This window comes from Xylanibacter brevis ATCC 19188, from assembly GCF_000621725.1.
Lineage (GTDB): Bacteria > Bacteroidota > Bacteroidia > Bacteroidales > Bacteroidaceae > Prevotella > Prevotella brevis.
This window is the reverse complement of record NZ_JHXM01000002.1, coordinates 230,687-274,455: the sequence shown is the minus strand read 5'-3', so window position 1 is coordinate 274,455 and position 43,769 is coordinate 230,687. Positions and strand designations below refer to the sequence as shown.

The window sequence follows — 43,769 nt, the reverse complement described above, 5'->3', positions numbered from 1 at the left end:
TTTCAATTAAGATTAGCACTCGCTTCTTGTACTACTTCTCTGTCTATGTAAATCTTTCAAAGAACTCTTCTTGTTTTGCTTGTGAGGATGTGTTCCTCGTAAGCGGATGCAAAGATACGGCTTTTTTCGAAACCACCAAAACTTTTCTACCTTTTTCCCCTATTTTTTTTAAAAAAACTCGACACTTTTCGTTTTTCTTTACAGCCCACCTTATTATATAAATAAAAGGGGCTTCAGAAGAATCCTATATTGTCTTTCCAACACTTGTCACTTTTTCTGCCGAAATTGGGGTTTTATCATCAAAAAGGGCCACCATTAAGGTGAAAAAGCGTCTCCATTGGGGATAAAAGTATCGGTTTTACTGGGCAATAGCAGCTGTTTTATCAACTTATAGTGGCGCTATTGAGATGTAATTCGGTAAGTATTGGGTAGCATCTAGACTTTGGAAATGCGTTTTCTAGAGTCTAGAAGTCTTCAATCTAGAGTTTAGAATGAGGCAATCTAGACTCTATAAACAACTAATCTAGAGTCTAGAACGACACCAAAAGTGGCACTATTGGACGATAAGAGTGGCACTATTGGACACCAAGAGCGGCACTATTGGACGATAATAGTTCTACTCTTACCTTGCCAAACAGAAAGAATGGGCCGACGATTCAGTTAGAATAGAAGGAAGAAACAAGAAGGATCCCATTTTGACCAGCGGAAAACAGCGAAACCAGGATATAAGAAACAGAAAATGCCACTTTCACATCCAAAACATAGTGTTTAAGCGATGTAAAAGTGGCATTATATGATATAGAAGCTTCAGCTATATCTTAGAGCAGTTAATCTCTTTTGCCAAAAATGCGAAGCAAGTAGAGGAAGAGATTGACAAAATCGAGATAGAGCGTCAAAGCACCGAGGAGAGCATACTTCTGCATGTGCTCTCCGGCATCGGGGGCGGTGAGAAACATCTGTTTGATGCGCTGCGTGTCATAAGCAGTCAGTCCGACAAATATCAAAACACCGGCATAACTTGCTATCAGTGTAAGTCCAGGACTTGCAACAAATATGTTCACGATGGTTGCAATGATGAGACCAATCAGCGCCATCATCAGTACCTTTCCCCATGAAGATAAGTCTTTCTGTGTGACATAACCATAGAGAGACATCGCCCCAAAGGTTGCAGCAGTAATCATAAACACGGTGCTGATGCTACCTAAACTATATATAAAGAATATAGAAGACAGCATCACGCCATTCAGAATAGAATATACCACGAAAAGCGTTGTCGCAGTCATCAGAGACATCTTATTGATTCCAGCTCCGAGTCCTATGACCAGTAGCAGTTCAGCCCCGACGAGTAGCCACATCACTATGGGATTGGAATAAATCAAAGCCGACATGACGGGATTAGTAGCCACCCCATAGGCAGACAATGCTGTGATCACCAATGCCAGAGTCATCCATACATATACCTTTCTCATCAAGGCAGGAAAAGCCAATGACGAGTCCCATTCACGCTGACGTGAAGAGAGTGATTGATAGTTCATTTCTTCGTAATCCATAATTTATAATGTTTTAAAGTGTCCATTCATACGTATCGTACATCACAGTACGTCCGCCATATCCTTCCTTATGAGCTATGAGCCCCTCGTTCAAGACCAGTCCACCCTGTTCGTTCGAAGTGCCAAAATCGAGGTATCTCATGTGCTGATAGTCATGATACATCACCTGATCATAGATCGCTTCCATGGCACCGAGTCGTTTACCCTCATCAGTGGTCCCACTATATTGGCCATGCAGAACATGTCCCATCACGTAGAAAGTGATGCCCCCTATGATTCGACCATCCAGATATGCACTATATTGAATGATCTTATCAGGGAAGCGAGACTTCAATAGCTCTATCTCCTGAAGTGTATGCACAGACTGTGCCTGAAATTTTTTCTGGAGATTATCGTTGAGAACAGGCCAAAACTCTGCCAAACTGGCATCCCGTTTCACCTGAATGCCTGCCATTTGTGCCTGTTTCAAGCGGCGACGATGATCTTTTCGCCAGCGAAGATGAGCATCGAGAAAGATGACCGTACCCGACATACGTTGCTGCAGGTGTGCACCACATTTCCAAAACATGGCATACAAATCCTCTTCTGAAGGCAAGCGATGATAAATCCAAGGAATAGCGCGATAGAGAACCTTTAGGAATCCCATCTTTCGCAGATAGTCGTTCAACTCCTCAAATAAGTGAACCACATCTGCAGTAGTCACATCCTCGTCCATCAGCAATCCGCCATAAGTCAGTCCTCTATGCGAGCAGAAGATCTCCCCCACCTCATGCGCAGGAAGAACAGAATGCAGATGATTTCCTACATAGAACAGCAACGAGTGATCCTTGAAACGATCACTATGATAATCCATGTATTCACGATAGAACAGGAAAGTCGCGTTACGTGCCTTATCTACGTAGCGATTCCATTCATCATGATGAGTAGCATCATATCGTACTATCCGGAACATCATTTCACAATCTGCAGAAACTCGTTGTAGTCGTAGATATATTCATCCTCATCAAACAATTCAGACGCCAGAACCAGACAAACAGCGCCACTTGAGAAGTCCTCAAGTGTGCGCCATACGTTAGTACCGACATACAGTCCCTGATAGGGATGATTCAAATGAAAAGTCTGGCGCACATGACCATCAAACACCTCCACATCGAACGAACCGCTCACGGCAATGATCACCTCCTGACAAGTACGATGAGCATGTCCGCCACGCCGTTCGCCAGAAGGAATATCATAAGTCCAGTAAACCCTGGCGATGTCAAACGGCACATTCTTCATTTGCTCAGCCACCGTCAGGTTACCCCTTGGGTCAACGATTTTTGGCAGGTCAATGATACTTACGCGCTCCATCTTTTTAATGTTCAAATTTAGTATAAGGATCAGTGCCGAGAACAGTCTTAGCCAAGCGCTTAGCCTTGTCGCGAAGTGCATCCACATCGTCACCTACCTCACCATAACAGAGCACGACACCCATGCGACGTCCCTTGTGAGCCTCGGGCTTTCCGAAGATACGAACACGTGTGCGGTCTTCCTTCAGAGCCTCTGTCAGATTGTAGTCCAGCAAAGACTTATCAACAGGAGCAGATACCTCTTTTGGTGAAAGAATTACCGCAGAAGCGCCCGCATGTTCTAGATGAATGCCAGCAATAGGCAGACCCATGACCGCACGGAAGTGAAGTTCAAACTCAGACAGATTGGTAGTATGTCCAAGTGTCACCATACCCGTGTCGTGTGGACGTGGCGACAGTTCGCTAAAGATTACCTCACCCTGTTTTGTGAGGAAGAACTCCACGCCCCAGATGCCAGCACCCGTGAGGGCCTTCGTCACCTTGTCGGCCATCATCTGCGCCTGTTTCAGCGCCTCATCCGACAACTTATATGGCTGCCATGATTCGCGATAGTCGCCTGCCTTCTGCACATGACCTATTGGCGGACAGAAGAGCGTAGGCCAACCATGCTGCTGAGTAACGGTGAGCAAGGTAAACTCAGAGTCGAAGTCAATGAATTCCTCAATGATAACCTCTTTCACATCACCACGCGAACCCTCCATAGCCTCTTTGAAAGCCTGTTCCAGTTCATCGTCGTTGTGCACATAGCTCTGACCATGACCAGATGAAGACATCAGCGGTTTCACCACACAAGGGAAGCCGATCTCGTCGGCAGCTTTCTTAAATTCATCGAAAGTCTTAGCATAAAAATACTTTGCCGTACGCAGGCCCAGTTCCTTAGAAGCCAGATCACGAATAGCGCGACGGTTCATGGTGAAGTTGACGGCACGAGCAGAAGGCACCACCTGGATGCCCTGTTCCTCGAATTGGAACAGACGTTCCGTACGGATGGCCTCAATCTCAGGTACGATAATGTCGGGCTGGTGTTTCTTCACCACAGCCTCAAGGGCCTCGCCGTCGAGCATATTAAACACTTCGCGCTCGTCGGCCACCTGCATAGCCGGTGCATTGTTGTAGCGGTCGCAGGCAATCACATACTGTCCTGCGCGCATGGCAGCAATCACGAACTCCTTGCCCAGTTCGCCTGAGCCTAACAATAGTATTTTCTTCATAGCTTTAACGTTTTACCAAATTCATACTTCATGGCCTGAAAAGCGGTCATTTCCAACTTTCCCAGGTAATTTGTTTGCGTGGCATATTTCAATGCCTCATAGTTCTTATATTTTCTTTCCTCGATATTGAGTCTCACTTTTCCATTTTTCACCAACAAGCGTGCCTCTTCAGTCTGCGCGCCCAGCTGTCCGTCGTTTGTGATAGTGATATAATAGCATCCATCGAAATCAGACATTTGGTAGTATCTTGTTCTGAATGGCCACAACAAGCTGCTCACCTCCATCTGTCCTCTCCACACGGTGATACGCTTGAAAGAGTAGAGATATGTCAGCGATATGCCGCCAAGGAACAAAATTCCAAAAAGCGAGAATAGCACTTTTCCCAAAGTCATCTCTCCGTCACCCATGATGAAGCCAAGAGGAAAGAGTAATGCCATCAGCATAAATCCCCAAGCTCCATATATGTAAGGCATTCTGAATTCTGAGACGACCTCCTCATTATCGCGCGCTCTGAACTTCTCTTTCTGTTTCACCTTGATAGCCTCACACAGCTCCTCATAGTTACTGTAAAGAGAAGAAGCAATGCTGACAACGCGGCGCCCGCCACGTATGAGCCTCAGCACTTCGCCCTCTCGCATCCGCGAGGTCTCCAAATAGTCAAACTCCGTAAAGAAATAGAATCTGCGCCAGAACGGCAACAGCACACTCCTGGTCTCGATTCCATCTGGGTACACCGTAATACGTCGCAACCAACAAAGATAGCCCAGGCAGAACAAGGTTCCCAAAGCTATCATAGTCAGGCTCAATGGCACCAAGGTAGAAGACTGTAATGCAGAGACACCGCCACTGGCGATTACTCCCAGCATTATACCTAGCAAAGCACCAATAACAGCGCGACGATTAAATTTCGAAGTTATCATATTTAGTAAGACTACAGTCGAATCAGAATCAATGTTTACCTATTGGCATACATATTGTCGTAATACTTCTGGTAGTCGCCGGAGGTGACATTGTCGAGCCACGCCTGATTGTCGAGATACCAGCGCACCGTCTTTTCGATACCCTCCTCAAACTGCAGGCTTGGTTCCCAGCCCAGTTCACGCTGCAGCTTCGACGAGTCGATGGCATAGCGCAGGTCATGGCCGGCACGGTCGGTGACAAATGTGATCAGATTCATATCCTCGCCTTCCTTGCGGCCCAGCAAGCGATCCACCGTCTTGATGACCACCTTTATAATATCTATATTCTTCCACTCGTTGAAACCACCAATATTATAGGTTTCGGCAATCTTTCCCTTATGGAAAATCAAGTCGATAGCTCGCGCATGATCCTCCACAAACAACCAGTCGCGCACGTTTTCGCCCTTACCATAGACAGGGAGCGGTTTGCGATGACGGATATTATTAATAAAAAGAGGTATCAACTTTTCAGGGAACTGATAAGGGCCGTAGTTGTTCGAGCAGTTGGTCACCACTACAGGCATACCGTAGGTGTCATGGAAGGCACGTACGAAATGGTCGCTAGAAGCTTTCGATGCACTGTATGGAGAATGTGGATTGTACTTTGTTGTCTCCAGGAAGAACTTGTCACCATACGCCAGATGATGTTCTGCCGAGGATGCTGTAGTAGTGTAAGGAGGTTCTATTCCCTCGGGATGCGTCAGTTCCAGCGCACCATAAACCTCGTCTGTAGAAATATGATAGAAGCGCTTTCCCTCATACTTCTCGGGCAGCGATTCCCAATAGAGCTTCGCAGCCTGCAGCAGCGATAGCGTGCCCATCACGTTTGTCTTTGCAAAGGTAAAGGGATCCTTGATACTGCGATCCACATGACTCTCTGCAGCCAGATGGATGATGCCATCCACCTTTTTATCCTGCATCAACTGATAGAACGCGTCGAAGTCGCATATATCCATTTTCACAAACTCGTAATTAGGCTTATCCTCAATGTCCTTCAGGTTAGCCAGATTACCAGCATAAGTTAACTTGTCGAGATTGATAATGTGGTACTCAGGATACTTGTTCACAAACAAGCGAACAACATGGCTTCCAATAAAGCCAGCACCACCGGTTATTACTATTGTTTTCATATTCATGTGATTAATTACTCCTTTCCTTGTTTATATTTTCTGTAGGCCCCCATGAGAAACATCACAAGGAATGCCACGAAGAACGTTCTTGAAGCATCCTGCCACGTTTCATCCAGTCCGATGATATAACATAATAACGTAAGCGCTGCCGCAACTATTGTGTCAACGATTACTTCCACGATCCACTCCATCATAAGCCACGCTCCTTTCCGGGATCAGCCAGTGTGATCACCTCTAAGTCCTTGAAGGCGCTGCCATCGATGGTCAGTCGCATCAGCGTGCGCTCCTTGTGCCAGCCCTGAAGGCCGGCAGCGCCAGGGTTCAGGTGCAACAGGTTCAGCGTCTTGTCGTATTTCACTTTCAGGATATGCGAATGCCCTGCGATGAACAACTGTGGCGGATTGGCAAACAGCGTGCTGCGCACCGAGGCATCATAGTTGCCGGGATAGCCACCGATATGCTTGATCAGCACATCCACATCCTCACATTTAAAACGGTTCAGTTCGCGATACATCAGTCTGAGGTCACCCCCATCACAGTTGCCGCATACAGCTCTGAAAGGTCTGAAAGCAGCCAGTCGCTCAGCCACCTCCACACTGCCGATGTCGCCAGCATGCCAAATCTCGTCACACTGTTCGAAGTAGTGCAAGTACTTATCGTCCCAATAGCTGTGCGTATCGCTGATTAAACCTATCCTTTTCATGCAGTAAACCTATGCTTTTCTGGTCGAAAACTGATGCTTTTCTCTGCGTAGAGCTATGCTTTACCTTCGAGCGTTAATAAACTTGGCAATGTAGTCTGCCGTTTCTTCGATGCCCATCACTGATGCGTCAATGCAGAGATGATAACTTTCCGATGCGCCCCAGTGCTTACCCGTGTAATAATTGTAGTAGGTGGCACGCTCGTGTTCGCCCTTCTCTATCATGTGTCGGGCCTCATCTCGCGAACAGTGGTGACGCTCGGCCACACGATCTATACGAATGTCGATTGGTGCCGTCACGAAGATGTTCACACATTCAGGCATGTCGCGCAACACATAGTCTGCGCAGCGACCCACAAACACGCAATTGCCCTCTGCAGCGGCCTTACGGATGGCGTCACTTTGAATCTTAAACAGAGCCTCTTGCGAAAAGTCGTTCTGATAGAACCCGCTATCGGCGAGATGCACCGCACGGATGTTAAGCAGCGAGCGGAAAAAGCCCTTACACTCATCGTTCTGCTCGAAATACTCTTCCGAGAAGCCACTTTCCTTGGCTGCCAGCTCCAGGATTTCCTTATCATAGAAGCGTGCATCAAAAGTCTTCGCCAACAACTGGGCCACCATGCGTCCTCCGCTGCCCAACTGTCGTCCTACGTTGATTATCAATTTATCACCGCCATTCATACCTTTCCCACTTTAAAATCGCGCATATACTTCCACAACACAAAGGCTGCCATCATAGCTGCCAGACCATCACTTGTTGGCAATGCTGCCCAAAGGCCGTTCAATCCCCAGATCATAGGGAACAAGATGATGAGCGGCAACAGGATGGTGAGTTGTCTTGACAGCGAGAGGAAGATAGATATTTTCACTCTGCCTATACATTGGAAGAAGTTTGTAGTCACTGCTTGGAAACCTATCAGCGGGAACAACAGCATATTAATCAATATGCCATCGGCCGCCAAGCTAATCTGCACGGCATCCTTCGTGAAGATGCGTGCCATCTCTGAAGGGAAAAGAATAGCCATCAACCAGCCCAGCACCATGATGGCGGTGGCCGAAAGGATGGCTAGGTTAAGACAGCGAAGCATGCGGTCGAAATGCTTTGCACCGTAGTTATATCCCACGATGGGCTGCATGCCCTGGTTTATTCCCATGATAATCATGAAGAAAAACATGCCAAACGTGTTTGCAATACCATAGGCGCCTACCGCCATATCGCCACCATAAGAGAGGAACTGGCGATTCATGAAGATCACGATGATGCACGAGGTGGCATTCATCAAGAAAGGCGAGATGCCGATGGCGATGATGTTTTTCACCAGATCGGTCTTCAGGCCATAGATGCCACGCTTCAGATGAATCAGTTCTTTGGGGTCGGAAAAGATCCACAGCTGCCAGCATAGCGCCAGCGTCTGCGAAGTGATAGTGGCCAAAGCGGCTCCTCTGATACCCCAGCGAAGCACCCATACGAAGGCGACGACCAGCAGGATGTTCATCATCACCGTGAACAGGGTGGCATACATCGCATGTCTGGGTTTTCCGCAGGCACGCAACAAGGCATTCATGCCGAAATACATATGGGTCACGATGTTACCAGCCAGGATAATCTCCATGAACTCCCGGGCATAAGGCAACGTCACATCGCTGGCACCAAAGAAACGAAGTATCGGGTCGAGAAACAACAGGCAAACCGTCATAAAAAGGAATCCCACGATGAGATTCAGCGTGATCGTGTTGCCCAACAAGTGCTCAGCCGTGTCGTAGTCACGCTGTCCCAGTTTCACGCTGATGCAAGTAGAGGCACCAACGCCCACAGCAGCACCAAAAGCTGCGCTAAGGTTCATGAAGGGAAACGTAACCGAAAGGCCGTTGATGGCATCGGCTCCCACCAGTTGTCCAATGGAGGCACGGTCGATAATATTATAGAGTGACGAGGCCGTCATAGCCACGATGGCTGGCAACGCATACTGCCATAGCAGCGCTCCCACCGGCTTCTGTCCCAGTTCTAATGCTTTCGCTTTACTGTCCATATCTTATATTAACGTCTGCAAAGATACGAAACTTTTTCGATTTACCAACGTCTTTCATGCCAAAAGTTTGGCTATTTCATTTTTTATTCATACTTTTGTAATCATTTAAATAATAATCATTCATGAAACGTCTCATTCTCTTCATGACTTTACTGCTTGCCGGCCTGACTGTCCATGCCGGAAAAATAAAATATCCTGGCAGTAAAGTCTATATCTACAGATACACACTTACCGACAAGAAGACGACGCATCATTCGCTGAAGGAAGCTGGCAAATTTCTTTCTAGAAAGAGTCTGAACCGCCGTCGCAAGCAGGGCATCGCCATCGACTCCACCGACCTGCCCATCCCCCAGAGCTACATCCGCATGTTTTCATCAAAGGGAACCACCGTGCTGGGCACCAGCAAGTGGCAGAACACCGTGCTGGTCAGCTCGAAAGACACCACCGAGCTCTGTCGTCTCGGCACGCTCCCCATCGTCAAGGCAAGTCGCTGTGTGTATATCTCGCCCGACTCTATCGAGCGCCCAGCCGACATCCGCTGGAATGTTCATGAGACGTTCAACCGCTGGGACTCTATCCATAACGACCCCTACGGCATGTCCAGACCACAGATTGAGACACTGGCCGGCCACTGGCTCCACGAGCAAGGTTTCACCGGAAAGGGGGTCACCATTGCCATTCTCGATGGTGGTTTTCAGAACTACGACCGCATCCCTGCCCTCAGTGAGAGCCGCATCGTGGGCACACACGACTTTGTAGTCACGGCCCTCGACCATCGTTTCTACAACGACAAAGAGACGTGTTTCAACAGCATTGACCACGGCACCAAGGTATTCTCGGCACTTGCCGCCAAAGCACCCGAGGTATGCATGGGCACTGCGCCCGATGCCAACTATTGGTTGTTGCGCTGCGAAGACTATAACACCGAACAGCCCGTAGAGGAAGACCTTTGGACGATGGCAGCCGAATTTGCCGATTCCGTTGGCGTGGATATCATCAACTCCAGCTTGGGCTATTATAAGTTTGACAACGACCGTGGCAACTACCGCCTGCAAGACCTCGACGGCAAGACGGCTTTCATATCTCGAACGGCCTCCATGCTGGCCCAGAAGGGCATCGTGCTCTGCAATTCTGCCGGCAACTCGGGCATGGGACCATGGAAGAAGATCAGCGTTCCCGCCGATGCCACCGACATACTGACCGTTGGCGCCATCGACCAGAAGCTGATCATTGCCGCTTTCTCCAGCCTGGGTCCCACGCAAGACGGGCGCATCAAACCAGATGTAGTCGCCATCGGAGCCCCCACGGCCCTGATCTCTGGCCGCGGCACACTGATCAACGACATGGGCACATCGTTCTCAACGCCCATCGTCGCCGGCCTCGTTGCCTGTCTCTGGCAGGCTCTTCCCCACAAGAATGCCTACGAGATCATCGACCTGGTGCGCCGCAGTGGTGACCATCACAAAGAGCCAACCAACGTCTATGGCTATGGCATTCCCAACTTCTGGACCGCTTATCAATTAGGACTATGACCACTTTCACGCTCTACGAGCTCAACAGTTTGGTACGACAGACCATCGAAGGCTCGATGGATCAGGACTACTGGGTGGATGCAGAACTGTCGGAATGCCGCGAGAGCAGAGGACACTGCTACATGGAGCTCATCCAAAAAGACGAGTTCTCCAACACGCCTGTGGCACGCGCCTCGGCCAAGTGCTGGAAGAACACATGGGCCATGCTGCAACCACACTTCGAGCGCATCACCGGACAACCCCTGCATGCAGGCCTGAAAGTGCGCCTCAAGGTCTATCCGCAGTTTCACGAAGCCTTCGGATTCTCGTGGATTGTCACCGACATCGACCCCACCTACACCATGGGCGACATGGCGCGCCGCCGCCAGGAGATCATCAAACAACTGAAGGAAGAAGGTGTCTTCGACCTGCAAAAGGAGCTGGCGCTCTCTGCTTTTGCCCTCAACATTGCCGTCATCTCCAGCGAGACGGCAGCAGGCTATGGTGATTTTGTCAACCAACTGGCCGACACGCCTTTCGACTTCCACACCCAACTCTTCCCCGCTATCATGCAGGGTGAACAGGTAGAGCAAAGCATCATTACGGCTTTGAACAGAATCTACCAGCAGCAAACCGAACTATTCTCTTCACCATTCGACTGCGTGGTTATCATTCGCGGTGGCGGAGCCACTGCCGACCTGTCGGGATTCGACACCTTGGCCCTGGCAGAGAACGTGGCCAACTTCCCGCTGCCCATCATTACCGGCATCGGACACGACCGCGACGAGTCTGTGCTAGACATGGTCAGCCACACCAGAGTGAAGACACCCACGGCTGCCGCACAGCTTCTCATCTCCAACATCGAGAAGACCCAGCACCAGATAGAGACGTGCGAAGAGCGCATCGCACACTACGCACAGAGCAGAATTGAGATCGAACAGCTACGTCTGGCCCGTCTCTCAGAGCACATTCCCCCACTCTTCTCGCTGGTGAAAGCCCGCCAAGAGGCCCTCTTAGACCGCCATCTGCAGACCATTGCCTCTCACCTACAGAGGACGCTTGAAAAAGAAGGACACCGACTAAACCTTCTGGAACAGAGAGCACAGGCGCTCGACCCGACCCTCTTACTGAAACGAGGCTATAGCATCACGCTCCATAACGGCAAGCTTCTGCGCGACCCGTTACAGGTGAAACCCAACGAAGAAATAGAAACCCGCCTTGAAAAGGGCACCATCATATCTATCGTCAAATGAACTACGAAGAATCATTACAGCAACTGGAAACCATCGTTCGCAAGATGGAGAACAACGAATTTGGCATCGACGAGCTGTCCGAACAGTTGAAATCCGCACTGGAGATTATCAAGCAGTGCAAAGAGAAACTTAACAAGACTGATAGCGAAATTAAAAAAATACTGGAAAAAAGTTAGAAATACTTGCTGAAAACAGAATTTTTGTATAACTTTGCATCACTTTTTAAACATTTCTAAACGGATTTAATGATCACAAAAAGATTATGAAAGAACTGGATTGGAAGAATCTATCGTTCGGCTATATGCCAACGGACTACAACGTACGCTGCTACTATCGCAACGGAAAATGGGGAGAAATAGAAGTATCGTCAGACGAGTATCTGAAACTTCATATGGCAGCCACCTGTCTGCACTACGGTCAGGAAGCATTCGAAGGCCTGAAAGCCTACCGCTGTCCTGACGGAAAGGTACGCCTGTTCCGCGTGAAGGACAACGCAGAACGCCTGCAGTCAACCTGCCGCGGCATCATGATGCCCGAGGTTCCCACCGAATTGTTTATCGAGATGGCAGAGAAAGTGGTTCGCCTGAATCAGGAATGGATTCCCACCTACGAGAGCGGTGCTACCCTCTACCTGCGCCCACTGCTGATTGGTACCAGCGCACAGGTTGGTGTTCACCCCGCCAAAGAATACCTTTTCTTAATCTTCGTAACGCCCGTAGGTCCCTACTTCAAGGGCGGTTTCTCTAGCAACCCCTACGTCATCGTGCGCGACTACGACCGCAGTGCACCTCTCGGCACAGGTAAGTATAAGGTGGGTGGTAACTATGCCGCATCGCTGTTTGCCAACAACCTGGCTCACGAGAAGGGCTACGCCTGTGAGTTCTACCTGGATGCTAAGGAGAAGAAATACATCGACGAGTGTGGTGCTGCCAACTTCTTCGGCATCAAGGACAACACCTATATCACACCAAAGTCAACCTCTATCCTGCCCTCTATCACCAACCGCTCGCTGATGCAGGTGGCAGAAGACCTGGGCATGAAGGTAGAGCGTCGTCCTATTCCCGAGGAAGAACTGTCAACCTTCGAGGAAGCCGGTGCTTGCGGCACTGCTGCTGTGATCAGCCCCATCTCGTATATCGACGACCTGGAGACAGGCAAGCGCTATGACTTCGGACCCAACCCCGGTCCTCAGTCTAAGAAGCTCTATGACACACTGCGTGGCATCCAGTATGGTACCATCGAGGACAAGCACGGATGGACCACAGTTGTCATTGACTAAACAGCATTTTTATCAACCTAAAATACCTATAACTTATGGACAACTTTAATGGAAATGCCTTTCCACAGCAGCCCAAGGACTACAAGACGTGGTCTATCGTGAACCTCATCTTATCCATCATCTGTTGTGGATGTCCGGGAATCGTCCCACTAATACTGTCAATTATCGCCGTCGTGAAATCTAACGAAGTAGCGAGGAATAACAGCATCGGCGAATCGGCCTTACCTGCGGCAATGAATGCCTCTCAGACAGCCAAGACACTGAACATCATCAGCACCGTCTGGATTATTGCATCTCTTATCATTGAGATTATTTACTTCAGCATCTTTGGAGTAGCTCAGATTATGGCCTTGATGAACATGCAATGAAGTCCATAGGCAAAAAAGTATTTATCACATCAGGAATAGCAGCCTCAGCATTCGTGCTGTTGCTGCTATTCCTTTTTAACCCCACGGAGGTCATTCTCGTTCCCAAATGTTCTTTTCATGAGCTAACGGGGCTGAACTGTCCTGGATGCGGCATGCAGCGTTTCCTTCATGCGCTGATGCATGGTCATTTCTCAGAAGCCATCCACTACAACTATCTACTCATCATCATCCTGCCCTACATTGTTCTCTTCGCTATTGAAGAGCTGCTGCTGACTGGCAAAAGCCAACAGAGATGGCGCAACATACTGACCAGCAAATGGATTCTCTACGCCTTATGTATTCTGGCACCCGCATGGTTTATAGCCAGAAATCTACTACACATCTAACGTAATTATTCATATCAGCAACCCTCTTTCCTTCTGTAGCAGCGCTGAATATGAACTATCATTTCCACCTTATTTATTTGTAATATCGGAAAATTATTCGTACCTTTGCTCCAAAATAAGAAAGATGAGCAAAGGAAAACTGGCAAAGTTTGCCGATATGGAGACCTACGAGAATGTGTTTCAATACCCCTATTCGGTAGTGGACGAAGTCCCGTTTGAGATGCGAGGTCGCTGGCGTGAAGACTATTTCCACAACGACAACCCCATTGTTCTGGAACTGGGTTGTGGAAAGGGCGAGTACGCCGTAGAGTTAGCAAAGCTATATCCCAACAAGAACTTTATTGGTGTTGACATCAAAGGTGCACGCATGTGGACCGGTGCCACCCGCGCTCTGAAGGAAGGTCAGAAGAACGTGGCTTTCCTGCGCACCAACATTGAGATCATCGACCGTTTCTTTGCCCCCGACGAGGTACAGGAGATCTGGCTCACCTTCAGCGATCCACAGATGAAGAATCCGCGCAAGCGACTCACCTCCACCTACTTCATGGAGCGCTATCGCCGTTTCCTGATAGACAAGGGCATCATTCACCTGAAGACCGACTCCAACTTCCTCTTCACCTATACGGGCTATATGATCGACAAGAACCAGTTGCCCGTGATTGTGAAGACAGAAGACCTCTACCACGACGACCAGATTGACGACAAGGAGCTGCTCTCCATCCAGACCTACTACGAGAGCATGTGGCTGGCTCGCGGCCTCAACATCCGTTACGTCAAGTTCCAGTTGCCGCACGACGGACTCCTCGCAGAGCCCGATGTTGAGATACCACTTGACGACTACCGCAGCTATCACCGCTCGAAGAGGAGCTCGCTTGATACTGCCAAATGAACACTTTGCCTTATGAAGAAAATCCTTACTACCATCCTACTACTACTGACCTCACTATGGATCACCGCCCAACAGCTGACCATCACCACCGATGCCGAAGGCCAGTTGGCACAGCTGCTGCCCGATAGCAGTCGCAATTCCGTAGAAGAACTGGCCATCAGCGGTCCGCTGAACGGCAATGACATGAAGATCATTCAGCTGATTGCCAACCGAAACCGCATCAAGAAAGGCTCTGACCGCATGCTCAGAGTGCTTGACCTATCAGAAGCCACCCTCACTGGTGGCAAAAGCAGTTTTCGAATGAAAGCGGGCACACTGCCTGCCGCCATGTTCCTGAACTGCAAATCACTTCAGAAAATCATCCTCCCCAATACCACTAGCGAGGTGAGTCGCAGCTGCTTCAGTGGCTGTGTGAACCTGGAAGAGGTCATCATCCCCGAAGGCACCGAGGTCATTGGCGAGTATGCCTTCAATAACTGTTCTGCTTTGAGAGCCGTCACACTGCCTCAAAGTCTGACCACCATCAAAAACCATGCTTTTGATGGTTGTCTGTTGTTCACCGAAATAGAAATCCCCGCCAATGTCACGAAGATGGACGCCTATGCTTTCAATAACTGCGTTCACCTGCAACAGGCCCATATCAAAGCCGACATCAACCGTATTGCCGACAATGCCTTTGCTGGCTGTGTCGCACTGCAGCAAGTCGAGATACCCACTTCTGTCACCCTGATAGGCAACAATGCCTTCAAGGGATGTGCTGCCTTGGAACAGGTGCAGATGCCCGATGCCATCTCCCAGATTGGCAACAATGCCTTTGAAGGCTGCACCAGTCTGGCACAGGTAGAGATGGCCACAGCCACCATTGTGGGCAGCGAGGCCTTCAAGGGGTGCATCGCACTGACGAGCATCAGCATCGAGAATGCTCATCGCATCGGCAGCAGCGCTTTCCAGAACTGCAGCAGTCTGGCTTCGGTCCAAATAGACGGCTTTATCAAGAACCTGGGAGAGGATACTTTCTCGGGGTGCAGCAGCTTGGCAGAACTATCGATCCCGACCACCATCAAGGTCATCGGCGAGCGAGCGTTCTACGACTGCAAGTCATTGCAAGAGATCAAGTTGCCAGAGGCACTCACACGCATACAGGATCATGCTTTCGAGAATTGCGCCAGTCTGCACTGGATACACATTCCCAGCATGGTGAAGCAGATGGGAAGCGACGTCTTCGAGAACTGCGTCTCGCTGGACAGCGTGTTCATCCAGGGATTCATAGACAAGATAGAGAGCGACGCGTTCCGCGCTTGCAGGTCGCTGCGCGTGGTCCGTCTGCCCATCTCCGTGAAGAGCATCCAGGACAACGCCTTCCAGGACTGCACATCGCTGAGCAGCATCAACCTGCCCATCTCTATCACCAGCATTGGCGACAATGCCTTTGAGCGCTGCGCCTCGCTACGCACCGTCATCGTGCCTGCGGCGTGCGCCACCATCGGCACCGCAGCCTTTCGCGAGTGCAGTTCGCTGACCCGACTAGAGTTGCCTGCAGCGATGAAGAAGATTGGCGGCAATGCCTTTGCCAAATGCGTGTCTCTGCGCGAGTTGGCCATGCGCTGTCCCCTGCCCCCCTCTATCTCGCACAGCACCTTCAAGGGTGTCACTCTGAATGCCTGCAAGATAACAGTGCCCAGAGGTTGCTTGGACAATTACACCGAAGATAAATCATGGAAAAAGATGCCAATTTTATTGGATCAGGAATAACACTTAAATAACAAAACACACATATGACATTATATCCAAAACTGATTATGGATGCGCTCGCTATGGTAACCTATGCGGGCACGAAGAAAAATCTGGTAGAAAGTGAAATGGTGGCCGACACGCCAACCGTTGTTCCCCTCGACCCTGCCGTGGAGGGCAACAACTGGAAGGTCACCGTGGTTCTGGTGTTCCCTCGCGACACCGACCCTTTCCTGAAATCAACAGTCAAAGCGGCCGAGGCAGCCATCAAATACCACTGTGGACAAGACATTGAGGTGGTGATTGAGACGGAGTTCAAGTCAAAGCCCCGTCCAGAAGTAGAGAAGCTACTGCCCCAGGTAAAGAACATCATTGCCGTGAGCTCTGGCAAGGGCGGCGTCGGCAAATCGACCGTCTCTGCCAATCTGGCCATTGCCCTGGCTCGCCTGGGTTATAAGGTCGGTCTGCTCGATACCGACATCTTTGGTCCTTCAATGCCCAAGATGTTCAACGTAGAGGATGCCCGTCCCTATGCCACAGAGAAAGACGGCCGACAGCTCATCGTGCCAGTAGAGCAATATGGTGTCAAACTGCTCAGCATTGGTTTCTTTGTCAACCCCGACACAGCCACCTTGTGGCGTGGCGGTATGGCAACCAGTGCGCTGAAGCAACTCATAGCCGATGCTGACTGGGGCGAGTTAGACTATTTCATCCTCGACACCCCTCCTGGCACCAGCGACATCCACCTGACTCTGCTTCAGACGCTGGCCATCACGGGTGCCGTCATCGTGTCAACACCACAACAGGTGGCACTGGCCGATGCGCGCAAGGGCATCGACATGTATCGCAACGAGAAAGTGAACGTACCCATCCTGGGACTCATCGAAAATATGGCGTGGTTTACGCCTGCCGAACTGCCAGAGAACAAGTACTACATCTTTGGCAAGGAGGGCTGCAAGCAGTTGGCTCAAGAAATGAACGTGCCCCTCTTGGCACAGATACCACTGGTGCAGAGCATCTGCGAGAGTGGTGATCAGGGTGCACCCGCTGCCACCAAGGTTGACACCATCACCGGACAGGCCTTTATCAACCTGGCCCAGGCTGTAGTGACGGTGGTGAACCGCCGCAACAAAGAGTTGCCAAAAACCAAGATTGTTGGTATGAAGGGTTAATAATTCGTCACCTTTATAGACTATCCAACCCATCCGAGGCCGTGATAGATAAAACTGGCACGGCCTCGGTTACAATGACAGGTATAAGCATAAGAAATATGTTACTTTACTATAACATTTGATACACCGAACTGTTTTTATCACTTAATGTATCAATTTTTATAATCTTTACTCTCGGAATCACATACTTTTACAAGTACAAAACAATTTATTAATTTATTATTAACTCTAACAAAACAACGCTTATGAAAAAATTATTTTTACTTTTGTGTTTGATGGCATCCACTGTAATTGCTTCTGCTACAGACGTATGGACTGGTGAACAGCCCGTATCGGGGACTAACACCATTCAAATTGATACTGCTAAGTTTGCAGATATAAAGGTTGGCGACAAGCTAGTTGTTGAATTCAAAGATGCGGAAGGCGAAGCTATCGAGCTGCACAGCAATGGCGGAATGTTGCCTGGCACACGCTACGCCCATTTTATTTATCCCGAAAATAGCAATATAGATGTGTTCGTCACCCAAGCAATGTGTACATCCTTAAAAGAGCATGGCCTAGAGATTTGCGGTAAAGATTTCACCGCGACCAAGGTATGGTATGGTGACGGCAAGCAAAATATAGACCAGAACATTGTATGGACTGGCTATTTCTGGATGGATAACTGGAGTACATTGGAGATTACCAAGAACAGCTTCGCAGGTGTTGACTGGAGCGAAGTCTCAGCCATCCGTTTCTGTTCACAAGCTGGTCGAACCGATTACATCATCAATATTCTGATTAATTGGGAAGATGGAGGTAAACTAGGTGATCAGAGCACGATGACCATGACCAACGACTATGCAGAGCTTAGCCTTGATAATATTAATATGGAAGAAAGACTGAGCAATACAGACCGACTCATGATTCAGTGCAACAAAGAGGGCGGCGAACCATTCAACTTCACCGATATCATACTCGTCAAAAAGACTTCAACAGGTATTAATACGATTAAGGGTTCGGCAAAAGCTTCTAAGGTGGCTTTCAACCTTGCAGGTCAGCGTGTGGCTCAGCCAACCAAAGGTCTGTACATCATCGATGGTAAAAAGGTGATTCTGAAATAGTCTAGAATAGCTATTAGCCCCCTTCCATGGTAACGGTTAATGGTTCGCTATAAACGAAAAGAAGAGGTCACGTCAGTTACATCTGGCGTGACCTCTTGATTATTTTCTGTCTGTCAACGACAATCGTGCCCTGCCGCAGACCTTGCACCTTTCTACCTAAAAGGTCATAGACAGACGATGATTTTTCCGTATCCACATCTGGTTGTCTGATGCTCGAAAGGTCGGCCTTTTTCACGGGCGTGTAGCGCTGATTATTATTAATAATGGTGTTGACCAGTTCCAGTCCCTTCACGTCGTAAGAGCCAGACCTATCCTTTCCGGCAAAGTCCATCATCACAATGCCAGTCGGTCCTGCCTGCGTGTCCACAGCCAGATAGTCTATCACCTTCTGATTGCACTTTGCTGCATTATCCTTGTTGCCATTGGTCGAGGCCGACTGTGTATAGCCAGACGTATGGTTGATGCACACCACCAGATGACGGGTGCCCTGTTCCACATTATTCTTTGTAGAGTAGTTAAGGAGCTTTTCAATACCATTGAGCTTGGCCGTCATATTGTCCAACACCTCGTAGAAGTCCTGCACGTAGAGCGTTCCGATGTTTCGGCCCGTGCCCTTGATGCTGGCAGTGACATAGTCGGCCTGATGTCCCCACCCTGTGACAAAAGCCCCCACAGGCTGACTGCCATAGCTATCGCGCGAGAAGACGAGCACCTTGCCGCGCAGTTCGCCCACCGTCAAGTCGCGCCTGTAGGCGGCCAGCTGCGGCAGTATGTCATCGCTATTCAGACAGTCACTTATCATGTCAGCCCATTTGTCGCTATTGCTGTCGCCATCGGTCTCATGGCGCATCACCACCACCACAAACTCAGACGGATGACTGCTGACGAACTGGCAGAGTTGTCTCATCGTGTTGGCAAACTTTGCGTTGGTCGCTAGGATGCCGTGGTTAATCACCAATTCATTGCCCGACACACAAGGACGGAGATCAAAAGCCCTCACGCCGCATGCCAGTTGTTGTTCGATGGAGAGGTCTTGCGTTTGGGCCATCGCAGCCCCCACTAAACTCGTCAGTCCAGGCCAACCATCGCCCGTGGCACTATCGTGGGTGCCGGGAATGCTCACCTGCGTCCAATAGGTGTTATCGTCAAGCTGTGCCATCCAGTCTTCGGCCATAGTGGTGTTCATCATCCCCCCGAAGACCAGCATCAGGAGTACCATTCTTTTCATCTTGCTTTGCATGTTCTTACCATTTAGTTTTAGGTTTTTATTTCCAAATCGTCTGCATAATTAATCATCCGGAATGGAACGACCAAGAAAAAGCCGCAATTATTTTCGTTTTGGTAAATTTAAATAAATAAAATCTTAAATTGTATATCTATAACAGAGTTTCGCATAAATTATCACCATCGTGTGGCAAAATCATTTATCTTTGCGACGTGAATGATTACTAACAATCACGAACCATGACTAGACTATTTGTTTTGATGGTATCACTACTGCCCTGCATCAACGGGACTTGTTGCATACAAGACACGGTGAGCACCGACACGCTGCCACGACGATTCATCGTCATCAACATGGAAACGGGGGTGCCCATTCGCAACGTGCTGATTACAACCGACGACGGACAAGAGACTGTCAGCACGTGGGAAGGAGTCCTCCAGCTGAAGAGCAGTTTCAAAGAACTGACGCTCATGCACGCCAGCTTCGAGAAGCGCAGAATGCGCAGCGACGAACTGCAGGGCGACACGATCGAGCTGCTGCCCCGTCTGTTTTCGGTCAACGAGGTCGTCATCTGGGGAAAACATCACGACAAGACTGCCACGGCCTTCCAGAAGCCTTCGAAGGTAGATATGCAACTGATGGAGGCCAACCCGAAAGGCTTCAATCCTCTTGGACTTATCTACTGGGGCATTGACGAGTTGTGGCTCAAAAAGCAACGACGCCGAAAAGCAGCCGAAAAGCAACGCAGAAAGATGATTCTTGAGAACTATTAGTAGAGCTTTTGACAGGCAATAGTTACACTCTTGCTCTGCGTCCAGCCCCTGGAATGGTCTGGTCTAGCCCCTAGACACGGTCAATCCAGGGGCTGGATGAGTGCTCGCTAGGGGCTGGATGCAAGCTATCCAGGGGCTAGATGCGGAGCAAAAGTGCCACTATTGCAACACAAAAGTGGCACTTTAAGCCAACGAAAGTGCCGCTTTAACTACGGCAAAGTGCCACTTTAGCGTAACTAAAGTGGCACTTTGCCGTAAGGAAACCTATGCTTGGGTATGCTTCTTGCGCTGCTCCACGCGCTCTTTCATTTCCTGATACTCCTGCTTGATACGTTTATGCGCCTGGTTGATCTGGAACGAATAAACGAGATAGGCCAACAGGAAATAGGCGCCGGCCTGAATCCACAGGATGCGATACTCAAACAGCACATCGGCGAGCGAGGCCCCCATGGAGTTGAGACGCACATAGGCACGGACGCCAAAGGTCGAGGGGAACAGCCACGAGATGCCCTGCCAGACGCCGGGAATGTTGGACTGTGGCCAACTGAGACCCGTCATAAACAGCAGTGGCACGGACACAAAGACCATGAGCAGCATCACATTCTCGCGATAGCGTACCAAGCACGACACCGTCATACCAAAGAAGATGCAAGCCAGCACGTAAGGGAGGGCCACGGCCAACAACGAAGTCCACTGGGCCAACTGCGGGAAGTGGAACAGACGGGGAACGGCCAACAGCAGCCAAGCGCCCATCACGGCATAGACCATGAAGTAGGCCAAGGCCTTGCCAGCCACAATGCGCGACACGCCATGATAGTGCTTACTCATGGGCACCAGCTGCCCGTAGCGGTTTTGCTCGCGCGCCGTACCTGCTGCCAGGCCGATGCCCAACACCAAGGTCTGCTGCAGTATGAGCATCAGCACACCTGGCAAGATAGACGAACCATAGCCACCCGAGGGGTTGAAGATAGGCACCTCGTCGAACGCCAGCGGCTTCGAGGCAATCAGCTCCTCCTGCTTGGTGTAGCGACCTGCCAACTTGGTCTTAATCTCCGTACCCATGTCCATGGTCACTAGTTGCGCCGTCTGGAAGATGGCCTTGTAGGTCAGCATCAACGCCATGTCGCAATACACGCTGACGGTGGCTTGCTGCATGCGGTTGATGTTCAAATCGAAATCACTGGGAATATGGTACACGCCCTTCACCAACTGGCGGCTGACCAGCGACTGGGCCTCATCCATATCCTGAGCATAGTATGCCACCCTGACGTCGGCCGAGGCATCGCACATGCGGATGAACTGTCGAGACAACGACGAATGCGAGTCATCGACCACCGCCACCGGCACCTCGTGCACCGTCTCGTTATTGTATATCCACGAATAAAGCAGCGGATAGACAATGGGCACCACCAAGAAGAAGATGATCACACCCTCGTCTCTGGCCATCAGTTTCATCTCTCGCCACCAGATGAAACAAATGTCGTGAAGCCCTTCGTTCAGATTACGGAATATAGACATAGGTAAGCATTGCGTTCTTTATTTTCTTCAACACAAACCAAGGCAACAACAAGAAGGCTACCAAGGCTGCAAAATGGAACCACGCATCAATGAGCGGGAAACCATTGAAGATACATATCTGATAAATCATGAAATAATGGCGCAACGGAAAGAGCCACGACAGCGATTGCAGCGCACTATCCATGCCCATCACGGGATAGGCCGAACCAACCATCGAGATGCTGAGCACGGCCCACAGCGAACAGATACTGAGCGACATGCGCAGCGAGGGCATCAGACCGAAAGCGAAGATGCCAAAGCCCTGGGCCGAAAGCACCTGAATGAGGCCCAGCAACACCAGCATCCACGGACTGCCCAGATGCGGGAAGCCCAGCACGATAAACACGTAGTACTCGTATGCAAAGATGATGGCCAGGAAGATGAGTGTCTGCACCAGGAACTTGCCGACGATGGCCACAAGGATGTTGTTGCCAGCCATCTCCATCAGCTGCTTTCCGGTGTCGAACTTAATCTCTGTGCCCAGCGAATAGGCTGAGATCAGGAAAATGAACAACATGATGATGCCCGGCACCATCATCGTTGTGAGGTAGATGTTATAGCTGGTCCACGGATTGGCAATCTGGTGCAGGTCCACACGGATGGGCTGCAGCAACGTCTGTATCTGTTCGTCGGTCATGCCCTTGGCCCGCATCGTGGCCTGTCCCAAGGCTGCCGACCCGAGCGTTGAGACGGTCTTCATGTCCTTCATCACCAAGGCACCTGCCGCCATCGTGGTGTATGTGTAGTAGAAGGAAATCTTAGGCTGACGATTGGCCAGCAGCTCGTCGGTGGTTCCCTTTGGCAGATACATGAAGCCATAGATCTCGTTGCGCTGAATGGCGCGCCGTGCCTCCGCCACACTGGGGTAGCGCGCCACGACATGCGACATCTGGAAAGCATCCAAGCGATGGGTCAGCGAACGCGTCATCGAGGTGTTGTCCAGGTCAACAACACCCAGAGGCATCTCGGTGGGCAATCCTTCGTTCAGCATCGAGGTGAAGAACACCGTCACTAGGACAGGAAAGACCACCATGCAGAAGGCGTAGAGGTGATTCCGTCTGAGAATCGCCAGTTCGCGCATCATCAAATGGAAAATTCGCAATAGATACTTCATTTACTTGATAATCAACGACATTCCCGGACGGAGTCCTTCCATCTTCTCGACCGGACGTGCCTTTACCTCGAATGTTTTCAGGTCATACTGGCCATTGGCCTTCGTGGCTTTCCACACGGCATAAGAGCCCTGATCCTTCAGGTAGTACACCTTCATCTTGACATTCTTATTGAAGGCAGGCACAAAGGCTTCAAACTCAGTGCCGATGGCCAAAGAGCCCAACTGATCCTCGCGCACGTTGAATGTGCCCCACATGTCGTTCATCATGGAGATGGTCATAATGGGACTGCCCGTGCCAACGAGTTCGCCAATCTTTGGGTAGATGTTGCTCACCTCACCATCCATCTGGGCTATCTGCACCGTCTCGCTGATGTATGAGTTCACCTCCTGCACAGCACCTTTGGCGCGGTTCACCTGTGCCTGGGCAGCCAATTTCTCCTCACGGCGTGCACCATTCTGCGCCATGTCATACTGACTCTGCGCAGCTTTCATCTGAGCCTCAGAGGCTTTATACATAGCCTGAGCCTCATCGCGCTTCTGAGCGCTGACAACGCCCTCGTCGAACAGACGCTGAACGCGGTGGTATGACTTCTCGGCAATCTCGTAGGCAGCCTTGGCCTGCTGCAGCAACTGATACGCACCCTGCACCTGTTCTTTGCGGGCACCGTTCTTTGCCATCAGTTCCATGGCCGAAGCTGCATCCTCGGCACTCTGCGCCTGCTGTCTCTTGGCGTTCACCTCGGGGGCATCGAGGATGGCCAGCGTGTCGCCGGCCTTCACAAAGTCGCCTTCTTTCACACGTATCTCAAGGATACGACCGGGAACCTTGCTCGACACACGATATTCAGACACTTCCACCTGACCCTGAATCAGCTCGGGGTCGCGGCCCAGGGCAAAGAAGCCTATGAGTGCTACTAGTATGACCACGCAAGCGAAGCCCAGGATGGCATACAAAATATTCTTATGTTGCGTTGATGCTTGTACTGACATAATTCAAAATGATTATAAAACTAAAACTCTTTTCTTTGAACTCTTAACTCTGAAACGGTGAACTATTTAAGTTGTCCCATGGCTTTCTGCAAATCTACCTGCGCCATCTTCACATCGATGTCGGCATCTATCTTCTGCGACTTGGCCTGTAGCCAGGCGGTCTGTGCCTCCATCACGGTGGTGGGAGTAATCACACCTTCGCGGAAACCGATTTCCGCTGTACGCAGGTTCTCTTCGGCCCGCTTGATACTGGCCTCAGCCATCGCCTGACGCTTGTTGGCCTCGTCAACCTTGAAGTTGGTCTGATTGACCTGCAGCTCTATTTTCTCGCGAGCCTCCTCCAGTTCCAGGTTGGCAATGGCAGTAGCGCCCTTGGATGCTCTGACCTTATAGTTCACGTCGCCCCAGTTCCAGATGGGCACACGCACCATCACACCGACATTCCACATGCCTCCAAACTTCTTCTCGAAGCCATTGAGCAGGTTGGGATTGGAAACAACATAGCCACCGGTGAGCAGCACCTGAGGCAGATTGCCGGCACGCAAAAGGTTGGTGGACTGTCTCGATAGATCAACCGCACTCTCCAGCAGTCGCAGTTCTGGACGATTCTCCATGGCAGCTGCACGGGCATCATCGTCGTCGGCAGCTAATGCTGGCGTCACCTCTGCCAGGCTGTCGGCATTTTCATCGACCAAAGTGATTTTGCTGTCTGAAGGCAGACCTATCTGCTGGCAAAGCAACATCTTGGCCAGTACAAGTCCGTCGTTCACTCTTTGAAGATTCATTTCGGCTTCGCTCACCTTCACACTGACGCTCAGACCATCGCTGCGAGTGGCCACACCCTCGGCGATCATCTTCTGCACGTCGTCGTCCAGTTTCTTCACCACCTCGAGATAGCTCTCGGCCAGACGCTGCTTGTGTCTCAGCGAGACAACGAGCCAATAGGTCTTGTCGGTTTCATAGAGTGTCAACTGGCGGGTGGCATCCTGCGTGTGTTCGGCCATATCCTGATTGATACGCGCCATCTTGTTCATGGCCACGATGCTACCGCCCATGAACACAGGCTGTGTGAGCATCACCGAACCGGCAAAGATGTTGCGACTGTCGGTCTCCAGCGCATCGACAATGCGCTGACCAGTGGCATCGAGCACGCCAAGCAACGTTGAAATGGCGGGGGCCGACGATGCGCCAGGCACCACTTGTTCCATCCGCTGACCAGCAGCCGTGCCCAACTTAGGGAAGGTACTCTTCTGGTCGTCGTTCAGCAAAGACACCTCGCGACTGGTGTACTGATAGGTACCTATGGCGGCTACATGTGGCAGATACTTGGTGCGTGCAGACTTACGCAGGTTCTCGGCGACGTCCTGCTTCAGCTGCTGCACGTTCATCTGCTTGTTGTTGCGCAGGGCCATTGCTCTACAACTGTCCAGGCTCAACAACTGCTGTGCACCAGCGGTTGCCGCTCCCAGCGTCAGAAGGCAAAGCCCTAAAGCCAAACGTTTCTTCATAGTTAGTTTATTTGAAATTGAATGTTCTAGATCCAATCATATGCCCATCGGCAAAGATGCTGACACGGTATTCACCGGCCTCGAGGAATTCGCCCACCGTCCAGAAGGTCTGCACGCTGGTTTCCTCGCCATTGTATTCGATGACCTTCTTCATGGCATACTCCAGCTGACGGTTCTCGTAGGCAAACGTGCCGGCCGAGAACGACTGTCCGTTGGGTTTGGTCATACGCACATAGATGGTGCGATTGCCATTAGAAGCCGTCACGTTGCGTGCTATATTGAAGCTGACCTGTAGGGTCTTGGCATTCTTAATCTTCTTCTCTGCCTTTCCGCGCTTGTTCAGTGGGGTCAGGGTGATGCCTGTAGCGTCAAGCTGGGCTGCGATGGCCACCTTCTCTGTCAGGTTCTGCTTCTCTTGTTGCAAATCGCGCTTCTCCAGATTGGTCTGCTCCAGCTGACCACGGATCTGGCTATTCTCAGCCATCAGGCTCTTGTTGACCTGATTCAGCGAGTCCACCTGGCGGATATAGGAGCGCAGCACCTCACGCACCGTGGCCAGTTCTTTCTTCAGTCGGGCTATCTCGCGAGCATCGCTGGCCTTCACATTCTTCAGCTCTTCCAACAGTTGCTGGGTGCGCAGCTGTTCCTGCGTCAGCTGTTCGATGATAGAGTCGTTGTTGATCTGCGTCATCATCTCGCTATACTGCAGCGTGAAGCGCTCATACTCATTTTCCATTTCCTGTTTATCCAACTCAGCCAGCTCTTGCATCTCAGCCACCTGTTGTTTCTGCTGTTGCAAACCAATAAACAGGGCTACAGCCAAACCAATCAGTACTGTGATAACAGCTATGCCAATAACAATCCAACTTTTCTTCATTTTTCTTATTTTTCTTTTCTAAATTAACTGCGTGCAAAAATAATAGATTTTCACGAATGCGCCAAATATATCTTTACTTTTTCGACCAATATAAATAATAATAAGGTGAAAAGGAAGAATACGACGATAAAAAAAGGCCGCCCCCTGAATACCAGGATGACGACCTCTCTTCCAATAGTTTTACATACATTTTATTCCACCTTGATGACCAGCGTCTTGCCTTGTGCCAGGTCGGCATGATTCACAAACCAGCCTTTCAGGGGTTTACCGCCGATCGTGATCTGACGGATCTTCTCGCCCTGACCTTCTTTCTTGATGACGAAGGTCTTGCCCGTGGTTCCCAGCGTGAACTCCACCTTGTCGAAGAGGGGCACAGTGACGATGTACTGCGGGTCGGCAGGCGAATAGGTATAGATGCCCATGGCATTGAGAGCATACCACGACGACATCTCGCCGGCATCGTCCATACCAGCATAGGCCAGATGATGCTCGCCCATGCCATAGTAGTTGTTCATCAGCGTGTTCAGAATGCGCTGCGCCTTCTCCTGACGGTCAATGAAATAGTAGGTATAGGGAATGCCGTGACCAGGCTGGTTGCCATGACAATAGGTGCCCAGATAGCCGGTGAGGTTCCACGCCTCGTAGCCTCCACAAGGTGTAGAGAAAAGCGAGTCGAGCTTTTGTTCTACAGCCTGATGCGATGGGTAGAGGGCAATCATGCCTGCAGGATCGTGGGGGGCAAAGAACAGCGAGTTCCAAGCATCTGCCTCACGATACATATACTGATAATAGGGATAGTTAGGACGGAAGTCTTCTATCCACTGGCCTTCGCCATCACGCAACACCTTGCCACGCCAGAAGCCAGTGGAGGGGTCGAACAGGTTCTTATAGTTCTGCGCATGCTGGAGCAGCATCTTTTCATTCTTCTTATCTTTCAGCACACGAGCCACGAGGGCAGTGGCATAGTCGTCGTAGGCATATTCCTGTGTCTTGGTGACAGCGCCTTTGTACTCATCCTCTGTAGGAACATCGATGGTATCCTTCTCTGAAATCCAACCACGCTCCAGATACTCATCGAGGTAGGGACGGCCACCACGTCCGGGGACGGTGGCGTTCTTCAACATCAGTTGGTAGGCACGACGCAGGTCGAAATCGTGAATGCCTCTCAACCAAGAGCCAGCCACAAAAGCAGAAGCATGATCGCCATGGAAGAAGGTGGGCATATAGCCACCGTGCTTCTCTCCTCTGTCAACACACGACTTGATGATGTCTGCCACCACCTCGGGCGAGATCATACCCAGCAGGATGAGCTTGTTGCGATAGGTGTCCCACAGCGAGGGGTCGGTATAATAAGCATAGTCGCCGCGCACCACCTGTCCGCGGTCGTCGCGATACTCACCGTTGGCATCGCTACGCAAGCTGGGCCACAGGAAAGCGCGATAGAGCGTAGAGTAGAACATGTCCTGCTGCTGAGCGGTACCGCCGCTGACACGCACATGCCCCAGGAGCTTCTCCCAGGTCTGGTCGGCATCCTGACGTACTGCGGCAAATGACTTATTCTCCTTCAACAACTCGGCTTCGAGATTGGCTTTGGCATTCTCGATGCTTACAAAAGAAAAGCCGATGCGCACCTCCAAAGGCTTAGCGGCACGGCAATCTTTAAACGTAACGACGCCAACGCTGTTGCGATGTTCGCTGGCCATCACGACAAAGTTTATATCATAGTTGGTGACTGCATAGAAATAGGCGCGTCCCTCGCCATCCTGAAAACCGGCGAAGGCATTGTCTGCAACTTTCTTCACCTGATAACCGCGCGGATGGGCATTGGAATGGGTGATATCTACCATCAGCATTTTCTCATCGCCGGCGCGGAAAGTATAACGGTGGTAGGCACAACGGAGCGTGGTGGTCAGCTCGGCATTGACCTGATAGCGCTCGAGCCATACCTGGTAATAGCCAGGCGCGGCCGACTCGCGCTCATGACTGAACCACGAGCAATAGTTGTCGGGGCGGAATTGTCCTTCGGTGGTGACGGGCAGAATGGGCACATGCAGCAGGTTCCAGTGGCCTTTGCTGGTGTGGGCAAAGCCATAGATCTGACGGTCTTCATACTGATAGCCGGAACCTGAGTGATACATGGTGACGGGTGTCGCCTGAACCATGGCGTTTGGCATGGCAGCACCTGGGAAGGTCTCTGCGCCCCAAGCGCGTTTGGTTTCGGTTCGGGTGTAGCCAAGGTCCTGTGGCGACCACAATGTTTCTGTACCCATCAGGGGGTTGACATGCTTTGTAATGTCTCCTGCCTGTGTAGGTACTACTGCAAAGAATGCAGCAGAAAGGAGTAATAAAAGTTTTGTTTTCATTCGTTATTTTACTATTTATTGAAACTCTGGTTTTTAGCGTCTAGACAGGGTGTAAACCCGTTTGGACTGCAAAATTATAAAAAAAGAATCAATTATTTGGCGGTTTAATGTTTTTTATCTATCTTTGCCCGCAGACTATCGGATTGAATGCCTATGAAAAAGGACAGTTTTATCTATCGAGCCTTTGACCTTTATTATGACGGTTTCCGGCATATGACACTGGGCAAGACGCTATGGATTATCATCCTGATCAAACTGTTCATCATGTTCTTTATCCTAAAACCATTCTTTTTCCCCAACTACCTCAAGCAGAATGCGCATGGCAACGAAGCAGGCTTCGTGGCCAATGAGCTGACTGAACGTGCCAATAAAAACTAAAAACAAATAAACGCTATGGAGAATCTACTGTTAAACATCGATGCTGGAACGATCGACTGGTCGAGGGCACAATTTGCACTGACGGCCATCTACCACTGGCTGTTTGTGCCGTTGACGCTGGGACTGGCCATCATCATGGGCATTGCCGAGACGATCTATTACCGAAAGAAGGACGTGTTCTGGAAGCACACGGCCCAGTTCTGGCAGAAGCTCTTCGGCATCAACTTTGCCATGGGTGTGGCCACAGGCATCATCCTGGAGTTTGAGTTTGGTACAAACTGGAGCAACTACTCCTGGTTTGTGGGCGACATCTTCGGAGCGCCACTGGCCATAGAAGGCATCGTGGCTTTCTTCATGGAATCGACGTTTGTGGCCGTCATGTTCTTTGGATGGAAGAAAGTGTCGGCAGGTTTCCATCTGGCTTCTACGTGGCTCACGGGACTTGGAGCCACCATCTCTGCCTGGTGGATCCTGGTGGCCAACGCATGGATGCAGTATCCCGTGGGTTGCGAGTTCAACCCCGACACGATGCGCAACGAGATGGTGTCTTTTTCCGAGGTGGCTCTCTCGCCTTTTGCGGTGTCTAAGTTCTGCCACACGGTGACTTCGGCATGGATCATCGGAGGCATCTTCTGCGTTGGTGTGTGCTGCTGGTATCTGCTGAAGAAGCAACACGAGAGGATGGCAGTGGAGAGCATGAAGATTGGCGCGGCAGTGGGACTGGTGGCAGCCCTGCTGGCTGGTGCCACAGGGCATAAGTCGGGCATGGATGTAGCCAGGGTGCAGCCCATGAAACTGGCAGCCATGGAGGCACTCTACGACGGAGGTACCGAGCAGGGACTAAAACTGATAGAAGGTATCGAGGTGCCTTATGCGCTTTCAATCATGGCCACCAATGATCCGCAGGGATTTGTGCCTGGCATCAACGACATCCTGAATGGCTACACGACACCCGACGGACGCGTGGAGCCTTCGGCCGACGAGAAAATAGAACGCGGCAAAAAGGCCATCAGTGCGCTGGCTGCCTATCGCCAGGCGAAAGCCAATGGCGAGGATGCGACTGCCCATCTGCGTGTTCTTAAGGAAAACATGAAATACTTTGGCTATGGCTATATGCGCGACAAGTCCCAGCTGGTGCCACCGGTGCTGGTGAACTTCTGGGCTTTCCGCGTGATGGTAGGCGTGGGATGCCTGCTCATCCTGTTCTTCGCAGTAGTGCTGGCCACGTTGTATCATTGGCCAAAGTTCCTATTTGCCAAACGCGACATCACGAAGTTGCCTGCGTGGCACTACTGGGCTGCCATCATGCTGGTGCCCCTCAGCTATCTCGGTTCGGAATGTGGATGGCTAGTAGCCGAATTCGGCCGACAGCCCTGGACCATCCAAGACATGCTTCCCACGTGGGCAGCGGTGAGCGATCTGCAGTCGTCGAGCGTCATCATCACGTTCTTCCTGTTCCTGATCTTGTTCACCACCATGCTGGCTGTGGAAATCAGTATTCTCTTTAAACAGATCAAGAAGGGGCCAAAGAGCTGAGCATCACACGTTGATTATTACTGCTAACTGTCAAAAACGAAATCACTATGCTAACATATTCATTTCTGCAACATTACTGGTGCTTCCTGGTGTCGCTATTAGGAGCCCTGCTGGTATTCCTGCTGTTTGTTCAAGGTGCCAACTCCATTATATTCTCATTAGGACAGAATGACAACGAGCGTCGGCTGCTGATCAACTCAACAGGACGCAAATGGGAGTTCACGTTTACCACCCTGGTAACCTTTGGTGGCGCGTTCTTCGCCTCGTTCCCACTGTTCTACTCCACCTCTTTCGGTGGGGCCTACTGGTTGTGGATGCTCATTCTCTTTACGTTTGTACTACAAGCGGTGAGCTATGAGTTTCAAAACAAGATAGGCAACCTGCTGGGACCGCGCACCTTCCAGTGCTTCCTGGTCATCAACGGCATCTTTGGTCCGCTGTTACTGGGAGGAGCTGTGGCCACCTTCTTCGAGGGGTCAAACTTTATCGTAGAGAAAGGCAACCTGATCAACGCTGATGCTATCACCCCCATCATCAGTCGTTGGGCTAATGCCTCACACGGACTCGACGCCTTGCTGAATCCCTGGGTGCTGGTGTTTGGCTTAGCAGTGATGTTTCTGGCACGCACACTGGGCATTCTCTACGTCATCAACAACGTGAACGACGAGAACATACGCAGTCGTGGCAGGGTACGACTGGTGGGTACGGCCATCCCGTTCGTCATTCTCTTTGTGAGCTATCTGGTCCACCTGCTACTGAAAGACGGCTATGCCTGGAAGCCTGAGAACGGCGAGATCTTCATAGAGCCCAACAAATACCTCCATAACATGGTGGACATGTGGTATATCACCGTGGTGATGCTGGTGGGCATCGTGCTCGTGCTTTGGGGAATAGTCACAGAGATACTGCGCGACAGCAAATTCTGTTCGAGCCATTCCTCTCTCTTTAAGTTTGCAGGCATCTGGCCAGCTGGCGTTGGGACGGTACTGACGGTGCTGTCACTTCTTCTGATGAGCGCATGGAACCACACCGCCTACTACCCTTCCACGGCAGATCTTCAGTCTTCGCTGACACTCGAGAACTCGTGCAGCAGCTATTTCACGCTCCACACCATGTTCTATGTTTCACTGCTCATTCCCCTGGTGCTGGCCTACATCTGCTACGCATGGCGCAAGATTGACAGTAAGCCTATCGACCAGGAAGAGATAGCCAACGACGAGCATGCCTATTAAAAAAACGACAAAAATATGTCGTTTGTGAAAAAAAATATCTATTTTTGCAACCGAATCAACAAAAGACACTATTAAAGACCTTTTATGAGAGAGTATAGATTACTGAACCAAGACGAAATTAACGTGCTTGAAGCCAACGGTTGTTGGGCAGAAGACTGGAGCCGCATACAGGTGGCATCTGATTTTAAACCATATAACTTTCACCGTGTTATTTTCTATGGCGACATATGCCTGGGATCGTTCAACAAGCAGGTTGAGGTTAGTTCCGGCTTTTTTAAGCATTCAGGCATCAACGATGCCACACTGCGCAATGTCAGCGTTGGCAACGACTGTCTGATAGAAAAGGTTGGCAACTTTATCAATAACTATACGATCGGTGACGACTGTTACATCTCTAACATCTCTACCATGGAGACGCTTGAGGGGGCCAGCTACGGTGCCGGCTCTACGATTTCGGTGCTCAACGAGATGGGCGACGGCAACGTGACGCTGTTTCGCGAACTGAACTCGCAACTGGCATCGTTCATGGTGAAGCATCATTGCGACAAGGCCCTCATCAACCAACTGCGTCAGCTCATTGACGATGAGGTGCGCATCAGCACGCCAGAACGTGGCATCATTGGCAATCGCGTCAAGATCACCAACACGAAAGACATCACCAACACCGTGATCAAGGGCGACTGCGAGATTAGTGGTGCTGCCCGACTGAACGAATGTACCATTCTGAGCAACGAGGATGCCAGCGTATATATCGGCACAGGCGTTATCTGTGAGAACTCTATCATCTGCGATGGATGCTCCATCAACAACTCGGTGAAGATGCAAGACTGCTTCGTTGGCGAGGCTTGTCAGATTACAAATGGTTTCACTGCCGAGGCCAGCCTGTTCTTTGCCAACTCATTCATGGCCAACGGTGAGGCTTGTGCTGCATTCTGCGGTCCTTTCTCGGCCTCACACCACAAGAGCTCTCTGCTGATTGGAGGTGAATTCTCGTTCTATAACGCAGGTTCTAACACCAACTTCTCGAACCATGCCTACAAGATGGGCCCCATGCACTATGGCACCCTGGAGCGCGGAACCAAGACCGCGTCGGGCTCTTATGTGCTGATGCCTGCCACGATTGGTGCCTTCAGCGTTTGCTTCGGCAAACTGATGCACCACCCCGATACACGCTGTCTGCCGTTCTCATATCTGATTGCCTACGGCGACACCATGTACCTGGTGCCAGGCCGCAACATCACCACCGTAGGACTCTATCGCGACATCAAGAAATGGCCTAAGCGCGACAAGCGTTCGAAGCAGTCGAAGAAGAGCATCATCAACTTCGACTGGCTCAGTCCCTTCACCGTGGGCGAGATCATGCAAGGCATCGAGATACTGAAAGCGCTGCGCAACGCATCAGGTGAGAACGTAACGACCTATAATTTCCATGAGTACGTCATCAACGCATCATCACTGAAGAAAGGACTGAAATACTACGACATAGCCCTGCGCATCTACATGGGTGCCGTTCTGAAGCGTGCCCAGAAAGAGGGCTATATAGGCAAGCCCACCAGCGACATCGGCAAGGGCACATGGGTTGATATGAGCGGTCTGCTGCTGCCGCAGAGCGAGGAACAGCGCCTCATCGACGACATCAAGGGAGGTAACATCGACAACATCCAGCAGGTACTGGATCGCTTCGACGAAATCAACCGCCACTATAGCGACTATCGCTGGACTTGGAGCTACCAGATGATTCTGGACTATTACCACCTGGAAGAGCTTGACGAGGCTGCCTGCGAGCGTATCCGTGAGGACTATGTTCGAGCTCGTCGTGCGTGGATTGCTGAGATACGCAAGGACGCAGAGAAAGAGTTTCAGATGGGCGACGTGGAGCAGGATGTCTTCGACGACTTCCTCTCAAAGCTCGATCATGAAATTGACTATGAGAACTAATTAATCAAAGATAAATGAACTTTAAACTGTTTTCAGGAGCCTGTGTCCTTACACTGGCTCTTTCCTTATTGACTAGCTGCAGTAAGGACTATGAGACCATCAAGGGCGATCCCACTCAAACACGAATTTACACACTTGACAATGGACTGAAAGTCTATCTGAGCGTCAACAAAGAGGCGCCACGTATCCAGACCTACATTGCCGTACGTACTGGTTCTAAGAATGATCCTGCTGAAACAACCGGTCTGGCCCACTATCTGGAGCACCTGATGTTCAAGGGAACGGACAAGTTTGGTGTGACCAATGTCAATGCCGAGGCACCCCTTCTAGACGATATTGAAGCTCGCTACGAGCAGTATCGCAAGTTGACCGACCCCGAAGCACGCCGTCAGGCCTATCATGAGATAGACTCGGTCAGTCAGTTGGCTGCCAAGTATTTCATCCCCAACGAGTACGACAAGCTGATGGCCATCATCGGTTCTGAGGGTTCTAATGCCTACACCAGCGAAGATGTGACCTGCTATGTGGAGGACATACCTTCTAACGAGGTTGAGAACTGGGCCAAGATTCAGGGCGATCGCTTCCAGAACATGGTGATACGTGGTTTCCACACGGAGCTGGAAGCCGTCTATGAGGAATATAACATCTACCTCGCCAACGATTTAGACAAGCTGTTTGTGGCCATGGCTGCCAAACTTTTCCCCAACCACCCTTATGGCACACAGACCACCATTGGCACACAAGAGCACCTCAAGAACCCGTCTATCTCAAATATCAAAGCCTACTTTAAGAAATGGTATGTGCCCAACAATGTGGCTATCTGCATGGCTGGTGACTTTGACCCCGACGAGGTGATGAGCATCATCAAGAAATACTTCGGCGACTGGAAGGCTGGCGACGATGTAGAACAGCCCACCTTCCCCGAGCTGCCTGCCATCACATCACCCATCGACACCACAGTCGTAGGACTGGAGGCCGAGAGCATCTGGTTGGGTTGGCGCTTCGACAAGGCCAGCTCACTGCAGGCCGACACGCTGCAGGTTGTGGAACAGATGTTGAGCAATGGCACCGCCGGTCTTATCGACCTGGACATCAACCAGCAGATGAAGATGCTGGAGGCTGGAGCTATGCTGCAGACGCAAATGGATTATTCCATGTTCCTGCTTGCCGGTACGCCCAGCGAAGGACAGTCACTCGACGAGGGACGCAGTCTTCTTCTTAGCGAGATAGAGAAGCTGAAGAAGGGCGAGTTCTCCGACGACCTGTTGCCTTCTGTCATCAACAACCTGAAGCTCCAATATTACAATACACTTGAGTCTAACCGCGCTCGTGCCAGCATGTTTGTAGATGCTTTCATCAATGGCACCCCCTGGCAACAGAAAGTTGAGTGGCTCAGTCGTCTGGAAGGCATGACCAAGGAGCAGATCGTGGCTTTTGTCAACCAACATTTCCAGAACAACTACGTGGCTGTCTATAAGCGTCAAGGCGTTGATACCACACAGAAGAAGATTGAGAAGCCTGCCATCACACCTATTCCCGCCAACCGTGAACTGGTGTCCAGCTTTGTCAAGAGCATACAGAAGGCTGAAGTAGCCCCCATAGAACCCAAGTTCGTGGACTTCGAGCGCGACCTCACCTTCGGAGAGACCAACTCTAAGTTGCCATACATCTACGTGAAGAACGTGGAGAACGGCCGATTCACGCTGGCTTTCCACTATGCCTTTGGCGAAGAGAGCGACGTGCGCTATAACTATGCAGCCGACTATCTGAACTATCTCGGCACCGACTCGCTGTCTGCCCAGCAGTTGAAGCAGCAGTTCTATAAGTTGGCTTGCAACTACAATATCAGCGTGGGCGAGCGCGACATCTTCGTGACCCTGAACGGACTGAGCGAGAACATGGCCGAAGCCCTGGCACTGACAGAACACGTGATGCAACATGCCAAGGTGGATAGCGCCGCCTACAAGCAGTATATCGCCATCCGCGAGAAAGGTCGCATGGACCAGAAGGCAGATCAGGATGCCAACTTCCAGCGCCTGTTCTGCTACGGCATGTTTGGTACCTACAACCCCTATCGCAACGAGTACACCGCACAGCAGTTGGCAGAGACCAACCCTCAGGAACTGCTCAACCTGTTGCGCGACCTGAAGCGCTACCAGCACACCATATTATATTATGGTCCCATGGACGAACAGGAACTGTCGGCCGTCATCAGCGAGCAGCATCCCACGGGTCAACTGGCTGCAGTGCCTCAAGGCAAGCACTACACCCTACAGCCCACCCCACAGAACGAGATACTCATCGCGCCCTATGATGCCAAGAACATCTACATGCGCATGTTCCACAACGAGCCCCGCCAGTGGAACCACGACGACGATGCCATCCAGGCACTCTTCAACGAATACTACGGTGGTGGCATGAACAGCATCGTATTCCAGGAGTTGCGCGAGACACGCGGTCTGGCCTATAACGCCCTTGCCCTCTATCTGCAGCCTCAACATGCCGATGCCACTGAGTATTTCTTCACACACATCATCACGCAGAACGACAAGATGATGGACTGCGTACACCAGTTCCACACCATTCTCGACAGCATTCCTCAGAGTGTCCATGCCTTCAACATTGCCAAAGAGTCGCTCACCAAGCGCCTGGCCAGTCAGCGAACCACCAAGTTTGCCCTCATCAATGCCTGGCTGCAGGCCAAAGAGCGCGGCATCGACTACGACATGAACGAGCGCATCTACGATGCCCTCCCTGCCCTGACGATGGAAGATATTGTGAAGTTCGAGCAGCAACGCATGGCTAAGAAGCCCTTCCGCTACATCATCCTAGGCGATGAGAAGGAACTCGACATGAAGGCCCTACAGCAGTATGGCCCCATCAAACGGGTTACCACCAAGGAAATATTTGGTTATTAAGAATAATCACATCCATAAGAAAGCCCCCGACAGCTTTTCATTGCTATCGGGGGCTTTTTCTGTCTTTTCATCATTTAAGTGTTGTATGCCTCAAGTCTATCGTGACTTATGTCGATAGTCTTGTGGTGTAAATCCCGTCATCTTGCGAAACATGCGGATAAAGTAGCTATAATCGCTAAAGCCAAGGGCGTAGGCCACCTCCTTTACATGCATATCAGTGGTATAAAGCAGCAACTGGGCGCGCTCCACCTTTTTACTATTCACATATTGAAGTGGCGAAATACCTATCTCGTTTTTAAATAAGCGAATGAAATAAGGTTTAGTGACACAGGCCACACTGGCCAAGTCGTCCATATTCAAGTCATCAGTGATATGACTATGAATATAATCAATGGATTGACGAATACGGTCGTCATGCGTCCATACATGAGGCTTAGCCTCACGCATGAAACGCGAGAAGAGAACCAAGATAGCCCCGCGCAGTTCCATCTTCTGCCACAAGGGCATGTCACGATAACGCTCTATGTAGCTCTTAAACTGTGCCATCGTGTCGTAAACCTGCGGATCACTCCCCGGCAACTGCGCCTGTGGATGCTGTTCACACATGCCTTTCAATATCAACTCATCCTCACGTGAGGCGGCAACCTCCGTAGGGAAGTCATATTGTTCTTGAAGATTCATCTCGCTCTTAAAACCTTCGTACACATGCAGGTAATAATGGTCAAAGCGACCGTCGCACACGTACGAGTGCTTCGTATAGGCAGGAACGATATAGAGATGAGCTGGTCGCAAGGTGATTACCCCATGTGGCAGACAGAGTTTCGCCCCGCCCTCCTTCACTAGAAATATTCTGGTGAAAGGCGATTCAACGTTTTGCCAGTTCCAATCACCATCATGACAGGCCAGCCCCACGTTCAGCATCTGCAAGTTTAGAGATTCTAAAGGTATCTGCATCATATTTGCAAAGATAAGTATTATCTGTCAATTGTGCTATAACTATCGAATTATTTATAGGACTATATTAACATTTATTCATTTTGTCCTATCACAAAGCAATATTATGACACCCACATTTATTATTTTTTACTATTTTTGCACGCAGAAACCAATCACTAACAATTTATACTACAAATGAAAAAAGCATTAACGACCGCATTGCTGACGATAGCAGCTATGGGCATGAGTGCCCAGGAAGGCGATGTGGCAGTGAAACAAGGAACCTTCGATTCATCTTGGGAAAGTTTGTCACAATGGGAATGTCCCGAATGGTTTAAGGATGCCAAGTTTGGTATCTGGGCTCACTGGGGACCGCAGTGTCAGGCAGAAGACGGCGACTGGTATGCTCGTTTCATGTATTATGAGGGCAGCGGACAATACAATTATCACGTGGGACATTTTGGCAATCCACGTGAATTTGGTCTGAAAGAGCTCTGCAATGCATGGAAAGCAGACCAATGGAATCCCGAGGAACTGGTCAACTTATATAAGAGTGTGGGCGCGCGCTACTTCATGGCACTGGGCAACCACCACGACAATTTCGACCTATGGAACTCACCTTATCAGGAGTGGAACTCTGTCAATGTAGGTCCAAAGAAAGACCTGATCAAGGGATGGAGCGAAGCTTGTCAGAAAGCCGGTCTGCCATTGGGCGTATCTATTCATGCTTCACATGCTTGGACCTGGCTGGAACCATCACAGAAGTATGACGGCAACCTCACAAAAGCCGATGGCACGGGCAAATGGTGGGAAGGACTCGACCCGCAAGAGCTTTATGCACAGGATCATGCTCATTCCACAGGATGGGAAAACAGTGGAACCATTCACAGCCAATGGGACTGGGGCAATGGTGCTTCTCTGCCCTCTGAAGCCTACAAAAAGAAGTTTCAGAATCGTGTATTGGAGCTCATCAACGACTACAATCCCGACATGATCTATTTCGACGACACCGCGATGCCATTCTATGGATGCGATGACAACATCGGACAGAACATCCTGCAGCACTACTATAACCACAGCGCTGCTCTGCACCAGGGCAAGGCCGAGGTTGTGGTCACAGGCAAGCAACTGACCAAGGAGCAGAAGAACTACATGATGTGGGACGTAGAACGAGGTATTCCCGACCGTCCTCAAGATACCTACTGGCAGACATGCACCTGTATCGGTCAGTGGCACTACGACCAGAACGTGTACAATCGTAATGGCTACAAGAGTGGTGCCACCGTCATCCGCATGCTCATCGATGTGGTTTCAAAGAATGGCAACCTGTTGCTCTCCATCCCCGTCAAGGGCAATGGCACTATTGACGACAAAGAGCGCACCGTTCTGGCCGACATCAAGGCTTGGATGGATGTGAATAGCGAGTCCATTTACGGTACTCGTCCATGGAAGACCTTTGGCGAAGGACCTCTGGCTGAAGCTGCCAATCCCATGAATGCCCAGGGTTTCAACGAGGGACAGGCATATTCCGCACAGGATGTTCGCTATGTAGAGAAGGACGGTGTTGTCTATGCCACCATCATGGCATGGCCTGAGGCCGGTGCCTTCAACCTCAAGGCTTTCTCAATAGCAGAGACGTCATACAGTGGCGAAGTTGAGAAAGTCACCTTGCTAGGAGGCGGAGACGTAGAGTTCACACAGGGTATCGACGGACTAACCATCATGGTTCCTTCCACGAAGCCCAACACGATAGCACCGGTCTTCCGCATCACTTTCAAAAACGACACACGCAGCACCCACGAGGTGCTGCAGTCGGTTATAGAGAAACTGGAATCAGCCATCAATGGGTTGTCGGAACAGGCACATCCATACAATACAGGCAAATTCAATGTTGCCAAACTTAATGCCTTAAAGACTGCCATCGAGAAAGCCAAGAACGTTCCTTCCACAGTTAGCGATGATGAAGCGAATGCTGCTCGCGAAACACTTACCGCCGCCTATCGCTCATTTGCCAACGATGGTCTGAACAAAGGTGGTGCCTTCAATGGTGTGGTCGATGAAAATGTGACTATCCAATATCTCACAGAGGCATCCAACTTCACTCGCTCCGCAGGTGGCAGCAGTCGTTTTGGTGCGCCTCAGAACTGGACAGTAGAGAACTTCAACATCCCCAATGGCAATGATGGAACAAAACAAGGACTGGACAAGTATTCTGGTAATGAAGCTCTGATGTTGGGTGTATGGAACGATGCCGGTAATAACACCAGTGGCGACCTTTCCAATGCGCGCATCTACCGCAAGATCACGCTGCCCGCAGGAAAGTATTACTTCGGAGCAGCCTATAACACCACTTATAATATGAGTCAGCAGGCATATATGTTTGTGAGCAAGAGCCTCTGCAGCACCCATGAGATTCCCACTAAGTCATTAGCCTACTACGGTATCAACAACTGTACAGGCGACATGAAAGTACAGGGACTCTACTTCCAGCTCGACGAGGAAGCAGAGGTTTACATCGGTTTTCAGTCCAACTTGCTGAATGGTTCTGGCACACAGGAGTTTCGCGCAGAGCGTTTGGAACTGCTCAAGCCAAAGGAGATGGGCGACATCCACTCTGAGGCTAACGGATGGCAGAAGCTGACAGCACTGCCTGAAGATGTAAGCCAGTGTTTCTTCGCACTCTACGATCACGCTTCCGATGCCACCATCACACTGGGGGCTGGCAATCAGCAGGGCACCAAGAACAAGACCATGTGGTATCAGCAAGGTGTAAACCCCGAAGGAAACAAGGATGCACTGTGGATTCTTGACGCCTTCAATGCCGACAATTATTCTGGTGCCAAAGGCGAGTCTGCCAAATGGCTCACCCTTACCAGCGCTGGCGATGCCGACAACTGCCTACACTCTTTCGATGATACCCCTTGGAACTTTCGCACAGAAAACAATGGTGAAGGCTGGACTGACCGTTGTTATGTATCAGCTGCCTACAACGCAGAAAAAGGATGGACGCTGACCAACAACAAAGGCGGCGGCAACATTGGCCGTTGGGATGGCACCGATGAGATTGCGGGCAATACCACTGGTGACAACATCGGATACTACGATCTCTATACCATCAACCGCGGACAGTATGTCTCTGTCGTAGAGAATATTGATAAAGCCTCAGAAGAAAATCCCATTGACATCTCATATGTCATCACCAACGCAGACGCAACCCGATATAACAATTTTCACGCCAAGCAACCTGTAGGCTGGACACTCTCGCAGGACGATGCCTTCGAGTGTGAGTACAGCAACTACCTTCCTGCAAAGGTTGGTGCCAGCTATTTCAACAAGTGGCAGAGCTCCGGCAATCTGACCAATCGCAGTATCTCTCAGCAAATAGCAGGTTTACCTAAGGGAAAGTACCGTTTTGCCGTACGCACAAGTGCCAGTGTCATTCACCAAGGTGCTTTCATCTTTGCCAATGAGGACAAAGCCGACATGACCGTTCTTAAGAACGATGCTGCAAGCGTGGTAACAAATGTAGAAGACGGCACCTTGAACATAGGCGTAAAACTGGAGGGATACACCAGTAACGACTGTAAGTTCGACCACTTCACACTGGAATATCTTGGCAGTGAGAAAGGTCAGGAGCAAGGTGGAGAGACTGACGCCATCAACACACTGGAAAAGGGTACTGATGCTCACAGTCTGATTTACGACTTGAATGGTCGTCGTATGATGTCACTAAGGAAAGGTCTCAATATTGTTAACGGTAAAAAGATTGTTCGTTAACGTCGGACAAGCGTTGACCCACTGACGGAAGGCGAACCGTCAAGTTGAACAACATAGACACCTGAAGTCAAACGAGGCAGAGGGAAAGAATAAGACGATTGACCTACAGACAACGAAGAGGAATAAATCACCGTACCATTAAGCGAGAACAGACGAAGAACAGCTGGTTTCTCTAAGGACTGCGACAAACGCACATGAAGCATGCCATCGGCAGATAATCTGACGGTGGCATGCGTCTGTTTTTCAGATACCTCTTTAATCTTATCCGCACAGAGCAGATAGAGCAGTCCGCGATAGACGTCTATCTCACCATATCCATATTCATTATTAGGATACGTCAAGGTGGCATCGGGCTGACGACAGGTGTGAGCCAGCACCTCCTTCACCTCGGCAGGTGTCAGTGTGGGCTTGGCCTGAAGCCACAGTGCGATGGCGCCAGCCACTGCCGGGCAGGCCATAGACGTGCCGCTATTGGAATTCCAGGCATAGGTACGCCCGTCAAAATCAAAATGAGCTACGTCCCATTTCACATCAGAAGCGTCGGGATGTTTCTCCAAATACCAACTACTATACGACGAAATGATGTTATTGCCTGGCGCCATCACGTCGGGCTTGAGGCGTCCGTCCATCGTTGGTCCCACCGAAGAGAACGGCACTCGCATGCCTTCAGGAGCATGCCAATACGCCTTCCACACGCCTTGATAGTTCTCAATGCTGTCCCGATAGCTGGTGGCACCCACGCTGATGACGCACGGTGCCGACGAAGGCGAATGGACGTTGTGCGTCTGCTCGCCAGCTACCAGTTGGGGGTTCTGCCCATTCACCGTCAGAGTGCCTTTCATATTCCAGAAATCCACCTCCGCTTCGCGTCCCACGATCTCCACCGAGAAAGGCACTGTCTTCCCCACGCCACGCTCATTGCTCACCACCACATCGTAGCACACGTCCTGTGCATCGTAGCACGAAGCATAAGCACTCACGTCAAACAGATAGATGTCGTCCTCATGTCGCAGCGCCATCTGCATCATGCTGTCGGGCTGTTCCGTCACCAGTCGGCTGTCCACCAGCACCGTGTCGTTGCGGGCGCCATACAGCACCATCCGCACCACGAAGTCATCGGGCGACTTCAGCGTGAAGGCCGCCTCACTCCCACTCGACGACATGAAAGCACCATCCGACAGTTCGCCATAAGGCTTGCGAAACCATGTCTTCACATGTCCTTTATTACCCGCTGATGCCACCAGGATACGTCCTGGCCCCACCAGACTGTCCAGCATCTCGTAGTACAACTGGTCGTAGCCGTAGAAGTCCTCGCTGCTGCCCTCACTAAACGAGATGACACATGGCTGGTGCAGACGTTCGGCCTGATCGAAAAGGTACTTGAATCCCAGTGCATCGGTGGCAAACGTATATTTATAATAGTCGGCAGAGTCCACATAGACCGCATTATCGCTCACCGCGTTGGCCACCAGACAGATGTCGGCATCGAGCGCCATACCTCGGTATTTCGTATCGTATCCACCGCCTGCAGCAATGCCCAGCGTATGGGTACCATGTGTCATGTCGTGTCCATCGGTAGAGCATCCCAGCGCCTTGATATCTGTGGATTCCGTATAGTCGCGCCCAACGGGGAAAGCACTTCCCACCGTGTCGCGCGACAGCATATCCCAGAACGCTCGGATGCGATATCTGGACATATCGCGACTATAGAAGTTGGGGTGAGTCAAGTCAAAACCAATATCCATCACGCCCACTGTAACGCCCTCGCCGGTGAAAGCCTGCGGCAGTCCAAGTCCCTCGTACACTGGCACTGCATTCAGGTGTACAGCCATTGAGTCGGTCAGCACCTGCGCGGTGCGATTGGCTTCGATGCGCACGATGCGCGGATCCAACGACAGTGCAGCCAACTGATTCAACGGCATATCCACGATGTAGAGTTGTCCTTTCCGCAACAGCACCTGACAACCGTGCGCCTGCAACGCAGCTTGTCCGCCTGCCGTCACCTTCACAAAAGCACAGACCC

At 50.6% G+C, this 43,769-nt stretch carries 36 protein-coding genes and 1 pseudogene (1 of these 37 cut by a window edge); 18 read left to right on the top strand and 19 right to left on the bottom strand.

The features are described from left to right. Nucleotides 1-827 precede the first annotated feature (827 nt). From T433_RS0101960 to T433_RS0101915, 10 genes are read right to left on the bottom strand one after another with little or no spacing between them, the layout of a single operon-like run. Nucleotides 828-1,550, bottom strand: coding sequence for a Bax inhibitor-1/YccA family protein (locus T433_RS0101960; RefSeq protein WP_155808269.1), 723 nt, complete (start codon nt 1,548-1,550; stop codon nt 828-830). Between the two features lie 13 nt (nt 1,551-1,563). After that, complete coding sequence (locus T433_RS0101955) at nt 1,564-2,505, bottom strand: GNAT family N-acetyltransferase (protein WP_248616456.1); 942 nt, start codon at nt 2,503-2,505, stop codon at nt 1,564-1,566. Beyond that, complete coding sequence (locus tag T433_RS0101950; RefSeq protein ID WP_027449212.1) at nt 2,502-2,900, bottom strand: sugar 3,4-ketoisomerase; 399 nt, start codon at nt 2,898-2,900, stop codon at nt 2,502-2,504. Before T433_RS0101950 ends, T433_RS0101955 begins: the two co-directional genes overlap by 4 nt. 4 nt (nt 2,901-2,904) lie before the next feature. Continuing rightward, nucleotides 2,905-4,110, bottom strand: coding sequence for a formate-dependent phosphoribosylglycinamide formyltransferase (purT, locus tag T433_RS0101945; protein WP_027454644.1), 1,206 nt, complete (start codon nt 4,108-4,110; stop codon nt 2,905-2,907). Then, complete coding sequence (locus T433_RS0101940; protein ID WP_155808267.1) at nt 4,107-5,030, bottom strand: hypothetical protein; 924 nt, start codon at nt 5,028-5,030, stop codon at nt 4,107-4,109. The genes purT and T433_RS0101940 overlap by 4 nt, the downstream gene beginning before the upstream one ends. Before the next feature lie 35 nt (nt 5,031-5,065). Next, nucleotides 5,066-6,205 (bottom strand): dTDP-glucose 4,6-dehydratase, encoded by a 1,140-nt coding sequence (locus T433_RS0101935; protein WP_044109018.1) that lies wholly within the window; start codon nt 6,203-6,205, stop codon nt 5,066-5,068. Nucleotides 6,206-6,213: 8 nt separating this feature from the next. Further along, nucleotides 6,214-6,393: a hypothetical protein gene (locus tag T433_RS0101930; RefSeq protein WP_027454641.1), complete on the bottom strand. Its 180-nt coding sequence runs from the start codon at nt 6,391-6,393 to the stop codon at nt 6,214-6,216. Then, nucleotides 6,390-6,902, bottom strand: coding sequence for a metallophosphoesterase family protein (locus T433_RS0101925; RefSeq protein ID WP_027449207.1), 513 nt, complete (start codon nt 6,900-6,902; stop codon nt 6,390-6,392). Before T433_RS0101925 ends, T433_RS0101930 begins: the two co-directional genes overlap by 4 nt. A gap of 60 nt (nt 6,903-6,962) precedes the next feature. Beyond that, nucleotides 6,963-7,583, bottom strand: coding sequence for a cytidylate kinase-like family protein (locus T433_RS0101920; RefSeq protein WP_027449206.1), 621 nt, complete (start codon nt 7,581-7,583; stop codon nt 6,963-6,965). Beyond that, nucleotides 7,580-8,932, bottom strand: coding sequence for an MATE family efflux transporter (locus T433_RS0101915; RefSeq protein ID WP_027454640.1), 1,353 nt, complete (start codon nt 8,930-8,932; stop codon nt 7,580-7,582). Before T433_RS0101915 ends, T433_RS0101920 begins: the two co-directional genes overlap by 4 nt. Before the next feature lie 122 nt (nt 8,933-9,054). Here T433_RS0101915 and T433_RS0101910 point away from each other — a divergent pair, with 122 nt between their 5' ends. The 10 genes from T433_RS0101910 to T433_RS0101865 all read left to right on the top strand — a co-directional run bounded on the left by T433_RS0101910 (nt 9,055) and on the right by T433_RS0101865 (nt 18,624). Next, nucleotides 9,055-10,464, top strand: a complete 1,410-nt coding sequence (locus T433_RS0101910; RefSeq protein ID WP_027454639.1) for a S8 family serine peptidase — start codon at nt 9,055-9,057, stop codon at nt 10,462-10,464. Beyond that, entirely contained in the window at nt 10,461-11,696 is a 1,236-nt protein-coding gene (gene xseA / locus T433_RS0101905) for an exodeoxyribonuclease VII large subunit (protein ID WP_027454638.1), read from the top strand. Before T433_RS0101910 ends, xseA begins: the two co-directional genes overlap by 4 nt. Continuing rightward, nucleotides 11,693-11,872, top strand: a complete 180-nt coding sequence (xseB, locus tag T433_RS0101900; RefSeq protein ID WP_044109015.1) for an exodeoxyribonuclease VII small subunit — start codon at nt 11,693-11,695, stop codon at nt 11,870-11,872. Before xseA ends, xseB begins: the two co-directional genes overlap by 4 nt. Before the next feature lie 86 nt (nt 11,873-11,958). Then, on the top strand, nt 11,959-12,975 hold the full coding sequence (locus T433_RS0101895) for a branched-chain amino acid aminotransferase (RefSeq protein ID WP_027449201.1): 1,017 nt from the start codon (nt 11,959-11,961) through the stop codon (nt 12,973-12,975). A 35-nt stretch (nt 12,976-13,010) separates the two neighbouring features. After that, nucleotides 13,011-13,343 (top strand): CD225/dispanin family protein, encoded by a 333-nt coding sequence (locus tag T433_RS0101890; protein ID WP_027454637.1) that lies wholly within the window; start codon nt 13,011-13,013, stop codon nt 13,341-13,343. Next, nucleotides 13,340-13,729, top strand: coding sequence for a DUF2752 domain-containing protein (locus T433_RS0101885; protein ID WP_044109014.1), 390 nt, complete (start codon nt 13,340-13,342; stop codon nt 13,727-13,729). The genes T433_RS0101890 and T433_RS0101885 overlap by 4 nt, the downstream gene beginning before the upstream one ends. Nucleotides 13,730-13,853: 124 nt before the next feature. Further along, on the top strand, nt 13,854-14,618 hold the full coding sequence (trmB, locus tag T433_RS0101880) for a tRNA (guanosine(46)-N7)-methyltransferase TrmB (RefSeq protein ID WP_027454636.1): 765 nt from the start codon (nt 13,854-13,856) through the stop codon (nt 14,616-14,618). A 12-nt stretch (nt 14,619-14,630) separates the two neighbouring features. Then, a complete protein-coding gene (locus T433_RS0101875; protein ID WP_027454635.1) occupies nt 14,631-16,370 on the top strand; it encodes a leucine-rich repeat domain-containing protein in 1,740 nt (579 codons plus the stop codon). A gap of 23 nt (nt 16,371-16,393) precedes the next feature. After that, nucleotides 16,394-17,521 carry an Mrp/NBP35 family ATP-binding protein gene (locus tag T433_RS0101870; protein ID WP_027454634.1) on the top strand — a complete coding sequence of 376 codons (1,128 nt, stop codon included), beginning with the start codon at nt 16,394-16,396 and terminating at the stop codon, nt 17,519-17,521. Nucleotides 17,522-17,796: 275 nt separating this feature from the next. Then, the gene (locus T433_RS0101865; RefSeq protein WP_027454633.1) at nt 17,797-18,624 is read left to right on the top strand and encodes a hypothetical protein; all 828 of its coding nucleotides are present in this window, start codon (nt 17,797-17,799) and stop codon (nt 18,622-18,624) included. Between the two features lie 76 nt (nt 18,625-18,700). On the opposite strand, the gene T433_RS14360 is transcribed toward T433_RS0101865, so the two are convergent. Then, nucleotides 18,701-19,852, bottom strand: a complete 1,152-nt coding sequence (locus T433_RS14360; protein ID WP_155808265.1) for a phosphatidylinositol-specific phospholipase C domain-containing protein — start codon at nt 19,850-19,852, stop codon at nt 18,701-18,703. A 236-nt stretch (nt 19,853-20,088) separates the two neighbouring features. Here T433_RS14360 and T433_RS0101855 point away from each other — a divergent pair, with 236 nt between their 5' ends. Then, nucleotides 20,089-20,622, top strand: a complete 534-nt coding sequence (locus T433_RS0101855; protein ID WP_027454632.1) for a hypothetical protein — start codon at nt 20,089-20,091, stop codon at nt 20,620-20,622. 264 nt (nt 20,623-20,886) lie between these two features. Here T433_RS0101855 and T433_RS0101850 read toward each other — a convergent pair whose 3' ends face one another. The 6 genes from T433_RS0101850 to T433_RS0101825 all read right to left on the bottom strand — a co-directional run bounded on the left by T433_RS0101850 (nt 20,887) and on the right by T433_RS0101825 (nt 29,031). After that, nucleotides 20,887-22,140: an ABC transporter permease gene (locus T433_RS0101850; protein WP_027454631.1), complete on the bottom strand. Its 1,254-nt coding sequence runs from the start codon at nt 22,138-22,140 to the stop codon at nt 20,887-20,889. Continuing rightward, nucleotides 22,124-23,293, bottom strand: a complete 1,170-nt coding sequence (locus T433_RS0101845) for an ABC transporter permease (protein ID WP_027454630.1) — start codon at nt 23,291-23,293, stop codon at nt 22,124-22,126. The genes T433_RS0101850 and T433_RS0101845 overlap by 17 nt, the downstream gene beginning before the upstream one ends. Next, the gene (locus T433_RS0101840; protein WP_027449192.1) at nt 23,294-24,283 is read right to left on the bottom strand and encodes an HlyD family secretion protein; all 990 of its coding nucleotides are present in this window, start codon (nt 24,281-24,283) and stop codon (nt 23,294-23,296) included. It lies immediately after the preceding gene. A 62-nt stretch (nt 24,284-24,345) separates the two neighbouring features. Next, entirely contained in the window at nt 24,346-25,791 is a 1,446-nt protein-coding gene (locus T433_RS0101835; RefSeq protein WP_027449191.1) for a TolC family protein, read from the bottom strand. A gap of 7 nt (nt 25,792-25,798) precedes the next feature. Further along, the gene (locus T433_RS0101830; RefSeq protein ID WP_027449190.1) at nt 25,799-26,668 is read right to left on the bottom strand and encodes a coiled-coil domain-containing protein; all 870 of its coding nucleotides are present in this window, start codon (nt 26,666-26,668) and stop codon (nt 25,799-25,801) included. Nucleotides 26,669-26,859: 191 nt separating this feature from the next. Beyond that, the gene (locus T433_RS0101825) at nt 26,860-29,031 is read right to left on the bottom strand and encodes a GH92 family glycosyl hydrolase (protein WP_027454629.1); all 2,172 of its coding nucleotides are present in this window, start codon (nt 29,029-29,031) and stop codon (nt 26,860-26,862) included. A gap of 153 nt (nt 29,032-29,184) precedes the next feature. On the opposite strand from T433_RS0101825, the gene T433_RS0101820 reads away from it, so the two are divergent. From T433_RS0101820 to T433_RS0101800, 5 genes are all read left to right on the top strand, one after another. Continuing rightward, a complete protein-coding gene (locus T433_RS0101820; RefSeq protein ID WP_027449188.1) occupies nt 29,185-29,409 on the top strand; it encodes a DUF4492 domain-containing protein in 225 nt (74 codons plus the stop codon). Between the two features lie 15 nt (nt 29,410-29,424). Continuing rightward, the gene (locus T433_RS0101815; RefSeq protein WP_027454628.1) at nt 29,425-30,945 is read left to right on the top strand and encodes a cytochrome ubiquinol oxidase subunit I; all 1,521 of its coding nucleotides are present in this window, start codon (nt 29,425-29,427) and stop codon (nt 30,943-30,945) included. A 47-nt stretch (nt 30,946-30,992) separates the two neighbouring features. Continuing rightward, the gene (locus tag T433_RS0101810) at nt 30,993-32,177 is read left to right on the top strand and encodes a cytochrome d ubiquinol oxidase subunit II (protein ID WP_044109011.1); all 1,185 of its coding nucleotides are present in this window, start codon (nt 30,993-30,995) and stop codon (nt 32,175-32,177) included. Between the two features lie 84 nt (nt 32,178-32,261). Continuing rightward, nucleotides 32,262-34,115: a DUF4954 family protein gene (locus tag T433_RS0101805; RefSeq protein WP_027454626.1), complete on the top strand. Its 1,854-nt coding sequence runs from the start codon at nt 32,262-32,264 to the stop codon at nt 34,113-34,115. Nucleotides 34,116-34,129: 14 nt separating this feature from the next. Beyond that, nucleotides 34,130-37,033: a M16 family metallopeptidase gene (locus T433_RS0101800; protein WP_027454625.1), complete on the top strand. Its 2,904-nt coding sequence runs from the start codon at nt 34,130-34,132 to the stop codon at nt 37,031-37,033. Between the two features lie 96 nt (nt 37,034-37,129). On the opposite strand, the gene T433_RS0101795 is transcribed toward T433_RS0101800, so the two are convergent. Then, on the bottom strand, nt 37,130-37,990 hold the full coding sequence (locus T433_RS0101795) for an AraC family transcriptional regulator (RefSeq protein WP_052356940.1): 861 nt from the start codon (nt 37,988-37,990) through the stop codon (nt 37,130-37,132). Between the two features lie 174 nt (nt 37,991-38,164). Between T433_RS0101795 and T433_RS16990 the strand changes: the two are divergent. Together T433_RS16990 and T433_RS16985 are read left to right on the top strand one after the other, a co-directional pair. Continuing rightward, a pseudogene (locus tag T433_RS16990) lies at nt 38,165-39,739 on the top strand (alpha-L-fucosidase); the annotation flags it as partial. 33 nt (nt 39,740-39,772) lie between these two features. Then, on the top strand, nt 39,773-41,746 hold the full coding sequence (locus T433_RS16985) for a DUF5013 domain-containing protein (RefSeq protein ID WP_248616457.1): 1,974 nt from the start codon (nt 39,773-39,775) through the stop codon (nt 41,744-41,746). Here T433_RS16985 and T433_RS0101785 read toward each other — a convergent pair. Then, nucleotides 41,743-43,769 carry the 3' portion of a S8 family serine peptidase gene (locus T433_RS0101785; protein ID WP_027454623.1) on the bottom strand. 133 nt of this gene lie beyond the right edge of the window, so the window shows 2,027 of its 2,160 coding nt (coding positions 134-2,160); its start codon lies beyond the right edge, outside the window; the stop codon is at nt 41,743-41,745. The two genes, T433_RS16985 and T433_RS0101785, sit on opposite strands and share 4 nt — an antisense overlap.

What these genes read in the sequence shown, in the direction of transcription:
- T433_RS0101960 (WP_155808269.1), bottom strand. Translation starts at nt 1,550, where the DNA reads ATGGATTACGAAGAAATGAACTATCAATCACTCTCTTCACGTCAGCGT.
- T433_RS0101930 (WP_027454641.1), bottom strand. Translation starts at nt 6,393, where the DNA reads ATGATGGAGTGGATCGTGGAAGTAATCGTTGACACAATAGTTGCGGCA.
- T433_RS0101815 (WP_027454628.1), top strand. Translation starts at nt 29,425, where the DNA reads ATGGAGAATCTACTGTTAAACATCGATGCTGGAACGATCGACTGGTCG.
- T433_RS0101950 (WP_027449212.1), bottom strand. Translation starts at nt 2,900, where the DNA reads ATGGAGCGCGTAAGTATCATTGACCTGCCAAAAATCGTTGACCCAAGG.
- T433_RS0101910 (WP_027454639.1), top strand. Translation starts at nt 9,055, where the DNA reads ATGAAACGTCTCATTCTCTTCATGACTTTACTGCTTGCCGGCCTGACT.
- T433_RS0101935 (WP_044109018.1), bottom strand. Translation starts at nt 6,205, where the DNA reads ATGAATATGAAAACAATAGTAATAACCGGTGGTGCTGGCTTTATTGGA.
- T433_RS0101940 (WP_155808267.1), bottom strand. Translation starts at nt 5,030, where the DNA reads ATGATAACTTCGAAATTTAATCGTCGCGCTGTTATTGGTGCTTTGCTA.
- T433_RS0101865 (WP_027454633.1), top strand. Translation starts at nt 17,797, where the DNA reads ATGGCATCCACTGTAATTGCTTCTGCTACAGACGTATGGACTGGTGAA.
- T433_RS0101830 (WP_027449190.1), bottom strand. Translation starts at nt 26,668, where the DNA reads ATGAAGAAAAGTTGGATTGTTATTGGCATAGCTGTTATCACAGTACTG.
- T433_RS0101845 (WP_027454630.1), bottom strand. Translation starts at nt 23,293, where the DNA reads ATGAAGTATCTATTGCGAATTTTCCATTTGATGATGCGCGAACTGGCG.
- T433_RS0101840 (WP_027449192.1), bottom strand. Translation starts at nt 24,283, where the DNA reads ATGTCAGTACAAGCATCAACGCAACATAAGAATATTTTGTATGCCATC.
- T433_RS0101870 (WP_027454634.1), top strand. Translation starts at nt 16,394, where the DNA reads ATGACATTATATCCAAAACTGATTATGGATGCGCTCGCTATGGTAACC.
- trmB (WP_027454636.1), top strand. Translation starts at nt 13,854, where the DNA reads ATGAGCAAAGGAAAACTGGCAAAGTTTGCCGATATGGAGACCTACGAG.
- T433_RS0101825 (WP_027454629.1), bottom strand. Translation starts at nt 29,031, where the DNA reads ATGAAAACAAAACTTTTATTACTCCTTTCTGCTGCATTCTTTGCAGTA.
- T433_RS0101800 (WP_027454625.1), top strand. Translation starts at nt 34,130, where the DNA reads ATGAACTTTAAACTGTTTTCAGGAGCCTGTGTCCTTACACTGGCTCTT.
- T433_RS0101915 (WP_027454640.1), bottom strand. Translation starts at nt 8,932, where the DNA reads ATGGACAGTAAAGCGAAAGCATTAGAACTGGGACAGAAGCCGGTGGGA.
- xseA (WP_027454638.1), top strand. Translation starts at nt 10,461, where the DNA reads ATGACCACTTTCACGCTCTACGAGCTCAACAGTTTGGTACGACAGACC.
- T433_RS0101955 (WP_248616456.1), bottom strand. Translation starts at nt 2,505, where the DNA reads ATGATGTTCCGGATAGTACGATATGATGCTACTCATCATGATGAATGG.
- T433_RS0101890 (WP_027454637.1), top strand. Translation starts at nt 13,011, where the DNA reads ATGGACAACTTTAATGGAAATGCCTTTCCACAGCAGCCCAAGGACTAC.
- T433_RS0101855 (WP_027454632.1), top strand. Translation starts at nt 20,089, where the DNA reads ATGACTAGACTATTTGTTTTGATGGTATCACTACTGCCCTGCATCAAC.
- T433_RS0101925 (WP_027449207.1), bottom strand. Translation starts at nt 6,902, where the DNA reads ATGAAAAGGATAGGTTTAATCAGCGATACGCACAGCTATTGGGACGAT.
- T433_RS0101895 (WP_027449201.1), top strand. Translation starts at nt 11,959, where the DNA reads ATGAAAGAACTGGATTGGAAGAATCTATCGTTCGGCTATATGCCAACG.
- T433_RS0101875 (WP_027454635.1), top strand. Translation starts at nt 14,631, where the DNA reads ATGAAGAAAATCCTTACTACCATCCTACTACTACTGACCTCACTATGG.
- xseB (WP_044109015.1), top strand. Translation starts at nt 11,693, where the DNA reads ATGAACTACGAAGAATCATTACAGCAACTGGAAACCATCGTTCGCAAG.
- T433_RS0101820 (WP_027449188.1), top strand. Translation starts at nt 29,185, where the DNA reads ATGAAAAAGGACAGTTTTATCTATCGAGCCTTTGACCTTTATTATGAC.
- T433_RS0101810 (WP_044109011.1), top strand. Translation starts at nt 30,993, where the DNA reads ATGCTAACATATTCATTTCTGCAACATTACTGGTGCTTCCTGGTGTCG.
- T433_RS0101885 (WP_044109014.1), top strand. Translation starts at nt 13,340, where the DNA reads ATGAAGTCCATAGGCAAAAAAGTATTTATCACATCAGGAATAGCAGCC.
- T433_RS0101835 (WP_027449191.1), bottom strand. Translation starts at nt 25,791, where the DNA reads ATGAAGAAACGTTTGGCTTTAGGGCTTTGCCTTCTGACGCTGGGAGCG.
- T433_RS0101805 (WP_027454626.1), top strand. Translation starts at nt 32,262, where the DNA reads ATGAGAGAGTATAGATTACTGAACCAAGACGAAATTAACGTGCTTGAA.
- T433_RS0101795 (WP_052356940.1), bottom strand. Translation starts at nt 37,990, where the DNA reads ATGATGCAGATACCTTTAGAATCTCTAAACTTGCAGATGCTGAACGTG.
- purT (WP_027454644.1), bottom strand. Translation starts at nt 4,110, where the DNA reads ATGAAGAAAATACTATTGTTAGGCTCAGGCGAACTGGGCAAGGAGTTC.
- T433_RS0101920 (WP_027449206.1), bottom strand. Translation starts at nt 7,583, where the DNA reads ATGAATGGCGGTGATAAATTGATAATCAACGTAGGACGACAGTTGGGC.
- T433_RS14360 (WP_155808265.1), bottom strand. Translation starts at nt 19,852, where the DNA reads ATGAAAAGAATGGTACTCCTGATGCTGGTCTTCGGGGGGATGATGAAC.
- T433_RS0101850 (WP_027454631.1), bottom strand. Translation starts at nt 22,140, where the DNA reads ATGTCTATATTCCGTAATCTGAACGAAGGGCTTCACGACATTTGTTTC.